At 41.5% G+C, this 57671-nt stretch carries 49 protein-coding genes and 1 pseudogene (1 of these 50 running past the window's edge); 20 read left to right on the top strand and 30 right to left on the bottom strand.

The genetic code is table 11. The annotated features are described in order from the left end of the window. The 6 genes from VK664_RS01700 to VK664_RS01675 all read right to left on the bottom strand — a co-directional run. Window positions 1-674: the 5' portion of a prephenate dehydrogenase gene (locus VK664_RS01700; RefSeq protein WP_461396864.1), read on the bottom strand. It extends 166 nt beyond the left edge of the window; only the first 674 of its 840 coding nucleotides appear in the window; it begins with the start codon at window positions 672-674; the stop codon falls past the left edge of the window. A 1-nt stretch (window position 675) separates the two neighbouring features. Next, complete coding sequence (locus VK664_RS01695) at window positions 676-1833, bottom strand: pyridoxal phosphate-dependent aminotransferase (RefSeq protein ID WP_461396863.1); 1158 nt, start codon at window positions 1831-1833, stop codon at window positions 676-678. A gap of 160 nt (window positions 1834-1993) precedes the next feature. After that, complete coding sequence (locus tag VK664_RS01690) at window positions 1994-2827, bottom strand: prephenate dehydratase (RefSeq protein ID WP_461396862.1); 834 nt, start codon at window positions 2825-2827, stop codon at window positions 1994-1996. Between the two features lie 254 nt (window positions 2828-3081). Beyond that, window positions 3082-3645, bottom strand: coding sequence for a hypothetical protein (locus VK664_RS01685; RefSeq protein ID WP_461396861.1), 564 nt, complete (start codon window positions 3643-3645; stop codon window positions 3082-3084). Window positions 3646-3711: 66 nt separating this feature from the next. Continuing rightward, window positions 3712-4533: an N-acetylmuramic acid 6-phosphate etherase gene (gene murQ, locus VK664_RS01680; protein WP_461396860.1), complete on the bottom strand. Its 822-nt coding sequence runs from the start codon at window positions 4531-4533 to the stop codon at window positions 3712-3714. Window positions 4534-4600: 67 nt separating this feature from the next. Continuing rightward, entirely contained in the window at window positions 4601-5443 is an 843-nt protein-coding gene (locus VK664_RS01675; RefSeq protein ID WP_461396859.1) for an N-acetylglucosamine kinase, read from the bottom strand. Window positions 5444-5551: 108 nt separating this feature from the next. Here VK664_RS01675 and VK664_RS01670 point away from each other — a divergent pair, with 108 nt between their 5' ends. Further along, the gene (locus VK664_RS01670) at window positions 5552-7147 is read left to right on the top strand and encodes a S41 family peptidase (protein WP_461396858.1); all 1596 of its coding nucleotides are present in this window, start codon (window positions 5552-5554) and stop codon (window positions 7145-7147) included. 92 nt (window positions 7148-7239) lie between these two features. Here VK664_RS01670 and VK664_RS01665 read toward each other — a convergent pair whose 3' ends face one another. From VK664_RS01665 to VK664_RS01655, 3 genes are all read right to left on the bottom strand, one after another. Then, window positions 7240-7842, bottom strand: a complete 603-nt coding sequence (locus tag VK664_RS01665) for a hypothetical protein (RefSeq protein ID WP_461396857.1) — start codon at window positions 7840-7842, stop codon at window positions 7240-7242. Between the two features lie 312 nt (window positions 7843-8154). Continuing rightward, a complete protein-coding gene (locus VK664_RS01660) occupies window positions 8155-8706 on the bottom strand; it encodes an acyl-CoA thioesterase (RefSeq protein WP_461396856.1) in 552 nt (183 codons plus the stop codon). Window positions 8707-8880: 174 nt separating this feature from the next. After that, entirely contained in the window at window positions 8881-9231 is a 351-nt protein-coding gene (locus VK664_RS01655; protein WP_461396855.1) for a DUF6249 domain-containing protein, read from the bottom strand. 363 nt (window positions 9232-9594) lie between these two features. Between VK664_RS01655 and VK664_RS01650 the strand changes: the two genes are divergently transcribed. Both VK664_RS01650 and VK664_RS01645 read left to right on the top strand, forming a co-directional pair. Then, the gene (locus VK664_RS01650; RefSeq protein ID WP_461396854.1) at window positions 9595-10179 is read left to right on the top strand and encodes an RNA polymerase sigma factor; all 585 of its coding nucleotides are present in this window, start codon (window positions 9595-9597) and stop codon (window positions 10177-10179) included. Between the two features lie 126 nt (window positions 10180-10305). Beyond that, complete coding sequence (locus VK664_RS01645; protein ID WP_461396853.1) at window positions 10306-10818, top strand: anti-sigma factor family protein; 513 nt, start codon at window positions 10306-10308, stop codon at window positions 10816-10818. Between the two features lie 84 nt (window positions 10819-10902). Here VK664_RS01645 and VK664_RS01640 read toward each other — a convergent pair. The 13 genes and pseudogenes from VK664_RS01640 to VK664_RS01580 all read right to left on the bottom strand — a co-directional run. After that, window positions 10903-11241: pseudogene (locus VK664_RS01640) on the bottom strand (SRPBCC family protein); the annotation flags it as partial. A 27-nt stretch (window positions 11242-11268) separates the two neighbouring features. Continuing rightward, a complete protein-coding gene (locus tag VK664_RS01635; RefSeq protein ID WP_461396852.1) occupies window positions 11269-11400 on the bottom strand; it encodes an SRPBCC family protein in 132 nt (43 codons plus the stop codon). A 1-nt stretch (window position 11401) separates the two neighbouring features. Beyond that, entirely contained in the window at window positions 11402-11716 is a 315-nt protein-coding gene (locus tag VK664_RS01630) for an ArsR/SmtB family transcription factor (protein WP_461396851.1), read from the bottom strand. 128 nt (window positions 11717-11844) lie between these two features. Next, window positions 11845-12306, bottom strand: coding sequence for a hypothetical protein (locus tag VK664_RS01625; RefSeq protein WP_461396850.1), 462 nt, complete (start codon window positions 12304-12306; stop codon window positions 11845-11847). Between the two features lie 44 nt (window positions 12307-12350). Then, window positions 12351-13163 (bottom strand): phytanoyl-CoA dioxygenase family protein, encoded by an 813-nt coding sequence (locus VK664_RS01620; protein ID WP_461396849.1) that lies wholly within the window; start codon window positions 13161-13163, stop codon window positions 12351-12353. Window positions 13164-13258: 95 nt separating this feature from the next. Next, window positions 13259-14296: a PAS domain-containing sensor histidine kinase gene (locus VK664_RS01615; RefSeq protein ID WP_461396848.1), complete on the bottom strand. Its 1038-nt coding sequence runs from the start codon at window positions 14294-14296 to the stop codon at window positions 13259-13261. Between the two features lie 219 nt (window positions 14297-14515). Next, window positions 14516-15583 (bottom strand): serine hydrolase, encoded by a 1068-nt coding sequence (locus tag VK664_RS01610; RefSeq protein WP_461396847.1) that lies wholly within the window; start codon window positions 15581-15583, stop codon window positions 14516-14518. A 205-nt stretch (window positions 15584-15788) separates the two neighbouring features. Further along, entirely contained in the window at window positions 15789-16244 is a 456-nt protein-coding gene (locus VK664_RS01605) for a DUF5990 family protein (protein ID WP_461396846.1), read from the bottom strand. Window positions 16245-16248: 4 nt separating this feature from the next. After that, window positions 16249-17376: a twin-arginine translocation signal domain-containing protein gene (locus tag VK664_RS01600; protein WP_461396845.1), complete on the bottom strand. Its 1128-nt coding sequence runs from the start codon at window positions 17374-17376 to the stop codon at window positions 16249-16251. A gap of 35 nt (window positions 17377-17411) precedes the next feature. Beyond that, a complete protein-coding gene (locus VK664_RS01595; RefSeq protein ID WP_461396844.1) occupies window positions 17412-19649 on the bottom strand; it encodes an outer membrane protein assembly factor BamB family protein in 2238 nt (745 codons plus the stop codon). Between the two features lie 105 nt (window positions 19650-19754). After that, window positions 19755-20555, bottom strand: a complete 801-nt coding sequence (locus tag VK664_RS01590) for an energy transducer TonB (RefSeq protein WP_461396843.1) — start codon at window positions 20553-20555, stop codon at window positions 19755-19757. A 134-nt stretch (window positions 20556-20689) separates the two neighbouring features. Next, window positions 20690-21310 carry an HD domain-containing protein gene (locus VK664_RS01585; RefSeq protein WP_461396842.1) on the bottom strand — a complete coding sequence of 207 codons (621 nt, stop codon included), beginning with the start codon at window positions 21308-21310 and terminating at the stop codon, window positions 20690-20692. A gap of 54 nt (window positions 21311-21364) precedes the next feature. Then, the gene (locus tag VK664_RS01580; RefSeq protein WP_461396841.1) at window positions 21365-22384 is read right to left on the bottom strand and encodes a helix-turn-helix domain-containing protein; all 1020 of its coding nucleotides are present in this window, start codon (window positions 22382-22384) and stop codon (window positions 21365-21367) included. Window positions 22385-22479: 95 nt separating this feature from the next. On the opposite strand from VK664_RS01580, the gene VK664_RS01575 reads away from it, so the two are divergent. The 7 genes from VK664_RS01575 to VK664_RS01545 all read left to right on the top strand — a co-directional run bounded on the left by VK664_RS01575 (window position 22480) and on the right by VK664_RS01545 (window position 27656). After that, entirely contained in the window at window positions 22480-23133 is a 654-nt protein-coding gene (locus VK664_RS01575) for a hypothetical protein (RefSeq protein ID WP_461396840.1), read from the top strand. A 182-nt stretch (window positions 23134-23315) separates the two neighbouring features. Beyond that, window positions 23316-23918 carry an RNA polymerase sigma factor gene (locus tag VK664_RS01570; protein WP_461396839.1) on the top strand — a complete coding sequence of 201 codons (603 nt, stop codon included), beginning with the start codon at window positions 23316-23318 and terminating at the stop codon, window positions 23916-23918. Continuing rightward, a complete protein-coding gene (locus tag VK664_RS01565; protein ID WP_461396838.1) occupies window positions 23915-24424 on the top strand; it encodes a hypothetical protein in 510 nt (169 codons plus the stop codon). Before VK664_RS01570 ends, VK664_RS01565 begins: the two co-directional genes overlap by 4 nt. Window positions 24425-24477: 53 nt before the next feature. Next, complete coding sequence (locus VK664_RS01560) at window positions 24478-24933, top strand: hypothetical protein (RefSeq protein WP_461396837.1); 456 nt, start codon at window positions 24478-24480, stop codon at window positions 24931-24933. Between the two features lie 66 nt (window positions 24934-24999). After that, window positions 25000-26382, top strand: coding sequence for a hypothetical protein (locus VK664_RS01555; protein ID WP_461396836.1), 1383 nt, complete (start codon window positions 25000-25002; stop codon window positions 26380-26382). A 45-nt stretch (window positions 26383-26427) separates the two neighbouring features. Next, on the top strand, window positions 26428-26868 hold the full coding sequence (locus VK664_RS01550) for a hypothetical protein (protein WP_461396835.1): 441 nt from the start codon (window positions 26428-26430) through the stop codon (window positions 26866-26868). Window positions 26869-26978: 110 nt separating this feature from the next. Beyond that, window positions 26979-27656: a TVP38/TMEM64 family protein gene (locus VK664_RS01545; RefSeq protein ID WP_461396834.1), complete on the top strand. Its 678-nt coding sequence runs from the start codon at window positions 26979-26981 to the stop codon at window positions 27654-27656. Here the strand turns inward: VK664_RS01545 and VK664_RS01540 are convergent, their stop codons facing one another. Next, the gene (locus tag VK664_RS01540; RefSeq protein WP_461396833.1) at window positions 27657-28094 is read right to left on the bottom strand and encodes a hypothetical protein; all 438 of its coding nucleotides are present in this window, start codon (window positions 28092-28094) and stop codon (window positions 27657-27659) included. It abuts the gene before it with no gap. Between the two features lie 767 nt (window positions 28095-28861). Between VK664_RS01540 and VK664_RS01535 the strand changes: the two genes are divergently transcribed. The 7 genes from VK664_RS01535 to VK664_RS01505 all read left to right on the top strand — a co-directional run bounded on the left by VK664_RS01535 (window position 28862) and on the right by VK664_RS01505 (window position 43192). Beyond that, window positions 28862-32116 (top strand): SusC/RagA family TonB-linked outer membrane protein, encoded by a 3255-nt coding sequence (locus VK664_RS01535; protein ID WP_461396832.1) that lies wholly within the window; start codon window positions 28862-28864, stop codon window positions 32114-32116. Window positions 32117-32150: 34 nt separating this feature from the next. Then, complete coding sequence (locus tag VK664_RS01530) at window positions 32151-33746, top strand: SusD/RagB family nutrient-binding outer membrane lipoprotein (protein ID WP_461396831.1); 1596 nt, start codon at window positions 32151-32153, stop codon at window positions 33744-33746. Between the two features lie 22 nt (window positions 33747-33768). Beyond that, window positions 33769-34389: a hypothetical protein gene (locus VK664_RS01525; protein ID WP_461396830.1), complete on the top strand. Its 621-nt coding sequence runs from the start codon at window positions 33769-33771 to the stop codon at window positions 34387-34389. Window positions 34390-34430: 41 nt separating this feature from the next. Then, window positions 34431-37664 (top strand): WD40/YVTN/BNR-like repeat-containing protein, encoded by a 3234-nt coding sequence (locus tag VK664_RS01520; protein WP_461396829.1) that lies wholly within the window; start codon window positions 34431-34433, stop codon window positions 37662-37664. Between the two features lie 58 nt (window positions 37665-37722). Continuing rightward, complete coding sequence (locus tag VK664_RS01515; protein ID WP_461396828.1) at window positions 37723-40500, top strand: M14 family metallopeptidase; 2778 nt, start codon at window positions 37723-37725, stop codon at window positions 40498-40500. Between the two features lie 97 nt (window positions 40501-40597). Beyond that, entirely contained in the window at window positions 40598-41923 is a 1326-nt protein-coding gene (locus VK664_RS01510; RefSeq protein ID WP_461396827.1) for a M20/M25/M40 family metallo-hydrolase, read from the top strand. 78 nt (window positions 41924-42001) lie between these two features. Then, on the top strand, window positions 42002-43192 hold the full coding sequence (locus VK664_RS01505) for a serine hydrolase domain-containing protein (protein ID WP_461396826.1): 1191 nt from the start codon (window positions 42002-42004) through the stop codon (window positions 43190-43192). Between the two features lie 46 nt (window positions 43193-43238). Here VK664_RS01505 and VK664_RS01500 read toward each other — a convergent pair whose 3' ends face one another. Beyond that, window positions 43239-45653 (bottom strand): ABC transporter permease, encoded by a 2415-nt coding sequence (locus VK664_RS01500; protein WP_461396825.1) that lies wholly within the window; start codon window positions 45651-45653, stop codon window positions 43239-43241. A 306-nt stretch (window positions 45654-45959) separates the two neighbouring features. Between VK664_RS01500 and VK664_RS01495 the strand changes: the two genes are divergently transcribed. Further along, complete coding sequence (locus tag VK664_RS01495) at window positions 45960-46415, top strand: YdeI/OmpD-associated family protein (protein ID WP_461396824.1); 456 nt, start codon at window positions 45960-45962, stop codon at window positions 46413-46415. 23 nt (window positions 46416-46438) lie between these two features. Here the strand turns inward: VK664_RS01495 and VK664_RS01490 are convergent, their stop codons facing one another. Continuing rightward, on the bottom strand, window positions 46439-48697 hold the full coding sequence (locus VK664_RS01490) for an acyl-CoA dehydrogenase family protein (protein WP_461396823.1): 2259 nt from the start codon (window positions 48695-48697) through the stop codon (window positions 46439-46441). A gap of 111 nt (window positions 48698-48808) precedes the next feature. Between VK664_RS01490 and VK664_RS01485 the strand changes: the two genes are divergently transcribed. Continuing rightward, window positions 48809-49414, top strand: a complete 606-nt coding sequence (locus VK664_RS01485) for a DUF1543 domain-containing protein (protein ID WP_461396822.1) — start codon at window positions 48809-48811, stop codon at window positions 49412-49414. On the opposite strand, the gene VK664_RS01480 is transcribed toward VK664_RS01485, so the two are convergent. The 3 genes from VK664_RS01480 to VK664_RS01470 form a co-directional block, all read right to left on the bottom strand. Beyond that, window positions 49336-51063 carry an FAD/NAD(P)-binding protein gene (locus VK664_RS01480; protein ID WP_461396821.1) on the bottom strand — a complete coding sequence of 576 codons (1728 nt, stop codon included), beginning with the start codon at window positions 51061-51063 and terminating at the stop codon, window positions 49336-49338. The two genes, VK664_RS01485 and VK664_RS01480, sit on opposite strands and share 79 nt — an antisense overlap. A gap of 232 nt (window positions 51064-51295) precedes the next feature. After that, window positions 51296-52423 (bottom strand): glycoside hydrolase family 26 protein, encoded by a 1128-nt coding sequence (locus VK664_RS01475; protein ID WP_461396820.1) that lies wholly within the window; start codon window positions 52421-52423, stop codon window positions 51296-51298. 25 nt (window positions 52424-52448) lie between these two features. Further along, entirely contained in the window at window positions 52449-53660 is a 1212-nt protein-coding gene (locus VK664_RS01470) for an AGE family epimerase/isomerase (protein WP_461396819.1), read from the bottom strand. A gap of 523 nt (window positions 53661-54183) precedes the next feature. Between VK664_RS01470 and VK664_RS01465 the strand changes: the two genes are divergently transcribed. Then, the gene (locus VK664_RS01465; RefSeq protein ID WP_461396818.1) at window positions 54184-54654 is read left to right on the top strand and encodes a helix-turn-helix transcriptional regulator; all 471 of its coding nucleotides are present in this window, start codon (window positions 54184-54186) and stop codon (window positions 54652-54654) included. A gap of 45 nt (window positions 54655-54699) precedes the next feature. Here VK664_RS01465 and VK664_RS01460 read toward each other — a convergent pair whose 3' ends face one another. Together VK664_RS01460 and VK664_RS01455 are read right to left on the bottom strand one after the other, a co-directional pair. After that, complete coding sequence (locus tag VK664_RS01460; protein WP_461396817.1) at window positions 54700-55281, bottom strand: outer membrane beta-barrel protein; 582 nt, start codon at window positions 55279-55281, stop codon at window positions 54700-54702. Between the two features lie 254 nt (window positions 55282-55535). After that, window positions 55536-57671: GAF domain-containing protein (locus VK664_RS01455; RefSeq protein ID WP_461396816.1), on the bottom strand; the 2136-nt coding region annotated here is incomplete at its 5' end.

Below are 57671 nucleotides of genomic sequence, written 5' to 3'. Positions count from 1 at the left end.
TCCGGGTTGGATTTTGCAAGTCGCACGGTGCTTTCAAAACCACCACTGGCAAGTTCAAAAATGGCGTCTTCCTCCCGCTCCTTTTCCAATACGGTATTTGCCAGGGCAAACGAAGTAATATGCGAAATATGACTCACGTATGCGGCATGCAGGTCATGGGCAGCGCCATCCATATAAAGTATGTGCATGCCGAGGGCACGATAAATATTTTCAACCAGCGCCAGGGCATCACGGTCACTTTCATCTTTGTTACAAATCACGGTCGCCTTATCCTGGAATGCGCCATGCATAGCTGCTTCAGGACCACTATACTCTGTACCCCACATCGGGTGAGTTGTTACTACCCGGTTCCGGTTTTTATGTCCCCTGACAATATTTATCAGGCTTTCTTTTGTAGAGCCGGTATCCATTACAACCTGCTTATCTACCAGGTCAAGCAAGCCATTGATCATCTTTTCCGCTGCGTTTACAGGTATGGAAATGATGATAAGGGAAGATTTTGCCACGGCAGATTTGAGATCAAGTATCTCATCAACCAGGCCAAGATCAAGTGCTTTCTGAGCATGAACGGGATTGTTATCAACACCAATCACATGAGTAGCGATAGACTTTTCCTTTAGTGCCATTGCGAGCGATCCGCCGATTAATCCAATGCCTATAATGGTGACCTGCATCTTACAGTGATTTTTTTATTCGTTCCATGGCTGTATCAATATTTTCTTCCTTACAACATAAACTTACTCTTACATATCCTTCGCCGGCACTTCCAAAAATTCCACCGGGGGTAATAAATACCTGCGCCTGGTAAAGAACTTTATCGCTCAGGGTATAACCTGATTCTTCAGCAGCCGGCACCTTAGCCCATACGAACATCCCTGCCTGGGCTTTGTCGTAATCACAACCAAGTAAAGCTAAAAGAGCGAATACTTTTTCCCTTCTTTGTTGGTAGATCTTATTTAAGCTTTCGTACCAGTCCTTGCCCAGCGATAGTGCTTTGGCTGCTGCAAGTTGTACAGGAAGAAACATTCCGCTGTCCATGTTGCTTTTAAACCGCATCACTTCATTTATCCTTTCTGCACTTCCTACAAGCATCCCTACCCGCCAGCCTGCCATGTTCTGCGATTTGCTGAGTGAATTCAGTTCAATCGCCGTTTGCATGGCCCCGGTTGTGTGCATGATGCTGGCCGGTTTATCATTCAGGATAAAACTATATGGGTTATCATGACAGATAAGAATGCTGTGTTTAATCCCGAAATCAACAATTTTTTGAAATAGTTCCCCTGAAGGAAGTTTACCGGTTGGCATTTGCGGATAATTGATCCACATAAGTTTCACCCTGGTAAGATCATTTTTTTCAATTGCATTAAAATCAGGTTCCCAGGAATTTGCTTCCGTCAGTTCATACGACACAGCCTTACCACCGGCAAGCGCAACAGCGCTTCTGTAAGTAGGATAACCCGGGTTGGGCACTAACACTTCATCACCTGCATCCAGGTAGGTCATACAGATATGCATAATGCCTTCTTTAGAGCCTATCAGGGGCAACACTTCCGACTCGGGATCAAGAGTTACACCATACCATATGTTGTACCAGTCACTGATAGCCTTCCTCAGTACCGGTGAACCCTTATATGATTGATAAGCGTGCACTGAAGGTTTGCTGCTTTCATCCTGTAAAACTTTTATAACATCAGGATGTGGTGGCAGATCGGGACTGCCAATGCCAAGACTAATAATATTTTTGCCGGCTTTATTAAGCTCATCTATTTCCCTCAATTTCTTTGAGAAATAGTATTCGCCAATTCCCTCAAGTCTACCTGATGTCTTTATCATTGTCATATTTACTAACGTTATTCTAAATTGCCACCAATACTATTAAATATTCATTGCACCTTCCATTCACCATCAACTAAATACCTCCACATTTCTTAACTCACTCATCACTCATAACTCATAACTAAACTCACAACTCACCACTCACAACTCACCACTTCTAACTAACTACATTTCCCTTTTTATAAACTCCATACACCTTCGTTTCTTCCGTCAACGGTTTTATCTTTTTAATCACTTCTTCAAACTGATCAATGTTTTCGAATTCCATGTCTGCATGAAATGAATATTTCCAGTCACTGCCGGGTATCGGGAAACTCTGCAATTTGCTGAGATTGATTCCACCATCTGCAATCGCCGTCAACACCCTGGCAAGGCTGCCGCGGGAGTGATCCGTATGAAAATTAACGGAAGCCTTGTTTGCATCTGTGACCGGGTTAACCTGCCCTTCACGTTGAATGATAAGGAACCTGGTATAGTTCGATTTCATTGTGTGAATATTTGGAGCGATCATATCGAGGCTAAATAATTCCGATGCAAGTTTTGATGCGATAGCCGCTATGTGTTTGCTCCTGTGCTGATGAACATGTTTTGCACTAAGAGCAGTGTCTTCGGTTTCAACCAGTTTCCAGTTAAATTTGTCGAGATAAACAAGACACTGCTGAATCGCCATCGGGTGTGAGTGAACCTCACGGATATCATCGATTGAAACACCGGGGTTCACAAGCAGGTGTTGCCTGATTTGCAAATAGATTTCGCCGGTAACCTTCAGGTTGCTTTTTTGAAGCAGGTTATAATTCGGCAATATGCTGCCGGCAATAGAATTTTCAATAGCCATCACACCACCTTCGCTTTCTTTTTTGTTGCCGGCTATCTTAACCACGTCCCGGAAATTGCCACAGGGTATCACTGTAACATCCTTACCAAAATATTGCCGGGCTGCTACCTGGTGAAAACTACCTTCATAACCCTGGATCGAAACGCGTGTTTGCATAATCTTATTTAATGAAAAATCCCGGCACTCAGGCCGGGATTCTTATGTTGATTGTCAGTTTATTTTTATGATTCAACAAAGCATTCCCGGCTCACTTCTAAAATAGAAGCTAAAATAAAAAAAGAAGAACCGGTATGCTTTCGCTTTTAACATGGCATCAAAAATAACAAGTAATCTCAAATAACAAAATTTATTTTGAAAGTGATTTACGGAACTCAAACCTGCCTGGGAAGGACAAAAGCTTTGCGGGTGGCCTAATCCAGCCGCTTCATGATCTCCTGGTCAATTTTTTTAAAAAGATGGAAAGGCCGGTAAATCCGCCAGTTATCGATTTCCATCAGCTCAATGAAACGGTTTATCTTGGCTCGTTTAAAATCGTGTTGGGTTGATTCGGGCATATTTAAACAAACGATCCAACCATTTTCATCGGTTACCTCTTCGAACCATTCGTCGTAATAGTCGCGGTCACCGCTGTGAAAATTCAATACGTTTTCTGCGACAAGTATAAACTTTGTGATGCCGAAACTAAAGAATGGATCAATCACCTCACGCTTCAATTCCATTATATCATTTTCTATAGCGTCGTTCCACTCCCCGATCAGTTCGATGATCATGTAGTGTTCCTCATAGTCGGCCATCAGAACTTTGCAGTAAAGCGTACGCGAGCCAAACTCATCCCATTGAGGATGGATATAGTAGTTATAGATAGTCTGACTGAAAACAAATTCAGAATACACCCTACCAAAAAAAGGCGATTTATCATCCTGCTCACTGGTGTAAATGTGTCGCCAATTATAAAATGGTTCCAGATCCTGCATGCTGGCAATTTACTTTTTTTGGAATAGGGTTTCCAAATTTTTTTTATTGTGCAGGACCACTATTAATCAGTTAAATTTTAACGAATCAACGGCCTTTTTTACACTGCCAAATCGTAGTAATAATTTCTTTGCTTCTTCATAATCGGTCATGCCTGTCTGATCCATCACCATACGCGTGCCACGGTCTACCAGTTTGCTGTTAGATAGCTGCATGTTCACCATCTTATTGTCTTCAACCCTTCCGATCTGTATCATGACGGTAGTCGAAATCATATTAAGCACCAGCTTTTGTGCTGTGCCACTTTTCATTCTTGTACTACCGGTAACAAATTCCGGACCTACCACTACTTCAATGGGGTAGTCTGCGGCTGCGGCAAGCGGGGAACCTTCATTACAGGCGATGGAACCAGTTGCAATTCCATTTTTGCGGCACTCATTCAGGGCACCAATCACATAAGGGGTGGTACCACTTGCGGCAATACCTATCACAACATCTTTTTCGTTTACATCATGTTCTTTCAGATCAAGCCAACCCTGTTCCCAGCTGTCTTCGGCCATTTCTACAGGGCGCTGTATGGCGCGCTCACCACCGGCTATCAATCCTATAACCAGGTCGAAAGGCATTCCGAAAGTTGGTGGAATTTCACTTGCATCAAGGATGCCCAACCGTCCGCTGGTTCCGGCACCGACATAGAACATACGACCACCGGCCAGCATTCTGTCTACCACAACGGCAACCAGCTTTTCAATCTGTGGCAATGACTTCTCCACAGCAGCTGGAACGGTTTTATCTTCATCATTGATAAGCTTCAATAACTGCGTTATGTCCATTTTATCAAGATGCCTGTAATTGCTTGACTGCTCCGTTACCTTATTAAAATCATCCATGAATAGCTATTGAAATAAAAATTGATTGTTGTGGGGGACGCAAAGGTAGTTCTCATATCAAAGATTATTAATTGTTATGATATTCGATTAATCCTTCCATCGGTGCCCGCAGGATTTTACCGAATTCAAATTCATAACCGCTGCAAAGGTCTCGAATTACATCTTTGAAACCATAAGCAACACTTCCAACAAAATACATAGGCAGCTTCCAGCTTTCACCATATTTACAAAGATGGGTAAAGAAAAAATCATTAAGACCGTCTTCAATGATATTTTCAATCATATAATGTCCGCGGTTTTCAACAAGAAAAAGCGTGAAACCAGCAAGATATTTATTGGGAAGTGGATGTTTATAGACCTGGTCCAGGATCGCGAGATCGTTTGTGTTGTATTTAAGGTCGAACTTGTAACGCAGTTCTTCGTCAAAAGTATTGTAGAGATAGTATTGTAAAACTTTTTTCCCCAGGTAGGCACCGCTGCCTTCATCACCAAGTACGTAGCCGAGCCCCGGGCTGTTCTTTTTTATTTTTTTACCATCAAAATAGCAACTATTGCTACCGGTGCCAAGAATGCTTACAATGCCTTTATCGTCCCCACATAATGCCCTGGCAGCTGCCATCAGGTCTGTAGCGACCTCTATTTTTGAAGTTTTAAATACCCTGGATATCGCTTTTTTGATACTCTTAACATTATCCGGATTTTTGCAGCCAGTGCCATAGTAAAATACCCGGTCAGGTACTGATTTTTTCAAACCAGGAACCAGCTCCAGCTTCAACAGGGTCTCAATTTCATCTGTATTAAGGAAATATGGGCTTATACCCTGGGTGGAAAACCGCTTTTTTCGTTTATTGTCATCTATATAACACCATTCACATTTCGTAGCACCACTGTCTGCGATTAAAATAGCCATATCAAACTTTATTTATTGTTTTGCCTGCCAGTCGACGAAGGTAAAGTTCGAAATTGAGAATTAATTATGAACTTAGCCGCAAATTTTACAAAAACTACCTTCGTCTAGATGAAAAAACTGCAGGTTTGGTTACCATTACTTTTTGCAATAGTAATGATTGTGGGCATGAGAATCGGATATAAATTGCGCGAAAACATCCCTTCAACCCAAGGCTTTTTTGCTTCCTCAAAACGTTCATCATTGCAGGAAGTGGTGGACCTTGTGAATAAAAGATATGTAGATCCTGTAGATACAGATTCTTTAACAGAAGATGCTGTCCAGGCCATGCTTACCCATCTCGATCCACATTCAATATTCATCCCTGCCGTTCATCTTGCTGAGGTAAATGAAGACCTGCAGGGCAATTTCGAAGGCATTGGGGTGGAATTTCTTATCATCAATGACACCGTAAATGTGACGAATGTTTCAACTGAAGGACCCAGTGAAAAAGCAGGTCTGAAGGTTGGCGATAAGTTTATTAAAGTGGGGGATTCTGTTGTAGCGGGGGTGAAAATAAGTTCTGATAAGATAAAAAAGCTATTGCGCGGCGAACGTGGATCGCCCGTTAATGTATTGATAGTTCGCGGTAACCAGCAGCTACCGGTCACGATCACGCGAGGCACCATTCCCTTATATTCGGTTGATGCGGCTTATCTTGTTGATAGTACAACAGGGCTGATACATGTCGGTCGTTTTTCAGGCACAACTTATCGTGAGTTCATGTATTCACTGGAAAAATTGCAGAAGTTGGGTATGAAAAACCTGGTTCTTGATCTCCGGGGTAATGGAGGAGGAATTTTGAATGAAGCTGTAAATATGGCTGATGAATTCCTTGACGGGGATAAACTGATTGTATATACGCAGGGCGATAAACAACCGCGGATTGATTTTAACAGCAAACGTCCGGGGCTTTTTGAGGCCGGGAAACTGGTGATACTGGTCGATGAGGGCTCAGCCTCGGCAAGCGAGGTTTTGGCTGGTGCCGTCCAGGATTGGGACCGCGGCACAATTATCGGCCGGCGTACATTCGGCAAGGGCCTGGTGCAGGAACAATATAACCTGAGCAATGGTGCGGCACTCCGGCTTACGGTTGCAAGGTACTATACGCCTGCCGGCCGCAGTATTCAAAAATCATATGCAGCAGGCAGGGCCGCTTACCAGGATGAGGTGACAACGCGTTTTCACAATGGCGAAGTGGTACATGCAGATACACTTAAGGAAGCATTTGGCAAGCCATTTAAAACAAAAGGAGGCCGTACGGTTTACGGTGGGGGTGGCATTACCCCAGACGTGTTTGTTCCTTTTGATACAACGGCATTTTCACCAGCCATGGGCCCATTGTTTTATGATGGAAAGTTTACACGTTTTATTTACCAGTATTATATCGACCGGAAGGATTATTTCAATAAGTTTAAAACTCCGGCGGAATTCGCTTCAGGATTCCGGGATTCAACTGATGCCTGGAACCATTTAGTGACATTTATGAAGAATGAAAATGTGAATCTCGAAAATCTTTCTGCAGCCGACAAGCGCGAGGTTCAGAAAAGAATTAAGACCTGGATGGCCAGGCAGCTCTGGAGAATGCAGGGTTATTATGAAGTTCATAACCAGTATGATCAGGCGGTGATTCGCGCTATAGCTGAAGTAAAGAAACAACCTGCCTGATAATAGACGGTAAGTCCTGGCTGGTTTTAGAAGCTAAGCCGTGATACAAGATGCTCAGCCAGATATTAGACGTGTAGCCCCTATATTTAACGTTAAATTTTTTGCAGCTTCCCTACCGGTATTGTTCCAAGGAAATACACAAAGCCCAGATAACAAAATGGAATAAACATCAGGGCATCGCAAACATGTGCTATCCATTCAATACGTGGAATACGGCTCAATGGAAACGCTAAACCTGAGATACTTATCAGGATGCCCGTCCATACAGGTGCCGACTTTGTCCTTACGAGTACGATACCCAACACAAACAAACTCAAAGGAAATATCGGACCTGACCAGAATAACAGGATCCCGGCAACCGCCGGAAACGCTGCAAGTTGTTCCAGGTAATGCGCATGCGAAATGCTAAAGATATCATTATATGCACCCGCAAATCCGAAGTTCGCCCCGGAAATACAGCCCGCGATTGCTATAAACAATCCCAGGGAAGCATAAACCGGCGTTTTTGATTTCAGCAGGTCAAACAAACCGATAAACGCTGCGATCCAGAATACAGTTGCCATCACAACGAATGTTCCCCCGTATGCACCGTATTGGCCATCCCGCCATAAAAAAGTTGAAATGCCAAATAATAGCGGGGCACAAATCATAGATATGCCCCAAACAATACGGTTGATCCTGGAAGTCTCCTGCATAAAATTGTTGTTAAGGTTTAAAATAGTGAGCCTGCAGTCGGTCGCGGCGGCAACCATAGTAAGACCCGGCCAGGACCCGTGAGGTTACACAACAATGCTTAATCTTTTTGATTTTTTTTTGCTTTATAAGATTTGACTCCTGGCTGGCAAGGCTAATCTTATTTGGACGAAAGGCAACTGTTATATGTTATGAGGATTGAGTACAAATAGTAAGCTGGGAGAATTCAGATTGATGAGGAAAATTCAGATTAATTTGGCAGAATTCAGATTAATTTGGCAGAATTCAGATTGAAGCCGGAGAATTTTTTCGGCTCAATCAAGTTCAATACGACAGCGCTCATTTTTGATAAGCTCCATGGATTTTTTTATCTCGAAAGAACTCTTAAGCCTTTTTGCTTCAGTTGCATAAAATTTATTCAGTTCCTTCCTATTGTGTGCCTGGTAAAAACGTCTTACCTGTTCCTGTGTTTTAAGAATTAACCCCGGAACCATGAAAGGTTGATTATGCTCGTCCATAGCAATCATTGTAAAATAGCTGGTATTTGTATGTTGCACAGTACCGGTTTTTACATTTTGAGAAGTGACCCTGATTCCCACAACCATCGAAGTTTTTCCGACATGATTAATAGAAGCGTGTAACGACACGAGCTCTCCCACTCCAACCGGCGCAAGAAAATTTATATCATCAACTGAAGCAGTTACACAATAGTTACCGGCATGTTTTGCAGCACACACATAAGCTACCTTATCCATCAGGCTCATAATAATGCCGCCATGGATCTTTCCACCAAAATTGGCATAAGACGGGATCATAAGTTCTGTCAGTGTTGTCTGTGATTCTTTAACGGTTTTAAATTCCTGCATAGTTTGAGAATTAAGCCGGGCGCAAATTAGTTAATCAGGCTTTGATGACATAACTATTTTGATGTAGTAATTCAGATATTTTAATGATGTAACTCAGAAAAAAACCCAGATCAGGCAGATGCCGATTTGGGTTTGAAATTTATATTGAAGGAAGGATGTTTTCCGGGATGATAATTAAGCCCTGATTTCCCTGTCAAGCAATTCTTTCTTTTCGATGCGGTAAGAAGCTATCAGGCCGAAACCACCAAAGATTGCAATCAAAGCAAAATAAATGGTTGGATTTTCTTCGCCATCGATTACTGCAACACTCAAATCAGCGATATAAGCAATCAGGAGACCGAGGCCAGATCCAATCAATAACAGACCCCATTTAAGGTTCAGATAGGGAACTGGTCTGTTGTTAAATTGTTTAGGGTTCATTCCTTTTTCAATCATAGCCAGGTTTTGACGGGTTCTGAGGTAAACGATTCCAAAAACCATTGCAAAAAAACCTGCGAACATTACTATTGGGATTAACTCGTGCATAAAACAAATTTTAAAAGTTAAGGGTAAGGGTTCAAAATATCTGACTACAGCATTGATCCCGGGGTTACAGCTTTTTTCAGATTTTTTTTTACCGTTCTGTTTTCTTCAGAACACAACTATGACTACATCTGAAAGTGGCAGGTTACAGTCAACTCAAAAAAATTCCGATTCGCTCCTGTTATACCGCGTTTACAGTGTAAAATCCGTCCAGTTGTCTTTATTTACCCGTTCTGGGAAAAGCTGTAATTTACGTTATGAAACAGCTCTTTTCCGGCTCAGGCTATGGCCTCAGCGGTAAATCGCTCTAAAAAACCTGCCTGTTTGATGTAACCTGGCTTCATCACAAAGCGTCTGACTACTATAATGACTTCGGGACCAACTGATACGGACATAATCGAAAGGACCCTCGCCGGAGATACCCGGAGCTTTTCTGAATTGGTGAAACGATACCAGAATTTCGTTTTTACCATCACGCTTAGATATACCCCTAACCGTGAGGACGCGGAAGAGATTGCACAGGATGCTTTTGTAAAAGCTTATAAATCATTGAGTAATTTCAGGGGCGAATCGAAATTCAGTACCTGGTTATTTACCATCACCACTACCTCTTGTCTTAGCTTCTTAAGAAAAAAGAAACTGGACATTCGATCCCTTGATAATGAGAAAGTAATGGCGGTTGTTGAGAACCAGGATTCAGGTTTCAATGCGAACCAGATGGAAACAAAATCCAGGCAATCAATGGTCAACGAAGCCATACAACTATTAAGCAGCGACGATGCAAATATCCTTACCTTATTTTATAAAGGTGAACAAAGCCTTGAAGAAATTAGTGTGGTAATGGGAATTGAAGCGAATGCTGTGAAGGTCCGGTTGCATCGGGCAAGGGCAAGACTGAAAGAAAAAATGCAGACCCATTTCAAACAGGAATTAAGAGATATGCTCAATTAAAACCAAAGCAGATTAACAACGCAGATCAACAACGTAGATTAACAACGCAGATTAACAACACAGATTAACTACGTAGATTAACAACACAGATTAACAACACAGATTAACATTATTAAAACTCATTTTATGAACACGGAGCAGCATATTGAGGCAAGGATCTGGGATTATATCGATGGAAACCTCTCCGTCGAGGAAAATTCCTTTGTGCAGAATCTTGTTCAAACCAACCAGGCCTGGCGGGAGAAATATGCAGAGCTTTTGCAGGTACACAGCCTGATGCAGGAAAACTTTGAGCTTGAAGTTCCGTCTATGAGTTTTACGCGCAATGTAATGGAAGAGATCGGCCGTCTCCAGATCACACCAGCTTCAAAAAAATACCTGAATCAAAAAATCATCTGGGGCATTGGTGGATTCTTTATTCTCACAATAGTCGGATTTTTTATTTATGCATTCAGCCAGGCTACCTGGACCAGCGATGCAAAATCGGTATTACCTTTTAACATCGAATCTGTGAATTATGATAAGCTGTTTAACAGTGCTTATACAAATGTGTTCCTGATGATCAATACAGTTTTAGGACTGATGTTACTTGATATGTACTTAGGAGCAAAGAAGAAAAAACATTTAAGAGAATTATGAGTTATGAGTGATGAGTGAGTTATGAATGTATTTCCACTCATAACTCAACTACTCGTCACTCTTTCATAACTCATAACTCATAATTCATAATTCTCTTAATGTTTCATCTAAATTATCAAGCGCTGAAGCGAAGCCTTGTTCAAAGCCCATATCCATCATCTGTTTGATATCGGCTTCTTTCTGGAAGGAAATTTCAACGGTCAGTTTTGTGCCTCCTTCTGTCAATTCAAAAGTATTTTTCCATGACATCTTTGGCATTTCAGGATTAGGTATGCCATTTTCATCACAAAATGTATCAATGCCTTCATAGCTTTTCTTTGGATTGATAGCAGAAAAGTCAATCCTTGCCCAATGCCTCGTATTATCTGGTCCAACCATGGCATAGAGCCAATAGCCACCTTCTTTAAAATCCATTTTTTTCGTTTCAGCTTTCCATGGTTTTGGCGCCCACTACTGATCTAACAATTCGCTTTCCGTCCAGGCTTTCCAGACTTCAGCGGGTGCCGCATCAAATATGCGTGTGATGGTGATTTTCTTGTTTGGTACATCTTTCACGATCTGCATTTGATTTTTTGTTTCCATGTTATTTGGTTTTAATTTTTTTCAAAACACTATCAAGATTCATGAACCGATCTTCCCACATTGACCGGAATTGCTCCAGCCAGTTATCGACTTCTTTCATTTTGTTGACATTGAAATGATAATAAATTTCACGCCCGCTTTTCGTTTCTTCTAACAACTCGCATTCCGACAGAATCTTTATATGTTTAGATACTGCCTGCCGGGTGCTGTCAAAATGTTCTGCAATAGCATTCGGCGTCATAGCCTCCAAGGCAATCAAACTTAAAATGGCGCGGCGGGTAGGGTCGGCAATTGCCTGGAACACATCTCTTCTCATAAACTGTGATCAGGTTATTTATTATCTCGCAACCGATCAGTTGCAAATATAAGAGCAACCGATTAGTTGCCCAAATTTATTTTTAAGTTGAACGATGATTAAAGGATCCGGACCTGGGAGATCAGGGTCTAAAATTTTTCAAGAGTAATGGTATACCGCATTGCTGTATTGATTTCGATTCGCTTTGGAGATTTCCAGGTAATAGTGGAAGGACGACAAGGATAATAGGATTGCAGCATACAGGATCCAAGCATGGTCATAAAGGCGCCACCCCATTGATCTTCTACTACCAGGGTAGAGCTATAGCTGCCAAAGGTTATCGAATCACGCTTATTTACTTTCAGGATTCCGTTACTTATTGTATTTTTCATCGTTTTACCGGTAAATGTGTCACCGGTAAATTCAAGATAAACCTTGCCGTCGAATCCCGGCGGAGGGGTAAGCATTGTGGAGGGGCTTTTATCCAACACGGCTGTCATCTTCCAGCGGCCATTCAATCCATCCTGGGAAGCAGCGCCAGTGTTACTTTCTTTTTTGCAGCTATAACTTGAAACAACAATGAAGAATAAAACAAACCGGATTTTGAGCATAAAGGTTTTTTGGCCTGACAACCAGGTTCAGGAAATCGTTGCAATCAAATCAACGGATTTAATTTTGAGGCAGCCGTTTCGCCGGGTTGCCCGCCAGAAAGCCAGCGCTGCCTGTCAGCTTCCTGATGTTCGTTAATGGGTTTGGTGATCTTTGCACCATCTGCATAATAAATAACGGTCATGACCTCCCTGGTGACCGGAGAGTTGTTTCCTGGTGCTGAATGTAAGGTCCATCCGTAGTGATAGCTTGCATCACCGGCTTTCATGGTTGAAGGCCGGCTGATCCTGTAACCTTTTTTGCTGATATGCTCATTCAATTCTTTTTCAGATTCATCTGAAATTGCAACGTTTTTTACGGCACCTTCTTTATGAGATCCTGATGCGAAGGTGAGCATTCCCATGTCAATGGTGATATCAACAAGCGGCATCCACATGGTTACGGTCGCTGAGGTGTCAAGCGGCCAGTAATACTGATCCTGGTGCCAGGGTGTGAATCCCCCACCCGATTCTTTATAGAGCGCCTGGTCATGATAAAGTCTTACCGAAGGCACACCCAGCAGTTGAGCCGCTACACTGGCGAAACGTTTGGCCAGTGTAAATGATTTGACTGCTTCATCCACCTCCCAGAGATTCATAATTTGTAAAAAAGCTTTGCCATAAGTATCCCGCTCTTCCATTTTACGTTTTTCAGTATTGTATTTATAGGCAGCATCGTTTATTGCAGACCGGTAGGCTCCGCATTCATCCCTGTCAAGCAATCCATTTATCAGGACGTGACCGTCATTTCTGAACTGTTGTTTAACAGTTTCCGCAACATAAATACTGTTATTTAATGAAGGCAGCGTAAGGTAATTCATATGGCAATTTTATGGTGAGCAATGGCCGATGGCAACTAATCTTTCAGATCAACGGAATCGATAAGGTACAAATATTTTCCAAATTCCGGTGCAGGTTAATGCAAAGGTGGATAAATCGAGACGGAGATTGTTGTTCCTTTGCCTGGCTCTGCTTCAATAGATAGTTGCCCGTCAATCGAAGCAACTCTTTCCTTGATTTCCTTAATCGCAGCTGTTTCTCCGCGATATTCCATTTGCAGACCCCTGCCGTTATCGTAGATTGATAAACAAACCAGGTCGTCCTGCTTTTCTATCATGATTTTAATGCTCGTCGCTTCCGCGTAATAGAGCACATTACTTAATGCTTCCTGGCAGATACGAAAAAGATCAAGCTTAATTTCATGTGGCAGGTGCTCTATGTTGATATTGCTTATATACTCACAGTATATACCGTGCAGAATATAAAATTCATCGCTTAACCATTGAAGTGTTTCATCAAGGCCAAGTTTTTCAAGCATATCAGGACTAAGCGAATATGACAGTTTCCGGATTGACCTGATGAGGTTATCAGAAACTGAAATAACATGCTCGAGCTTTGCTTTTGAAGCTACAGGTAATGAAGAAGTATTTTTATATATCCAGTTGAGATCGATACTGACAATTGAAGCCAGCTGCGCAAGTTCCTCATGTAATTCGCTGGCAAGATATTTCCGGTCTTTCTCCTGGCTGTACTTGAAATGGGTTGCAAGACTTTTAAATTTCTTAACATTTTCTTCAACCTGTTGTTCGGATTGTTTCCTGGCAGTCACATCTTTGGCAATCGCAAACACCAGGCCTTTTTCAGGGATATATATAGATGTCCAGTGTAGCCATACAATAGAACCATTTTTGGTGAGGTACCTGTTTTGGAAATTTGTCAATGGCTTCCCTCCCAACATATTGAATCGTGTTCTGCTGGTAGCTTCTTTATCGTCCGGATGAATAAAAGTAGAAATCGGTACAGCCAACAATTCTTCCAGGCTGTATCCCAGGCAATTGACAACGGCGTGATTTACATGACGAAAAAAACCATCTCTGCTGGCTATACAGACAAGATCCGGGGTAAGATCAAAAAAATGAAACAGGTCAAACGCTGAGTTCCTCAGATCAGTCATAAATTGGCGTTGGTTGCGTTGGCCGAATCTACTAAAACCTGTACATTCTTATATATATTGTTTTGAGTTATTTAAGATAAAAAGCAGCTTTTAGCCTTAAGAGAGATAATTCAAAGGTATTAGTTGCGATAAAAAATGATCTCATCACTTAATAACAGAAACACATGCATTTTGAGAAATAAACACTTAATATCTGATGGATGCTAAGTTGAGGCGTAATTACTCTGGCAATGCTTCAATAATCTGGGACAGCAAAATGTTTGGATCTAAAGGGTCGCCGCGTTCAAAACTCAATCTGACAACTACTAATTTTTTTGATGGGATCACCCAAACGAACTGCCCGTCATAACCCTGACATGAAAAACAATCAGATGGTACATTAATGTACTTTTTATTATTATTATTATTATCTGCTTCATTCGTCCACCATAAAGCACCATATTTCCCGCCTTTACTTGAATTCACCGCTTTCGAAGCTGTAGCTGTAAATTTATTATTAATTGCAAAATCGCTCATATTCCCTTCTTTAAACAACATATTTGTCAGATCGCTAGGTCCAGCTGGAAACCACCAGAATTGCAATCCACTGTCCATATGCATTAGATTAGCAATTGTAATTTTTTTCCTCTCGTCATTTTTCCATTCTTCAATAGGGGCGGGTGAATTTATATTTAGTTTTCCTTGCTGGACCAAAATGCCAATCATTGCATTTATAATCCCCTTGGTCATCGACCAGCCTAATTGTTTTGACTTGATTGAATAACCATCCGCATACCGTTCAGCGATTACTTTTCCCATGTACACAACTATCACAGCCCTTGTTTGTCGTTGGTTTTCATTGTGAGGCTCATGAAATGCATAATTAATTGCAGACTCTAATACAGCTGTGTCGACACCCTTAGGTTTTTTGTCATCGATAAGATCTCCTTGAGGAAAAGGGGTTGAATCCTGATAAGCGGACGTCCTGCTTATAATATTTAAGGATTGCCTTCTTAATTCATTTTCACTGATTCGACTAATTAATGTTGCTCCCAGACCATCCCTATAAATCGCCCTTCTTTTGGCAAACCCTAACACCGACACACTTACAGAACTATCTTCAATATTCACAGAATAGGAAGCCAAATTATAAGGGAAAATACTTGTTTCGTGTTTTGCTATATCTTCTGGAGTTCTACCTGAGACAAAAATATCCGAACACATTTCTTTTGCTACGCGTCCAGAGATTATGGGCAAAACTTCCATATATAAATTACAAAACATATTACTAATAAGAGCAAAAAACATTGGAGAGTTTTCTTGATAAATTTCATTGTATTTAAATGTACCAGGTTTTTCACGCCCTTTTTCTTTGACTCGAAAAGAACATCTTCAGGCAGATCCGTAAAAAGGTCAAAATAATAATCGGGTTGACCAATCAATCTTACCACGAAGCCCAGTTTAATACCGAGTTTTTTTGCGAGTGGAGTTCCCGAATAGCCTGGTGTTTTTATCATTTCGTGATTGGGTCATTGTTTATAAAATGCCAGCCTGCGAAAGGTTTTACAGTAGCACAGTTTGGACCACCGTCTTTACCGGTTCCCGGAACCTTTGTAACCATTATGACGGTTGAATTTCCTGATAATACATCAGGTGTTTCCATAGAGATGTTTTTTAGGGGAATTTTTAGCCGACGACTCCATGAAGTGCCAAACTGGCCCGCAGTTGTTCCTATATCAATATAAATAAAACGTTCACCGGCGGGACCCTGCACAAATGGACCCGAAAAGTCAGGGGAAGAGGGGTCGGTATTTTTTATCATAATAGAAAAATTGAATTGCAGATCGCGGCCATCAGACCTTTGCTTTTCAATTGTTTCATAATTGTTTCCACTGCCTTTTTGAATTCCGTAATCCACTCCCGCCGGGGGCGCTTCCAAAATTATCCGTATTGGTAACTGAAGTTTCATGGCATCAGGATACAAGTGTAAGCTTTACAGGGGGTGTCTGGTTGGCGTTCCACTGGCAGACATACAAATTTTTCTCATCATCTATACAAACATCATGACAATGAGCAAACACGGCTGATTCATCCTGCAATACGGGCTGAAGTAATCCTTGTTTATAATCCGGAGATTTGCCTCCAGGATTTGAAATTACCTGGTTCTTTTTGTCAAGGATAGTTACAAAGCCCGAACGGTCTTTTCGTTTCCCGTTCGCATCTTTGGACCAACAGGTACCTGCATAAAGATTTTCACCGTTTATTACCGCACGACAAACATACATACCAGGCATATCAATCTTATTCAAATATTTGCCATCCATTGAAAAAACTTTGAAACAATTTTCTTCCCTTGATGTACAGATCAAAACCGGTTTATCTTTTTGCCTGTTGTCAACAGTAACCCCATGTGCATTGCGAAGGTTATGATCCGGATTCGAATTGTTATGCCCTCCAAAATGCCTGATATATTGGCCTTTGCTGTTATAATGGATAATATAATCTGAACCATAACCATCAGCAACATAGATATCACCATTGGGTGCTACGGCAGTCTCGGTTGGCCTGAACGGCTCTTCATCTTTGTAAATACCGATTGTGCGCGGGTGTCCGATTGCAAACACAAGTCTTCCATCTGTGGTCATCTTTACAACTTGTCCTGCCTGGCTGTTACCACCACCTTTCGGGTTATTGAAATAACCACAGTCTGTGATCATCAGGTAATCCGTTCCTCCTTCGTTTGAGATTGACAATCCATGTCCACCTGGAAATCCATGTCCCCAGGTATCAATGAGCTTACCGCTTTTATCAAAAATCAGTACATTATTTTTTGGTTCATCACCAAGCATTATCAGGTTGCCTTTAGAGTCTTGCACCATCTCATGACAGTTGGCAAGCGGAGTTGTCCCGGCATTGATCTTTGCCCAGGCTTTATCAACCTTGTACCTGTAGCTGCCATGCCCGATGATAAGATCCTCTGTTTTCGCCTGGCCGCCTTGAATGTTATCGATGTCTGAAAATGCGCTTACCGGGTTTACCCAGGCAGCTGCACCAGTTAATGCTGCATTTTTTAAAAAGTTTCTCCTTGATGGGTGTTTCATAATGTTAATTTAAGAATATTAAATGTACTGGCCCATCAAGGCAAAGAAAATGCAAGAAACTGATCGCCGCTTTTAGTACCAATCTTACCACCACCGCAGGCAATCACTACATATTGTTTTCCATTAACTGCATAAACTGCCGGGGTTGCAAAACCGGCTGCCGGCAATGATGCTTCCCATAAAACCTTCCCTGTGGCTTTATCGAATGCCCTTATTTTAGCGTCTTTTGAAGCTGCAATAAATACCAGCCCACCTTTGGTCACGACAGGTCCGCCATAACCCTCCGTTCCGGTAACGGGTATTCCTTTTTTGGTAAGTTCGGCATACTCACCCAATGACACTTTCCAAAGTAATTTGCCACTGTTAAGATCAACGGCATTTAATGTTCCCCACGGTGGTTTAATACCCGGATAACCATTTTTATCATTGAACCTGTTATAACCTGTCATGGTGAATGGTATCTCATCCAGTATCGAGGTTGCTGCCACCGCAATGACATCATCTTTTCGTGCAGAACCTGATTTAACAATTTTTACTTCATCACCTGGCTCTTTGGATTCAACATTTAATAAATAAGTTATCAACGCTTTTTTATCATTGTCAGCAATTTGTTTGAAAGCTGGCATCATGTTTCTTCCGTTTGAAATGATCGCACTGAGCTTCTCCTCGTTATATTTTTTTTCAAGATTAAGCAATGATGGAAACGAACTGCCGTTGCCTTTAAGTCCGGTACCATGACAGCTCAGACAATATTTTCCATAAACATCACGACCGATTCCCCTGAGAGATCTATCTGATGTTTTTTTCGGCACATCGATCATTGTCAGCGCCCAGGGTAACTCTGAGCTGTTGATATATAAAATACCCGTTTCAGGATCAACAGCTGCCCCACCCCATTCTCCTCCTCCATCAAATCCAGGGAATATCCAGGAGCCATCTTTTCCTGGTGGTTCAAACATTCCTTTGCGTTTTACTTTGAGATATTTTTCCATCATATCCCGGTGGGTTTCCGGGTCAAGATCTGTTACATCAGATGAATCAAATGTTTGCCTCGCAAATGGTTCAGGCAAGGTTGGAATTGGTTGAGTAGGCCAGGTTTGTTCGCCTGGGAGATCAGATCCTGGAAACGGCTTCTCTTCAATCGGGAACACAGGCTCACCATTTTTCCGGTCAAATAAAAACACATAACCATGTTTGGTTATCTGTGCAATTGCATCAATATTTTTTCCATCTTTTTTTATTGTGATAAGATTTGGGTTGGTCGGCAGATCACGATCCCATAGATCATGATGAATAGTTTGATAATGCCAGATGTATTTGCCAGTGGAAGCTTCAAGAGCAATAAGGCTGTTCCCATATAAATTTTGTCCTTTGCGAACACCACCATAAAAGTCTCCACTCACCGAGCCGGTTGGAATATAGACCACCCCAGTCTCTTCATCCAGGGCCATCCCACCCCAGCTGTTAGCTCCGCCCAGTTTTTTCCAGGCATCTTTATCGGGCCAGGTTTCATAGCCTTTTTCACCAGGCTGCGGTATCGTGTTAAATGTCCAGGCAAGTTGACCAGTCCTGGCATCAAAAGCCCGGATAGAACCTGGTGCAGCATCAGCAGACTCACCCACACGCATACCCGAAATCAAAAGATTTTTATATACTACTCCGGGCGTAGTGACTACTATATAGGGATTGTATGTTCCCTGTTTCCTTCCGGCGTTATCCGCAAAATCGATATGCCCGTTTTTCCCAAAACTTCTTACGGGTTTGCCTTCCTTTAAATCAATTGCATAAATTTTGGAACCTGCACCATAAAAGATACGTTTGTTTTCACCAGCCTCATCTGCCCAATATATTACTCCGCGGCTCACCTGGAAAAAAGCATTTGGAATTTTTGCTGTAGCAGTATCTTCTTTTGCAGGATCAAAACGCCATTTTTGAATACCGCTTGCAGCATCCAGGGCAAATAATTTCAATTGAGGAGAAACACCGTAGAGAATACCTTCGATTACGATCGGATTGCATTGGATCTGTGAGCGGCTACCAGTGTCTTTATCTCCGGAGCTATAACTCCATGCTAATTTGAGAGTAGAAACATTTTTTTTATTAATCTCGTCATTAGATGAATATCGAATACCGTCCTTAGAGCCGGCATAAGCGGGCCAACCGCTGTAATCATGGGGAACATCCTTACGGTTCTTACAGGATAGCACGGCAATAATTGCCACAAGGCCAAAAAGATAGAATATATTTCTACCCTGGAAAGTTTTTTTACTCATGTTGCTTTTGTATAGGCAGGAAGATCTGCTTTGGGATCTCCTCAATTACCTTAACAAGTATACATGAATATAATGAGTTAGCAAACTGGAAAGAGAATGCAGGTTTTATGAAGCTGTTTTTCGAGATTGTTTTTCTTCTTTTGTTTCATCTTTTATAATAATTACAACAGGTTGTATAAACCAGGCTTCAACTGGTTTATTTAAATAAATTGCGGGTTTCCATTTTGGGGATTTCATAACTAAACGGCGGGCTTCCTCCTCCATACCATATCCAGGTGTGTTTATCGCTTCAACATTTACAGGCTTCCCATTTTTGTTTATCATAAACCTCACCCTTAATTCATAGCTACCCGGAGGTGCGCCTAGTTTTATTAAATTCCTTGTTTGAATATTATCATTGAGATAAGCTTTCCAATCTGCAGCACCCGTAGAAAAAGACGCTTCTTCAATAAAAACAAAGTCTTCAATCAGCCTGCCTTTAACATCAAAAGCTTCCGTTATTGACTTTTTTGATTTAGGATTGATGCGATGGTGAACATGTAATTTCCCGTCCGGATAATAATGATAAGTATCATTCAAAATACCATCTCCATTATAAATTGTTGAATCTTCTGTTTGCCCGGTTTCGTAGTACCTCAACAACAAGCCACTTGCTTTTGAGAAGATGGTATCATTATAAAAAGATTTACAATTCAGCTTTCCCGATCTCACCCAGTAGGAGACACAATTGTATCCTGCACTGACTTTCTCCATTTCTGTATAAAAGAATGCAGAACCTTTATTAGCGGGCGCCCATAACGAATCAAAATACCGGGTAAGCTTAGGTGTCTGAGCTTTTGCTCCGGTACTGATAAAAGAAAGAATGATGATGGTTAATGAAATTCGGAGTTTTGCCAGGTTTGTCATTTCTTCAGAATAAATGGGTAACAGGGTAGATTTAACTTTTAAACTACCAAAATAATAAACTTTTCACGCCGGTGCAAGTAATGAAAAACACCAATCTTAAAACAATGCGGACAGATAGCCAGTTTTGCCCGAATTCACTTTTTTCGAAGTATGTCAAGTTCCCGGGTGATATTTTCCCTTGCTTTTATTTCATACTGGCTATAAAAAAATTCAGTATGATATATACAGTTCTTCGCCAGGAAACTTTCCAGAACTTTTGAACGGCCGGGATTATAAACAAAATCAGGATATAATTTATATTCTTTTCTCACAGCAGATGCATAAGACAGGTACTCTTCAGAAGATTTACCTAAGATGGCTAAATCTGCATCGGCAAAAAACCTTATATCGCCTGTTGTACTATCACCATGTGTCTTTGTGTTTACTATGATCTCGTTGCATAACATAACCCGTTCCTGATCTATTGAAAGTTTTTTCAGTCTTTCGTTCGCCAGTTCCGCACTCCTTTCCTCATTATCCTGCCTCAATACATTGTATATGATATCATGGTAAGCGATTGCAAAAATGACGATCTCCCAGTCAGAAAATCTGGCTTTGAGAGGCTCCAGTTCAAAAAACAGATTATCGAGATGATTAATATTATGATAATGCCGGTTCGTTTTTGAATAATTGGCATGAACCTCTTCCCACATTTTCAGAGCTTGTTCTTCTTTGGAATATCTTGAAACTATAGAAATAAATTTGGCGTTGAACATGATTGCGATTGTTGGTACAGTATTATATTGGCCGGAAAATCCAGTTTAGTAAACTTAGATTTCCAAATTGTGCTTTTTCTTAAGCAACTTATTGGGAGAAAATCCAAACTTCTTCTTAAATGCATTACTGAAATGTTGCAGCGATGAATAACCAAAGCCGGATGCAATTTCTGTCGATGTTTTATCACCCCTTAGCAAATCATTTTTAGCCAGTTCTAACCTGGCATCTGACAAATAACCAAAAACAGTATTCCCGAAGACCTCTTTAAATCCTCTTTTCAATTTGTATTCATTGATGCCAACAATCTTTGCCAGTGCCGTGAGAGCTGGTGGCGACTCAATGTTATTCAAAATATATTCCCGGGCATATTTTAGACATTCTAAATCATGTTTGGTCTTTACATATTTATACGAAGGCAAAAAAGCAGCATTGCAGGCCTCGGCCTGCACTACTAAAAATTCAATGCTCTTTGATAAGAGGTACATTTGTTTCAATCCATCTTTATAACGGCAATTGATGATATCATTGATAATGTTGAGCATAGCAGCATCAACCGGAAGGTTATTATTTGACAGTGCACACCTTCTTCCATTCATTATGTTTTCACCAAAACGTTCCAGCGCCTCATTCCCTCCCTGGGTCAGCCGAAGAAATGTATCTTTTGTAAACTGGATGAAAAACATCGAACTGTGCAGATGGGCGGATCTGAGAAAACCTTCATTTATGTCGTCACCATTCGCATAATAAAGATTGTGCTGATAACTTCCGAAAGCTGCCTGCGGTCTGTTTGTTTGACTACCGATAAATACAGAGCCTTTTAGATTTGCCTGGAGCGTAACCAACTCAGCTTTGATTTGGTAATTCCATTTCAAATCAACCGGTTTTTTATAGTGCCAGTCCGAATAACCCAAACGTATACCGTCAAAATACCAATCCTGCATATTAACATCAACAAAAGGCAGACTAAGTTTTTCCGATTGTTCAACAAGATTCATATCTGCTGAACCATTCATGAAAAAATCATTCAGTAGTTGAAAGTTTTTTCCCGGTATGTTCCTGATTTCAAAAGCCATAATTGCTCCGCTATTTGTAAGATATACTCCTTTTAATATAAGCTCTGATCTATGGTTGGCAGGTACATTTACCTGCTAAATATAATATGTAAAAAATGAAAAAATCACCGCTTTATTCCTGGACCGGATTGACTGGCATCGCACTCTACCTCCTTGTCTTATTGGAAATCCCACTTTATTTTGTTTATACACCAACGGCCAGTGGTACACCACCAGTCAATATCATACTTGCACGCATCATCATCGATCTCTTTATTTGTCTTGGATTGATTGGATTCTTCAGCGGGTTTAAAACCATCATTTCAAATCATTATCCTTCACTCGAATGGGCCGCAACATTTATTTTTGCCTTGGGACTGGCCTTTGCAATTGTTGCATTTATTGCTGATTCTATACAGGCTGGGTCAGTATGGATCGCGAAATCAAACCCCGTGGATCCTACCTGGGTTGGCTATGGCGGGGAGGGAGCGCTCCTGATCTATGGGCCAATCAACCGCCTGTTAACCGCGACCATCCTGATTGCAAGCGGAGCAGTGATCCTTAAAAGCCGGATGATTCCGGTGTGGACAGGCTGGCTGGCATTTGTTATCAGTTTATATAATCTTGCTTTCATTCCCACGATTTTCTTCATGACTACACCCCTGGATTTTTACAGCGTCAATGGCTGGAACATCCCGATAGCTGCAGGATTGTTTTTCATGTGGGTGTTTATAATCAGCATTTTATTCCTGCGAAAAAAGATCTCTTAATGTTTGACTTTGGGCAAGATGTTTGACTTTGGGCAAGGTTTGTCCTGAATCAACCCTGTTAATTGGCAATTCGTCACTTAATTGCCAATTCTTTTATTGAAAACCCCGATTTGATCTTTGATGTTCCGGATATTTAAAAGTTTTTGCAACATTATCCGGCTTCATCAGTCAAATCCCAATAAGTGAACCATATTAGTGAAAATAATGAATCAGACCGGCGCCTGGTAAAATCCGTTTTGTCAGGAGATACCCAGGCGTTTGGAAAGATCATCAAAAACACGGAGGGACTTGTGGCTCAGATCGTATTTAAGCTGGTAGAAAACAGGGAAGACAGGCGGGACCTCGCCCAGGATGTGTATCTTAAAGTATTTGCAAACCTTTCCGGCTTCAAATTTCAGTCAAAATTGTCGACCTGGATAGCGCAGATTGCTTATAATACCTGTATCAGTCAGCTGCAAAAAAAGAAATTATCGCTTACAGATTTGTTCCAGGGTGAAAACGAAGGGATCGAATATTCAGATAACCACCACCCTGCCTCAGCAGATCCGGAAATTGAAACCATGGTTTTTCAAAAACAGCAAGCAGCGATATTGAAAATTGAAATCGAAAAGTTGCCGCCACTGTTTAAAACCCTGATAACGCTGTTTCATAATGAACAGCTGAGCTATGAGGAGATTGGCATCATCACCGGGCTGCCTACAGGAACTTTGAGGAGCTATCTTTTCAGGGCAAGAAAAATGTTGAAAACAAATTTGCTGTTGAGGTATAAAAAAGAAGAACTATGAAGAACGGGCACCTTACTGATGAAATGATCCAGGAGTTTATCTGGAGCTCAGAAAATCCTGACTTATCCGCAAGGGCTCATATGTTGACCTGCGAACATTGTAAAACCCGGGCAGAAAATTACCAGTTGCTTTTTACTGAAATTGAGCAACTGTCTAAACCTGCTTTTAATTTTGATCTTTCAAAACTAGTCCTTAACCAGGTTATGGAACAAAATCCTGTGGCAAGTCTCAACGCAGATCCGTTATTAGCTACAATACCAGCAATTGAGAAATTGAATGGTCCCAGGCGGAAAAATATATGGCCGGGAATCATCATTACATTGATGACAATCGGATTAATCGGAACACCTGTTTACCTGTTCCTGGACTCGATCCAGGATATCATTTCCGAGGTTTCTACTATGGTCACCTATCTCATCATAATGACCGTTGTGCTGATCGCTGCTTTTCTTGTCTTCGATGAGTACCGGAAATACAATCACCAAATAAACAGCCTCGATATTTAAATTACCTGCAACATTATCTTAAGGCTTCAGTCTAATTAGAAAATTAACAACAGATGAAAAAAATCACACTACTCACCGGCACTGTTTTGTTGTCACTGGCTTTGAACGCCCAGGAAAACATCAATTACGATCCTTTCCGGGACAGGGAATTTATTGAGAAGACTTTGCAGGCAACAGCCATCGTACTGGTAATTTATCTTATCTCAAATTTCTTCCTCTCCATCATCAGACTGTTCCTTGACTACAAGTTAAAAAATAAAATGATGGACAAAAATGCTTCAGAGAACATCATTCACCAGTTTTTACAGCCGCAGAAAAAAGATACCAGGATTACTGCAGTCAAATGGGCGATCATTGTCGGAGGTGTAGGACTTGGCTTTACACTGATGCTGCTGTTTCCCCCATTTGGGATTCACTCGGTAATGATCATGTCTTTCTGTATTTCGCTGAGTTTTCTATGCTATTATTATTTTATCAAAAAAACAGAAGCACAGCCGGCGCAGAATTAAAATTAACATGCCGATTAATTAATTACCACCTGACTTAACACCTACACTTTATCACAATTATACAATATGAAACCAGTTCTGATATTTCTGACGCTGCTTACTCTTTCCCTCAGCATATACTTCACTATTCAGCGCTTTGACAGGCATGGGGTGTCAACCATGCGGATATTCGACGGTACTAACGATCAGGAGTTGAGCACAAAAGGAAAGATCATTTTCAACGAAGCTGAAACGGCCGTGGAAAGTATATCACCTAACGGCTTCCTGAAATATAAAAACAATGATCTGAAGCTTAAGGTAGAATTAAAAGAAGGGCAAATCGTATACCAGCTGACTGAAGACGGAAAGAACCTGAATGTAAATGAAGCCAACGGCAAACGGGTACTTGCTGAAACCATCAAAGCAATACTTGAAACCGGGTTTGATGCAAGGGGAAGAGTAGAACGCCTTTATAAAAAAGGAGGAGTACCGGCAGTGATGGCAGCTGCAGGGACCATGCAGCAAGATTATACCAAAGCAATTTATTACGATTACCTGATCAATACAGATACACTTTCCAATGCAGATTTGCTGGAAGTCATCAAAAAAACTGCAACGATAGAAGCCGACTTTGAAAAAGCAAAATTACTTCGATCATTATCCGGTCAATTGAATGACTCTGTGCTTACCGTCGCTTACCTGGATGTTGTAGACGGAATGGATGCTGATTATGAAAAAGCCGGGGTGCTTAAACATCTTATTAAAAAATCACCTGACAGCCTCGCTTTCCAGGGCATCTTAAGAACAATTGCGGGAATGAATGCTGATCATGAAAAAACACAGGTACTAAACCTGATGATAAAGCAAACTCCACTCGATTCAGCCAGGGCAGTGGGTATTCTTGCGGTAGTTAAAGGCATGGGTGCTGACTTTGAAAAAAACAATCTTTTAAAACAATTCTCTGAACCATTAAAAGATTCGGCTACGGCCCAGGCTTATCTGCAAGTGGTTAATAGCATGGATGGAGATTTCGAAAAAGTACGCGCATTGGAGAATCTCCTGAATCAACCTATTAGTGCAGCGATATTTCACGAGATGGCGCTGATTGCCGGTGGCCTCAATGGTAACCATGAAAAATCAGAGCTGTTGAAAAAGATGCTTGATCGTAGCAGTGAAGAAAATCAGCGTATCAGCCGGGTGTTAATGGTTGTCCATGATATGGATGGTGAATTTGAGAAAGTAAACCTGATGAAAAAGATCGCTGATCGAAATTCGGTTACAGAAGATGATTGGGTGGCACTGATCTCAGAGGCAGGCCGGGTGAATAACGATTTTGAAAAATCAAATTTATTAACGCATATAGCGGGAAGAATGCCGCGAACTGAAAACATTCAGTCGGCATATACAAAAGCGGCCAAAACCATTAATTCCGAAATGGAATATGGCCGTGCATTGAAAGCAAGTGAATAATCATTGTATTATATTTTCGATTAGCAACGGATTAAAACATTACAAATGAAAAAAATAATCTTAAGCCTTTTTTTTCCGGGTGTCCTCGCATTCGGTACGAATGTTCTGCATGCCCAATGCAACATCACATCAGTTTTTACTTCATCAAAAACGCTCTACCTGGATTCAACCAATACCATAGTTCGGACGGAAGATGAAAACACTACCATAGAAATAAACAAAACAGAAATTATTATTTCACCTGGCAATGAATCTGGCAGGACAATGAAAGGTGTATTTATTTCAAATGCCTGTAATTGGAAGGTTCCTTTTAAAGAAGGTAAAACGGTGATTAAGACCGTTATTGCAGACCCCGGTGATGACCCTGGCGCTGTTACTATTACTATCGAAGGTAAAGCCGGCGTTGTATCGCTGATGGTTACTATAGATAAAGAACCAAACAAACGTATAAAAGTTATTGCGGATAAATTTGAAGAAAAAAAATAAATCGGCGGGATAATCCCAGGTGATTCAAAGACCTGGTAAATTTTAACCGGACTGCGAGCTATCACAAGGGCGAATCCTTTATTTTTATAGCTTATTTTATAAGCGAAGCTATGAAAAAGCGCCCTCTTATTATTTCAGTTTCCTTATTGGGAATTCTTATTGGCTGTTATTTTCTCATACCATCTTTCCAGGATTTCATTAAAGAAGGTTTCGATGTCTTAACAAGCGATGATCAGCAAAGAATCAGCAAGTGGGTGGGCGGATTGGGCTGGGCCGGACCCGTTTTACTGATTTTGATAATGGTTTTTCAGATGTTCCTTTTTGTTGTTCCAAATATCCTTCTGATGATTGTTGCAATCGTTAGTTATGGGCCGGTATGGGGTGGGCTAATCTCATTGCTGGGAGTTTTTGCATCTTCGTCATTGGGCTATCTGATCGGAAAACATCTTGGCCCGGTAACGGTGCAGAAATTCATGAGCGAGAAGGCACAAAAAAAGGCCAGTGAGTTTATTAAAGAGTACGGGGTGATAGCCATTGCCATTACCCGACTTTCATCTTTATCGAATGACTCATTAAGTATTGTCGCGGGCCTTTTAAAAATGAAGTACCATAAGTATATCCTGGCCACTCTTTGTGGAATAACCCCACTCATTGTGTTGCTGGCGATTTATGGAAATAACGGAAAGATCCTGACCGCCCTGATCTGGATTGCTGCGGTGTCCTTAGTATTGTTAATTATCTATATAATAATATCCAGGCGAAAGAAAAGGAAGTCAGGTCTTTCGTAATCAACGCTGGGTTACCTTAACAAAATTGCCGTCTTGTGCAACCGTAGCATCATGGCGATGTTTCGTTGTTTCCACTGAAAATTTATAGTGAGTTCCATCAACCCTGTTGATTTCAGTGATCGCAAAAGGCACAGCATTGTTGAATCTTTTCTTGATAGCCATCATCACCTTAATCGGCAAGTCGGCATAGAAAATATTGCGCATTGTACCCAGCAAGTCACCCTCAGGACTAAAGAACGCCTGGGCACCTCTTCCGTAAAGCACAAAAGATACTTTTCTGTAATCCCCTTCATTGGTCCATTTCACACATTCAGCTGCCGGAAAAGATTTCTGAAAAACCTGCTCTGCTTTATCGCCAAAATTAATTTTATCATTTGCACTAAGTGCAGAAATTGATATTACGAGGAGTAGACTGATTGAGAAGATAATCTGTTTCATAATTAAAGTTTTTGATGATGAATTGTCTATTGTTACATGCCAATCCATATACCATTTTCTCAGTAGGTTAATTATGAAACGCTTACATTCTATGCATTGTGGCGAGTGTTTGATAATGATACAATCAGTGTATCACTTTATATAGTATCCTTCTATTCATGATAGCATTGTTCTTTTCGTGAATGATCTTGATTTTAAAATTGAAGTGTTAATGAAATTATAACGAAAAGTTTAAAAGATAAGTTTAATACAAATCACTACGCCTGCTATCATATCCATCCATAGAGTAAGCGGCATAAACTTTCAAGGATAAATAACTTTGCAGATCGACAGCCTCTTATCGACATTTTCGCTTAACCATTAGTGATAGGATATAACATTAATTAACGCCTGTTTTATTTCATCTAAAGCATCAATTGATACTTATCAATTATTTTTTATGTTTTCATAGTATTTTTCTAACTAATCAAAAGTTTACACGATAAATTTCAGCACTTCGGTTATATTAATAATAAATTAATATTTTGAATCCTCGATTCATGTCCTTGGATTATGCTAATTTTATCAAATCACGCACACATATATATTTTATATATGTTATGATACGTCTTGTTTCAATCAACTGCTTGTCTTCCCAACGCTTGTATCAGCCACCCAGATAACGATTTACAGTTTGACTGCCCGGTTCTCGACAGAACAGGATAGAATTATCAATTCCAGCCATATATCTTTTTCAGGTAGAAATTTTTAAAAACCAAACAACTGATATGAAGCAAATTTTAATCTTCATTCTATGCTCCTTTTTTATTTTTTTAAAGGGAAATGCACAGGAGAAAACAATTACCGGTCAGATTACTTCCCAGGATGGCGCTATTTTACCAGGAGTGAGTGTAGTGGTAAAAGGAATGTCTAAGGGAACAGCAACCGATAAGGAAGGAAAATTTACGATTACTGTTCCGGTTAATGCCAGCTCGCTTGTATTTTCCAATGTAGGTTTCCAGGAGCAGGAAGTACCTGTTTCTGATAAACCATTTATCAATGTTAAGCTGGTAGAAAGCTCTGCCACCCTTGATAATGTTGTTGTAACAGCTGCAGGTATCAGAAGACAAAAAAACAAACTTGGCTATTCTGTAAGCACACTGAATGCGGATCAGCTGGCACAGAAATCGGAACCAGATCCACTTAGATCATTAACTGGCAAAGTTGCAGGTGTAGATATACAAAGTTCAGGAGGTGTAGCCGGTGGAGGAACTAATATTACTATACGCGGTAATTCTTCTCTTGGTAATAATAACCAGCCTCTATTTGTAGTGGATGGAGTACCGTTCGACAATTCCAGTTTTGCAAATGCGGGCTCTGCATCAGTGGGAGGAGCCGGTGTCACAAATCGTGCTTATGACATAGATCCCAACAATATCCAAAGCATGACCGTACTAAAAGGCGCAGCTGCCGCGGCACTATATGGCTCCCGGGCAGCCAATGGTGCTATAATCATTACCACTAAATCCGGTAAAAAGCAAAGCAGGAAAGGCACTGAGATTACTTACAATTCAGGTTATTCTATTGAAAAAGTTTCAGGTCTACCAGAATATCAGACCAGGTATGGACAAGGTACTAATAACGACTACCGGCATGGCGTTTATGCGTCTTGGGGACAACCTTTCCCTGGAGTAACAAGCATATTACCAACCCGTGAAACAATACCACACCAACTAACCAGGCAATTTGACGCAACCGTGTTTCCCCAGTTCTATGAGGCAGATGGTAAAACCCCCATACAGATTCCATATAAATCCTATGCAGAACAGAATACAAAAGACTTTTTCAGAACAGGTAGCGTGCTTGAAAATGCGCTTTCAATTTCTTCAGGGAGCGAAAAAGGAAACTTCACCGCTGGCATTTCAAGAACAAGTAACCGCGGTGTAGTTCCATCGAATGAAATAACCCGCACCTCCATAAATGTGGGCGGGAACATCAAACTGGATAATAAATTCTATGCAAGTGGCTCAATCAACTATGTTGTAACCCACCAGGAATCACCCCCTATCGGCGGGGCTACCGGCTCGATCATGAGTGCATTGATGTATGCCCCCACAAGTTATGACCTTTCAAATAACCCGTATGAAAATCCACTTGATGGCAGTAATGTGTATGATTACACCGGGCTCGACAATCCTTACTGGTCAGTATTACATAGTCCCACCACTAGTGATGTGGACAGGTATTATGGAAACTTTGTAGTGGGTTATGATCCACTACCCTGGTTAAACATCCAAAACACAGTAGGTTTTAATGCTTATACTGACAGGAGATTAAGTGTGAGAGGAAAAGGAAGCTCATCTTATCCCAATGGAAGCATTACCAGCGATGATATTTACCGGCAGGAGTTAGATAATACGTTATTGGCAACCGTCAGTACATCCATCAATAAAAACATTTCGTTCAAAGCCATCCTGGGAAATAATATCAACCAGCGCCTCACCAATCGTAAAGTATTTTATGGTGATAATATCATAGTTGCCGACCTCAATAGTATAAACAATACCAGTTCTATAACACCAGTACAGTTACAAAACAACCGGAATATGCTTAAACAAAGATTTTACGCATTTTTCACGGATCTGACCTTTGAATATAAAAACTTTCTCACATTGAATATCGTTGGCCGAAATGATATTTCTTCAACCTTACCGGCAGATAACCGGAGTTACCTATATGGTGGTGTAAATGGTTCCTTCATATTTACACAGGTATTGAATTTGCCGAGAAATATCATTTCATTCGGTAAGATAAGAGCCGGATATACGCAGGTTGGTAACGAGGCGACTCCTTATCAGACATTAAATGTGTATCCGATTAATACCTCATTGGGTACGTCTTCCGGGGTTGGCTCTGTAGGGGCGCCGTTTACGGCTCCCGGCGGCGCAGCAACGAATATAGTAACACAGGCCGACCTGCTGGCGAATGCAAATCTGAAACCGGAATTTATTACAGAATTGGAAATGGGCGCTGAACTGCAATTCCTTAACGGTAGAATCGGAATAGATTTTACTTACTACAACAAAAAAAGTACTTCACAAATATTCCAGGTAAGTGCAGCACCATCTACTGGCTATACAACCCAGATTCTTAACCTGGGTAAAGCAACCAACAGCGGCATTGAAATAGGTCTGACAGCTTCGCCTGTTAAAAGCAATGGCAAAGGTTTCAATTGGAACATAGCAGCCAACTTTACAAAAAATGAAAACATCATAAATGATCTCGGCGGTTACCAGAGTTTTAGTTATGGTGGTGCAAATGGTACCAGCAGCATTCATATTGTAGGGCAGCCCTATGGTTTGATTCTTGGAACAGCCTTCGCAAGAGATGAGGAACAAAACATCCTGATTGACCCAAATACAGGCAAACCACTGACATCAGGCACATTGCTTCCAATTGGAAATCCAAATCCTGATTTCCTGTTAGGTGTCACAAATTCATTCAGGTTCAGAAATTTTTCCATGAGCATTTTGTTTGACTGGAAACAAGGTGGGGATTTATTTTCAAGTACTGTAGGCAATATGATTTCACGCGGGGTAACCAGGGATACTGAAGAACGTGAATTTGTGATTGTGGCACCGGGTATACTTGGCGATATAAATACGTTGAAGCCACTGCTGGATTCAAGGGGAAACAAGATCCCGAACAATGTTGCAATGAGCTATGAAGATCATTTCTTTTCAGGTGGTATGGGTCCAGGTGGAGTAAGCGAAGGTTCAATACTTGATGCTACAGTTGTACGTCTCAGGGAAGTATCATTGGGATACGAATTACCAGCAAAGCTTTTGAAAAATAGTCCTTTTGGATCAGCATCAATTTCTGTAAGCGGACGTAACCTCTGGTACAATGCACCCAACTTTCCCAAATACACAAATTTTGACCCTGAAGTCAGTTCGTTGGGTGTAGGTAACTCAAGGGGTTATGATAACCTGGCTGTGCCTACCACGCGGAGATTTGGTGTTAACCTCCGTTTCAGTTTCTAATAAAAGGTCATTCATCATTTAAACAGCAGAGATCATGAAATCCACATACATAAAACTCACTTTTTTACTATCCGCAATTTTTCTACTTGGAAGTTCGTGTAAAAAGTTTGTAGACATCAATGATGATCCCAATAACATCACCACCGCCGAGCTTAGTTTATTATTGCCATCAACCCAGATATCAATGGCAGCTAATATGTATCAACTAAACAGTGGCGCAGCTACTATCGTTCAGCACACTATATTTTCTTCCGGTCTCAGCCGTTTTCAACAAACAGGCACCAGCTTCGATGATTCCTGGAATGGATTTTACAGCCAGACATTCATCGATATCGAAACATTAATCAAGGACGGCACAGAACAACAGCAGTGGGGATATGTCGCCATTGCAAAACTGGAAAAGGCTTACCTGTATAGTATGATGGTTGATATGTGGGGAGATATACCATATTCCGGTGCAAGTCTTGGCCAGGAAAACCGCAGCCCTGCCTTTGAAAACGGTGGTGAGATTTATGATAAAGTTTTTGCCCTGATTGCCGAAGCCATTGCCGATGCGAATAAAACAACATCAGCTACACTGACACCTGTCACTGCTGATATTATCTACCGCGGCAGTAAAGACTCTTGGATAAGAATGGCAAATTCACTGAAACTGAAATTATTTAACCAAATAAGATTAGCTGATGCTGCAAAGGCGGCTGCAGGCATTAAAACTTTGATTACTGCACCCCTGATAAACTCAGCCGCAACGGACTTCACCTTTAAGTTCGGACCTTCACAGAATCCAAATAACCGACATCCATGGCACAGGTCTGAATACCAGGGAACGAAAACGTTTTATATGAGCCAGTCATTAATGGATATGTTATTCACTAATGATGACCCAAGATTGCGTTATTTTATTTACCGTCAAAACGCAACAGCAGGTCTGAATAACGCCTCCAACAGCAATGGCTATTATGGACGTAACCCAGGAGATGGCACTTCAGTACCGGCCGATCAGACAAGAAGAGCAACATTTGGAATTTATCCTGCCGGCGGTTTGTACGATAATGCTCCCGTGAATAATATACCGGCTACCAATGTATTTCTGACCAATACGGGCACCAGCGGAACAAACAAAGTGGTTGCTGTTTCTGACGGAACCGGTGCTGGTCTTATGCCCCTCCTTACAAATGCCATGGTTTATTTTATGAGAGCCGAGGCAGCTTTAACACTGAACACAGGAGAAGATGCGAGCCAGCTTTTTAAAGATGGTATTACAGCAAACCTGAATAGCATAAGCGCTTTTGCCATTGCAAATGGGGGCATAGCTATACCGGCATCTACAATTACTGGTTTTGTGAATAGGTTAGCTCAGAATTATTCCTCTGCAGTTGATAATAACAAAAAACTTGAGCAAGTGATGACACAAAAGTACATTGCCTCTTTTGGTAACGGAATGGAAACCTATAATGATCACCGGCGAACAGGTTTGCCTGTTTTGCGCCCTTTGTTATCTCCATTGAATGTTTATCCTTTAAGACTTTATTATTCACAATCCGAGTTAACCACAAATACATCAGTAAGCGCAATAGCCGGTGAAATTCAAATAGCCCAACAAACTACACCGGTTTTCTGGGACAAATAACTCAGCATATAAAATTTACAATATGAAACATATATCAACAGCTGGATACTTATTGTTATTTATATCAAGTGCCTGTTCAACAAAAAAATATGAGTGGGAAGATTATAAGTATACGGCTGTACCAATAGTCACAGTCAATACATCAAAATCAGCCCTACCAACAGTTGACGCAGCGAAAACTTCCTTCTTTAATCTCAAAGACCCAAATGTTGCAACACAGCAATTCGAATTTATATTAGATTGGGAAGGGTTCGGGAAAGAGACGGTCAGCTCAATTGACGTGTATGTTAGTTACAATAAAAAAGAAGCAAGCGCCCCTGCTTATCCCATTGTAATCAGTAGTCCCGGTAATCAATACCCGAATATCTTCCAGTTTCCATTGCCAAGTATAGTCAGGACTACTGATAAATTTCTGGAGACAGCAACAACCTTTCCAAAAACCTATACATTTACAGCCGGCCAGCTGGCAACTATTGCAGGAGTGGATACAAAAAACATAGAGGTAAATGATTATTATTTATTCAAATTTATTTTAAATCTTGGCGATGGCCGAAAGATCGTGACCTTCTTTAATAATGTTTGTGACGAATCCCGTGGAGAACCAGGTGACTGCAGGGTTGGGGCCAGGTTTAAAAATCAATAATCAAAAACAAGCGACCCTTTCAAATAAATTAACATTCAGATATGAAAATGAAAAAAGCGATTAGCGGTATTGCTTTGGTAATTCTTGCTGCACTGGTAACGACCGATCAATTAACTGCTCAGGGCACCGCTATTAAGTCGGCCCTGGTTAATAAATCAAACCTGGATCCTCAGTCAAACGCTGACATTATGAAATCTATGCAGTGGCGATTAATAGGACCTTTTCGCGGCGGACGTTCAGTTTCTGTAACTGGCCATCCAACAGATAAAATGACTTTTTATATGGGTACTACGGGGGGGGGAGTATGGAAAACTACTGATGGCGGTGAAAGTTGGAAAAACATTTCTGACGGCTTCTTCAAAATGGGTTCTGTCGGGGCGATTGAAGTATCAAAATCAAATCCTGATATTGTTTATGTTGGCATGGGTGAACATACTTTACGAGGAAACACTTCTCATGGTGATGGTGTATATAAGTCAACGGATGGTGGCAAAACCTGGTCGTATATGGGCTTGAAAGATACCTATCACATCGGCAGACTGATAATTCATCCAACAAATCCGGATACTGTTTATGTAGCGGCTATTGGTCATGCATTTGGTCCAAATGAAGATCGTGGCGTATTCCGCACCAGTGATGGCGGTAAAACCTGGAAAAAAATCTTATATAAAAACCCCAACGCGGGCGCGATTGATTTAACCATGGATCCAACAAATCCCCGTATCATATATGCTTCTACTTTTGAATTTCGTCGCTTTGAATGGGGGGTAAGAAGTTCCGGGCCAGGAGCAGGAATACACAAAACCCTTGATGGTGGCGAAACCTGGACCGACATCACCTTGAATCCGGGATTGCCTACTGGTAAGAATCGTGGAAGAATAGGGCTTGCTTTATCACCTGCAAGGCCGGAACGAGTCTGGGCTATCATTGAAGCTGAGAACAACCAGACAGGTATTTATCGCACTGATGATGCAGGTGCTCATTGGCAATTGATGAGTCAAAATGCCGAGCTGCACCAGCGTCCCTGGTATTATCATCATCTCACCGCTGATCCAAAGGATAGTTCAAAACTTTGGGTGATGAATATTGGATTCTGGAAATCTGCTGACGGTGGTAAAAAATTCGCGGCTGTATCCACTCCCCATGGAGACAATCACCAGCTTTGGATCGACCCGAAAGATACAGACAGAATGATTGAAGCAAACGATGGCGGAGCAACAGTGACATTTGATGGAGGCAAGTCCTGGTCATCTATTTACAACCAGCCCACTGCCCAGATGTATCATGTAATTGCTGACAACAAATTTCCTTACCGTGTTTATGGTTCACAGCAGGATAATTCAACGATCTCGGTTCCGATGAGGTCTGACAATGGTGCCATTTATCCGGATGATCTATACTCAGTTGCCGGTGGTGAGTCTGGCTATATTGCTTTCGATAAAAATAATCCTAAACTTATTTTTGCGGCTAATCACCACTGGATCACAAAGCTGAACATGGAAACAAACCAGGTTTCAGATGCTTCGGTTGTTCCCGAAGATAATTATGGCTACGGTTCTGCAGACATCAAATATCGTTTTCAATGGACGTTTCCAATTGTAGTATCGCCACACAACAGTAATGTATTATATGCTACGTCGTCCTATGTTCACCGTTCTTTGGACCAGGGAAACAGCTGGCAGGTAATCAGTCCAAACTTAACCCGCTCCGATTCAGCAACCCTTGAAAAGACCCCAACCAGGGATAAACCTGAAATTGGAAAAGACTGGGGACCGGTAGTACGCGATAATACAGGCGTGGAATGGTATGGAACAATATTCGCTTTTGCGGAATCACCAATAAAAGCAGGCCTGCTTTGGACGGGCTCCGATGACGGATATATTAACCTTTCAACCGACAATGGAAAAACATGGAAAAATGTTTCTCCAAAAGGTATCCCCGAATTCTCACGAATCAGCATTATTGATGCTTCAGCCCATGATCCTGCAACTGTATATATTGCAGCAATAAGATATAAGCAGGATGATTTTCATCCCTATATGTATAAGACCAGCGACTATGGCAAAACCTGGAAGAAAATTACCAACGGGATTCCCGAAGATGAATTTACAAGGGTAATCAGGGAAGATCCCAAACGCAAGGGCTTATTGTATGCTGGTACAGAAAAAGGAATATATATATCTTTCAATGATGGTGAAAACTGGCAACCACTGCAGTTGAACCTACCGGTTGTACCAATACATGATCTGGCCATCCAGGATAACAGCCTTGTTGCAGCTACTCATGGCCGGTCTTTTTGGGTATTGGATAATCTGTCAACACTTCAGCAGATCAGTGCCGAAGTTCATAGTTCTGTTGTTTACCTGTTTAAACCCGCTGCCACTGTAAGATACCGGGGTGGTGGCAAACGTTCGGTTATTGGTTTTGAAGGTGCAGGACCACAAAACGTTGGTCAGAACCCAGCTTCAGGAGTAACGGTGCAGTATTATCTTAAAGAAAAACCGAAGGGGACAATATCCGTTGAGTTTATTGATGCTTCCGGTAAAGTGATTAAATCATATAAAAGCAGGATAGATACAGCAACAGCTTTGAATAATTCAGACTCAGCTGCTAAAGCCGCTGAAACTGAAATGCGCGCACCCCCACGAAGAGGTGCCAGGCGGGAACCGGTTTTAACTGCCGCATCAGGCGGAAATAAATTTATTTGGGATGATATGCGCTATCCGGATCCTGCACCATTGGAAGGTATAGTAACTCATGGAACCGCAAGAGGGCCATTAATTATGCCTGGCAAATACAAAGTGCGGCTAACTGTAGATACGACGGTGATGACACAGGAGTTTGAGGTTGTAAAAGATCCACGGATACCAATTACCGCAGCTGAATACAAAGAACAGTATGATTTGCTTATAAAAATAGGCGAACAGACAACAGCGTTACGCAATGCTGTAAAAGAGATTAGAAAAATCAGGCAACAACTGGACAGCTCTAAATTAAACAACAAATCTATAGAAGCTTTACGTGAGAAAATGCTTCGGATTGAAGATGAACTGGTACAGGTTAAAGCAAAAGCAAACCAGGACCTGACTAATTATCCTGTAAAACTTGATACCAAATTAATTTCTCTGGCTAATTTTGTTGAATCCGGTGATGTAAAACCCCCGATGCAACATAAAGAAAAGTTTGTCGAATTATCTGCAAAGCTTGCCATTCAGCTTAAAAGTTTTGAGGAGGTTAAAAAAGAAGTTGCAGCAAAATCAAAACGGAGTTTTTAAAAGCGATAACTTGGATATCTTTCATTCCTAATTTAATGTCATTTAATAATTTTTTTTAATGATCCGTATTTTTTGTCTTTCGGTTTTATTTAACATCTATGCCTACGCGATGTTATCTGCACAAACAGTTCCGTCACCCAAAGAACATTTTGGATTTAATATCGGTGATGATTATAAACTTTCTACTTATACCCAGGCTGAGGCGTATTTTAAAAAGCTGGCTGCATCTGATCGCACTAAGTTGGTAGATATCGGGCTAACCGAAGAAGGTCGCCACCAGTATATGATGATTGTTTCCAGCCCGGCGAATATTAAGAAGCTTGATCACTACAAGGAGATTTCACAGAAGCTTGCCCATGCCGAGGACCTCAATGATGATCAGGCAAAGGCACTGGCTGCAGAAGGCAAAGCTGTTGTCTGGATCGATGGGGGCCTCCACGCTACCGAAGTGGTCGGGGCGCACCAGCTAATCGAAACCATGTACCAGTTCGTGACCAAAAACGATCCGGAAACCATGGAGATACTGGATAATGCCATTATCCTTTTTACACATGCAAATCCGGATGGACAGGAATTGGTTTCTGATTGGTATATGAGGAGTTCAGATCCTAAAAAACGTTCGTATTCACAACTTCCCCGGCTCTATCAAAAATATATCGGGCATGATAACAACAGGGATTTCTATATGATGAACATGAAAGAAACCCAGAACATTAGCCGGCAACAGTACGTTGAGTGGATGCCACAAATCATCTATAACCATCATCAGACGGGCCCTCCGGGTTCTGTTCTCGCAGGCCCACCTTACCGCGATCCTTTTAACTATGTTTATGACCCATTAATGGTTACCAGTTTAGACGGGGTTGGAGCAGCTATGAACAACCGACTCAGTAGAGAAGGCAAACCCGGTTACACACAACGTTCCGGTTCAAATTATTCAACCTGGTGGAACGGAGGTTTGCGAACAACTTCCTACTTCCATAATATGATCGGGATACTTACTGAAATCATTGGGAGTCCTACCCCATCAACCGTGCCCCTTGTACCTGCGCGTCTCATTCCCAATATGGCTACACCATATCCGGTTACACCACAGGAATGGCATTTCCGGCAGTCCATTGATTACTCAGTATCGCTTAATTATGCCGTTCTTAACTATGCAGTAAGTAATCGTAAGGATCTGTTATATGGTATTTACCATATGGGCAAAAATTCCATTGATAACGGCAGTCGCGACTATTGGGGTCTTTCTCCAAGACATATAGACTCGATCAACAATGCTTTTAAAAAGGATCAAAGGAATACAAGAGCCGCCGAATCCGGCAATAATTCCGGGGGTATAAGGCCTGGATCCTTTGATACAATTCCTGTTAAATACTACAATATTGTTTTAAAAGATTCCACCCTTCGTGATCCGCGAGGGTATATTGTCTCTGCTGACCAACCTGATTTTCCAACGGCTGTTAAGTTTATAAATGCACTCATAAGGTCAGGTATATCGGTAAATAAGTCAACAGCTGAATTTGCTGTACAAGGAAAAAAATATCCTGCAGGTTCCTTTATTGTTAAAACCGCCCAGGCATTTCGTCCGCATGTGCTGGATATGTTTGAGCCCCAGGATCATCCCAATGATTTCTCATATCCCGGTGGACCTCCTATTCGCCCTTATGATGCAGCAGGCTGGACACCTGCCTATACAATGGGTGTTCAGTTTGACCGTATCCTGAACGACTTTGATGGTCCGTTTCAAAAACTGGCTTATGGAGATTTACAGGCACCTAAAGTTCAAAGCAATGTCGCTTCTTCTGCTGGTTACCTGTTAGATGCCCGCTCCAACAATAGCTTTATCGCTGTAAATGATCTGCTGAAAGCAGGTATTAAAGTATATCGTCTTCCAAAAGGAATTGCCGGCAATGCGAATGCAGGCCCCGGAACATTCTTTGTCCCTTCATCCGGAAAGACCATACTCCAAAAAGCGTCCGCTGACCTTGGGATAAAAATTACAGGTGTTGCCAAACAACCTGCAGATGCGGTAAAGGTCTCCCAGATGCGTATAGGCTTATGGGATACTTATGGTGGTTCTATGCCTTCCGGCTGGGTCCGATGGCTGATGGAGCAACATCATTTCCCTATCAATCTTATTTATGCCAATGAAATTGATAAAGGCAATCTTCGGGATAAATATGATGTCATAGTATTTGTTACAGGTGCCATCCCTGCCCCGGGAAGAGGTGGCAATGCATCCGGTGGATTTGGCGGCGGCAGGCAGCCAAACCGGGCGGAGATTCCAGCGGAGTATCAAAATACTTTAGGCAGGATAACGGCAGATACCAGTATTCCCCAGATCAAACGTTTCCTGGAGGCCGGTGGTTCTGTTGTTACCATTGGTAGCAGTACTAACCTTGCATATCATTTGGGAGTTCCTGTTCGCAATGCTTTGACGGAGATGAATGCCGGACAGGAAAGACCTTTACCAGGAGAAAAGTTTTATATCCCGGGAAGTGTCTTAAGGGTCAGTATCGATTCTACTCAATCTGCAGCCTGGGGTATGTCGGTTGAAGCTGATGTTTATTTTGATGCAAGTCCTGTATTTAAGCTTGCACCGGAAGCGGTCGTGAAGGGACAGGTAAAACCAATAGCGTGGTTTTCCTCAAACAAACCGCTGCGTAGCGGTTGGGCATGGGGACAAGCTTATCTCGAAGATGGAGTAGCTGCATTTGTGGCCTCCATAGGTAAAGGTAAATTGTATGCTTTCGGTCCGGAGATAACATTCCGTGGGCAGACCCAGGGAACTTTTAAATTTCTTTTTAATGAGTTGTACCAGGCAGGTGAGTAAAGCAGGTTGATTTAATAGCCGCTTTCACAGCCGTTAAATATACTGCCAGGTAAGTTTAGTCATTTAATCTAAATATCATCACATTAAATATCATCACATGAGATCATTCCTGAAAGGGATATCATTCGCTTCGTTAATTATATTCAGTATCTCCGGTGTAGAGGCCCAGGATGGTAGCGCTGAAGCGCAGGAACCCGCAAAGGTTGCAGTAGATAAACGCTATCAGACTGAAATGAAGAGTTTATCAGAGAAGGCGGTTATCAAATCAGCTTTTAAAATAATCATGGACCTGGAACCGGAAACGCATAGAAATCTGATAACGCTTAATGAAATACCAGCTCCGCCTTTTAAAGAAGAGAAAAGGGCAGAGAAATTCAGGGAGATGATGAAAGCGATAGGTGCTGATTCAATCTGGATAGATAAAGCCGGGAATGTACTTGCCTTAATAAAAGGCAAGTCAGGGAAAAAAACAGTTATACTCGAAGCTCACCTGGATACAGTATTTCCTGAAGGAACCGATGTAACCGTAAAGCAAAAGGGAGATACATTAAAAGCTCCCGGCATCGGGGATGATACCCGCGGTCTGGCCGTGGTACTCGCTGTCATGAAATCCATGAAGCAGGCAAAAGTAAAAACGGATGCTGATATCTTATTCGCAGGAGTAGTAGGTGAAGAAGGCCTCGGGGATCTTAGAGGCGTGAAACAATTATTCATGGATAATAAGCCAAAGATTGATTCATATATAGCCATTGATGGTGGTGGCATCGGCGGTATTACTTCAGGTGGTACAGGTTCGCATCGCTATCGTATAACTTTCAAAGGTCCTGGTGGACATTCTTATGGCGCATTTGGCCTGGTTAATCCACATAATGCATCAGCCAGGGCTATTCATTATTTTATACTGGAGGCAAACACATATACACGCAGTGGCGCGAAAACTACTTACAATGTCGGAGTAATGGGTGGTGGTACTTCTGTGAATGCCATTCCATTTGAATCATGGATGGAAGTTGATATGCGCTCTGAATCACCTGACAGGCTTTCTGGTATTGATAGCTTATTACAGGGCGCTATAAAAAAAGCACTGGCTGAAGAAAATCAAATGAAAAGAAGAGGCAGTGATCTTACTGTGGATGTGGCATTGGTGGGTGACCGTCCTTCCGGTGTGCAAAGCAATACGCTCCCGCTGGTACAAAGGAGTATGGCATCAGCCATGTTGTTGGGAGCTACACCGAGATTGGGTATCAGTTCAACTGATTCGAATATTCCTATCTCCAAAGGGGTGCCTGCAGTTACGATCGGAAGAGGTGGTGTCGGCGGCGGCGCACATGCATTGGATGAATGGTGGATAAATGATAAAGGTCATCTGGCAATACAGAATGCTTTATTAATACTGGTTTCTGAAGCGGGGCTGGTAGATTAGGCTGTTTTTTTTATTTATATAATTTTATCGTCCCACTTCCAGGTGGGACGTTTTTTTTACACGACTTTAATTATGAGTATGATGAAAAACAAAACCTTATTTATTGCAGATATGTTTCGCACCCTGTCTATTTTTTTACTCGTCATTTTCATCACTCTAAGAAGTTCCGCGCAACCCGAAAAAGCAGAAGCTGAAAAAGCAGAAGCTGAAATTCAAACCATCATGCAAAAACTGGAAGTCGTTGGACTTTCAGTAGCAGTTGTCAAAAACAATAAGCTGTTTTACACAAAAGCTTTTGGCTATAAAGATATCGAAACGAAAACACCGCTTGCCAGCAATCATCTTTTCCGGATCGCATCAATATCAAAATCGTTTTCTGCCACCGCTGTTATGAAACTTGTTGAACAGGGCAGGCTATCGCTCGATGCCGATTTCGGAAAACTGATCGGCTTCCCCATTAGAAATCCAAAACATCCTGACCGGATTATAACCTTGAAAATGGTACTCTCCCATACCTCTGGCATCAATGACAGCCAGGGATATTTTAACCTGGATGTAATTAATCCTGCAAAAAATAACAATTGGGCCAGGTGCTACAACGACTACGCTCCCGGTGAAGGCTACCAGTATTGTAACCTCAATTTTAATATGCTTGGTGCTGTGCTGGAAAAAGCAACAAGCATTCGCTTCGACAATTTTATCAGGCAACAGATTATCACACCGCTGGGTTTGAATGCGGGCTATTGTGTTGATTCGCTTAATAATGAGTTATTTGCCACACTATATGAATTGGACTCTGCGACTAAAATGTTTAAAGCAGCAACTTCGGCGTATGCACCACGCCGTGAGGAAATAGTTAATTATGTAATGGGTTACAGCACTCCGATATTTTCGCCAACAGGTGGAATGAAAATATCCGCCGTGGACCTTGCGAAATATATGATGATGCACATGAATTTTGGCAAAAACAAAACCGGGAAAGGTCGCCGGATCATTTCAAAAAAAAGTGCCAGGCTCATGCAATCCGTAGTCGCCGTCAAAGAAGGCTATGGTCTTGCACTCTGGAATACTGACAAGCTGATAAAAGGAAAAACATTGATTGGCCATACAGGTTCAGCTTATGGTCTATACAGTGCAATGTTTTTTGATCCCAAAAAGAAATTTGGCTTTGTAGTGATAACCAATGGTTGTAATCCTGTTTATACGGAGGGAACCAATGAAGTTTTGAGAAGCACCATCAATACTTTGTATGAAACTTTAATAAAATAAATTTTCCCTATCCTGCTTGCCACTATCCCAACCCAGCGAATTTATCTCAACCATCTGTCCTTAAACTCTTAACGGGGTTTGTAATAGCAGCCCTGGCCGCCTGGAAACTACTCGTAAATATTGCTATAAATATTGCAAGACCTCCTGCCATCGTCAGCATCCACCAACTGATATTTACCCGGTATGCAAAATCATCCAGCCATTTACTCATAGCCCAGATAGAAATGGGAAATGCAATAACAATAGAAATTAAAACCAGTCGCAGAAAATCTTTAGAGAACATTACCAATATACCCGGAACACTTGCGCCGAGTACACGCCGTATTCCAATTTCCTTTATCCGTTGCTCCGCTGCATAGGTAGCCAAACCGAATAATCCAAGACAAGCAATCAAAATTGTAAGCCCTGCAACAATCATAAAAACAGTTTCCCTGATACGGTCCTGCTGGTAAAACAAGGCCCATTGTTTGTCCAGGAAATGATACTCAAACAGGTGTTGCTGATCAATTCCCTGAACCACTGCTTCCATTTGCTTTAGGGTTTCCGGAATATTCTGCGCATTCACCTTTGCGGTGAAATAATCTATCATCTGCACAGGATTTTTTTCATAAGCCATTATCAGTGGCGCCACCGGCTGCCTCAGAGATTGATAATTAAAATCGGCAACAATGCCAACAGCCCTTGCCTTGAATGCCTCATCTCCTACCGAAATGGAGATTAACTGATCAGCAGCTTTTGAAATACCAAATTCCTTTGCAGCTACCTGGTTGATAATTATCCCGGCTGAATCAGCATTCGTGTTATAAAAATTTCTTCCTTCCAATAGTTTGATGGAATAAGTTTGCAGGAACTTATCATCTATCCCGAGAAAATACATATCAGCACCTTCGATTGATTTTATTTTTTCACCCAGCGCTTTTATGGTCACAAGATTTTTCCATTCCCCCGGCACTCTTGATGAAACAGAAACATCCTTAACCTGTGGTATTTTACCGAGTTCAGTTTTAATAGTTTCCGCCTGGCGACGGACCTTCCCGCTATTAATATCAATCACAACCAACTGATCTTTGCTGAACCCCATATCTTTTGAGTTTACATATTTCAGCTGGGTATAAACAACAATCGTGGCCACGATCATAACAATCGCAATAGCAAATTGAAAAACCACCAATGCACTTCGCAGTGATATATTGCCACGGCCGATATTAATCTTTCTTTTGAATAATTGAATTGGCTTTAACCTTGATTGAAAAAATGCGGGGTATAGTCCTGAAAATAAACCAACGAACAAAGCGATGATCACAATACCAAACCAGATGCGATAATCAGTCTGGAACCCCAACACAAGTTTTTTACCTGTGAAATCATTGAACTGTGGTAACAACAACTTTACAAGCGCGAGTGCAAGTAATATTGAAATCAAAGTAACAACAAATGCTTCCGATGTAAACTGGGTTATCAGGTTGTTCCTTGATGCACCCGCTACTTTCCTAACAGCAACTTCTTTTGCCCGGTTAACAAAACGGGCAGTTGTAAGATTCATATAATTGATAGAAGCAATTAGCAAAACAAAAAAGCCGAGTACCGCAAATACATAGATATAAGTGATATTGCCATTTTCAGTCATTCCTCCTTCTATATCGCCGGAGTAAAAATGAATATCTTTTAATGGTTGCAACAAAAACCGGCGTTTGTCTTTATTTGCGCTTTTGTTATTTGCCGAAACCAGCTCACCAACCTGCGCTTCAATACGGGTCGGATCAACATCAGCATCAAGAAGTAGATATGATGCGAAAGTGCCCGAACTCCAATCATTGATCAGGTAATTCCGGAATCCTGTAACTCCCATAGCGTCTTCCGAAAAACAGAAATTAAAACTTATATGAGAGTTAACGGGAAAGTCTTTCAGAACAGCCGTGATTTTGCAGGGAACGCTGTCGCGGTCCACATTCAATTGTTTGCCTATTACATCTGTAGTCCCGAACATTTTTTTTGCCGAAGATTCGGTGAGAATTACTGTATGCGGACCATTGAGCGCAGTTTTACGATCACCCTGTAGTAATGGAAAATCAAATGTTGTCAGGAAGCCTGGATTAGCGATGAAGAAATCTTCATAGAAAACATTTGTATTTCCTACAGATGAAATATTAGCTCTCCCCAATGGTGCGATACTGGCAACATCTGCAACACCTGGCAGATCTGTCCTCGCGCGTTGACCAACCTGGTAAGCACTACCGGCTCTTTTTATTTGCTTCCCATCAATAGAAGCCAGCTCTGTAATAACCCTATAGATGCGATCACCATTTTTATGAGAAGCATCATAGGTCAGCTCATCAAAGATGTATAATGCTATCAGGAGAAAAGCGGTTAGACCAACCGTTAGACCGAAAATATTTATGAAAGAAAATGTTTTTCCTTTTATAAGGCTCCGGATCGCTGTTTTGATATAATTCCTGAACATCTGGGGAGTTTTGGCTTTTTTGAAATAGGCTTAACCCAAAATCACCGAAATAACTAAGCCAGATTTTAGTTATTTGATATGTAAGTCATTGCAAATCGGAGCACCAACACAAATGCCCGTTATCGGACATAGGGTGTACGGCGTGATTCAAAACCAAAAGGAGAACCGGGATAACCTGGTTGTAGTTGCCCCCTCAATATGTCGCAATCGCCCATAAGGCGGATCATGTTTTATTGATATTTTTAATTAAACAAATCAGTTCTTTACAAACAAATAAGGTCATTACAAGCAAATCAAATTATTATTATGGCAACAAAAGTAAAGTTCAACACAATTATCTTACAGGAAGGGAATAACACAGGTATCGAAGTTCCCGGGGCAGTAGTGGAAAAACTCGGGGCAGGAAAACGTCCCGCAGTAAACGTTTCATTAAACGGATTTAACTATCGATCTACCATTGCGGTTATGGGCGGTAAATTCCTGATCCCTTTGAGTGCGGAACGCCGTAACCTTGCGAATGTAAAGGGCGGCGATAAAATGGACATAAGCCTGGAACTTGACACCGAGCCAAGAGAAGTAGATCTCCCGGAAGATTTTACAAAAGCGCTCAACAAGGATAAGAAAGCGTTGAAATTTTTTGAAGGATTGTCGTACAGTGCTAAACAACGTTATGTGCTTCCCATAGGGCAAGCCAAAACGGAAGAAACAAGACAGCGCAGAATCGAAAAAGCATTGTCTGATCTGAACGCCGGTAAGAAATAGCAGCAGGGTAAAAATGTTTACATCTAGAAAGCTATAGGTGCTGCAAGGCATGAATCGGGAATATCAAATGCCTGAACCAGCGGCACAGCATCTTTCCTGATATCCCAGCAAAGCTGGTTTACCATCTTGCGGATGGCCTTGGTTTTTACAGCCTCCATATAACCATCTTCCAGGTACCAACCTTTGTTTTGTTCAATGACTGATAGAGCAAATAATTGTTGTAAACGGATGAGTGCGGCCCTTACTTTTTCCTCTTCCACTTTTACCACAGCAAGTTGAAACTGCTCAAAAATAATCCGGTCAAGCCAGGCCCGGGCTAAATCAACCATCTGGTGTTGTGTAACATTAAATGCGTCATATGAATCAAGACCGCTGTCTATCAGTTTTTTTATCCTTCTTGCAGCTGATGCCAGCGTTGTCTTCTCACGATGCTCCAATGCTTGCAGGTGGAACTGATCATCCAGCAAATGCGCCTCATCTGTTTTGCGCGTAACAATTGGATTTTTTTCTGAGAGAGCCGTTTTTGCATTCTCATATACATAGTAGATCATGCCCACCGCGTTCATTTGACCAAATGCTTTCCTGAATTCTGCCAGCCGGTTCTTCGCAACCAGTTGCATCAGCACAGTATTATCACCCTCAAAAGTGGTATAGATCTCTGTGTCATTTTTTAATGCATTAAGACGGTTCTCCGACAGGTATCCTTTGCCACCACAAGCCTCGCGGCATTCCTGTAAAATATCGGTGGTACTCCAGGTTGAATAAGATTTCATCCCCGCAGCCAGTGCTTCTATCTCCTGCATCTCTGATTCGCTTTTACCAAGATAGCGACGGGTGAGATATTGCAGGCCGAAATGAATAGCATAACTCCGCGCCAGTAGCGGCATCAGCCGTCTTTGGTGCATGCGGTAATTAAGAATCGGAACCTCTAAACCTCCTTCCGGGCCAAACTGCCTTCTGCGATCACTGTACCTGATAGCTATAGCAAGTCCTGATTTGGCTGCAGACAACGCTGACCTGGGGATTCCTATCCTTCCACCTACCAGGGTGCCCAACATCGTAAAGAAACGCCTGTTATCGCTTGGGATCGGGCTCTCAAATTCACCTGCTTCATTCACAGAAGCGAACCGATCAAGCATATTCTCTTTTGGAATGATCACCTGGTTAAAAATGATTGTTCCATTATCAACACCATTCAAGCCCATTTTATGACCGCAATCGCCAATCACAATTCCCGGTTGCACCTCCCCGTTAGTATCACGAAGGGATACTATAAAGGCATTTACGCCATAGTCTTTTCCCTTGATAATAAGTTTGGCAAATACAGTCGCCATTTGTCCGTGTACCGCAGCATTGCCAATATATTCCTTCCTGGCTTCGGGATGGGGAGTATGGATCACAAATGTTTTATTATTTTGATCATAGGTTGCCGTGGTTTCAATACCTTTTACGTTTGAACCATGGTTTGTTTCTGTCATTGCAAAACAACCGGGTATTTTGAGCGAGCCGATATCAGCAAGATATTTCCGATGATGTTTTTCAGTACCCAGCGACTGAACACTCATTCCCCATAATCCGAACTGTACACCAAATTTTATTACAAGACTGAGATCATGATAGCTGAGCGTTTCCATGATAGCAAAATATTCCGCCATGTTTTCCCCACCACCATACTGATGTGGATATCCCATATTGCCAAGATTTTCCCTTGCCAGGGTCTTGCACCATTCATAAACTTTTTCCCGGTATACGTTAATATCCGTGGATGTTTCATATGCAAACTCAGGCCGGCTCAGCAACAGTTTCACTTTGCGGATGATGAGTGCCTGGGGACCATCAAGTATAGCCGTCAGTTTTTGTATGTCGAAACTACTTATGGTTTGATAACCCGAGGTGAGCGTTTTTGTATGGCTGCTGAAATTTGTAACGATCTCATCCCCCAAAATTCCAAGATCATTTTCAAGTTTCGAGAATTTCGGTTTTAACCGGATAATCGACTCATCATCATTAGAAAGCCACACAGAAAGATCAAAAATTCCGGTTGCTTCGGGATTTGCCTGCAAACTTTTTTGTATCTCCTGTTTCCATTTTGCAAGTTGCTGACGTGAAGGCGGCGATGATATATCAACGTTAGAAAGCAGTATCTCCTGTTCATGGTCACTGAGCCAGTCCTGCGATCTGATAAATTCGCTTAAGGTGCCCAGTTCTTTCTGAGTTAAAAGATCGTCTGACCATACTAGGTAAAAAACGGGTAGAAATGCTTTTAATTTTGGACTTTCCATATTGTTCCTGCTATAGGGCAAAGTGAAATTAATTGAAATTTGACTAACCTGTACTGTTCTATCCAGGAAGCCTATTTTTGCAATCTGCCTGTATCACAAAAATTGCTCAAAATGCCGAAACTTTTTATGTTACTGATTGGTTGTATGCCACCGGGAAGGCATGTTGAACAACATGATGTGTTTTTTGCCATTGGCGATTCCCTTCGGGAGTTGATTCCCCAGGTGCAGGCTTTCTGGCCGGAAGCAAAAAACAGTTTGCATTTTGATGCATGGCGTGAAGTAAAAAAGGTGGAAGGCTTTTCAATAAAGGTGATTGAATCAGCCGGCATTTCCAGTGACACACAATTGTTTTTCATAAACCTCGGCGGTTATAAGCCAGGTGAATTTGAAGAGTTCCACTACAAGATGATTATCGTAGCTGCCGACAAAGGTGAGGCTGTGGCTAAAGCCAAACAGGTTGCTTTTTTCCGTCATACGGGTTTCAAAGGCGCAAGAGCGCATATTGATGACCGCTATGGCGTAGATGTTGATGATTTTTTTGCAATTCCGGACATCCTTCCTGCTGTCACCAAAAAACAATATAGCCTCGAAATAGTTCCGGCCAGTGAAGACCAGCCGGAAGATGAAATTCATCTTGGTTATTTCAAACTTGACAGCGTCGATAAATGGGATACAACTTTTTCTGATGCCGCTTCGCAAAAATCCAGTCCGGAATAATCAGGATTAAAACCGCCGATATGCGGGACGGCCATTACGTAGATTCTTTCGCTATAAACACCGTTTTTGTCTAATACCTGGAAATGATCGTTAATTTTGATACCGGGTACGCGCAAAAAATAATCCCCGTTAGTATCTTTTTCCACCTGGTCGTTTTCGGCCATTGTTTTCGCACCAACTTCGTTTGACCTGAATTTTATCGAAGCAGGACTTAACGAACCTGATTGAAGAAGGGATTTAAAAGGAAATTCTTCATACATAAAATGTGGCTGACCGGTGCAATCTACAAACATGTTATAACTGGTTGCCTGCTGCCCGCCATCTGGTTGAGTATATTTATATAAAACTCCTCCCTCCTCCCGGGGAATAACCTTGCTGTCTTTATCAACAGATACAAGACTGAGCACACCTGCTTCATATAAAGCCAGTAGTTCAAGGCAGGAACTCTGGGGCACAAAAGCAATGACGATCGAAATCAAGGGCATCAAAGTTTTTTTGAGCCGCATCATATCTTCAGCAGATAAATATTTTGCAGGATAGTTCAATGTAAAACTTAATTCTGCCAGTGCTTCTTTCCAATAAATCGATTCTCTTTTCCTGATTGATTTTTCCGCTTCCACAAATTCTGCCCTGAACAATAGGAATGGGTCCACACGTTCCCTGAGACTCATCATCTTTTCAACGAAATCTTCGATTGCCAGGTCTTTAATCATTTCATAAAATTCCGGGTCCTGTTCCCGAATCGCATCTTTGAAATTTCGTTCAAACAAAAAATCAAGTGGCACGAATCCATCATTTGCCTCCATGCTGGCTTTAATTTCCTCTTCGTCCAGCACTGATTTTGATATCAGATGTGTGTCTTCCAGGTGAAAACGAATGGCAGGAAGCATTCCATCAATTGAATGCATCACAAGCCTGAATTCAGAACTGTCTTCATTGAGCCGGTAACTAACCTGGCCGCCGTCCTCTTTTGTAAAAGTACCATTCTGTCTTGCCAGCGTACGAATCGCATCTATGGCTGTCAGCGAAGCGCCCTTGATGGCAACCGGAAAGTTAACATCCAGTTTTAACTTGGCAGGGGGATATGGCGAATCAAAGTAGTTTGGAACCAGGCCCTCGTCGTTTGTCGGCCAGTAGTGCCCTGTTGTCATCACAACATGGTCAAAACTGTAATCGTCCTGTTCGGTAATAACCCTGACTTCATTAAGCCCGCGTTCGTCTGCAAGGTCTGTAACGACTGAATTAAGATACAAATGGGTTACAATCCCCTGCTCTTTTGCCTGTTTTAATAAGAGCTTAAACTGGTCCTCGAGGTATTCACCGAATAACAGCCTGGGAACCACCTTGTAGTCGTTGAATTTCTCCGCCGCCATATCAAATGGTTTTAGAACCTCAGCCGGCGCAGTCCGGATCCATTCCTTCATTGAACTGACAATTTCCGGAATTTCATGCCCCGAAACATTGGTTATATGTTCCTGATTCGCACCTTCATAACTATAGGGCATACCCGAACCGAGTTGATCCTTCTTTTCAAACAGGCTAATCTCAAGATTCTGGTGTCCACTTTCCACAAGGCGTTTAAATACAAACAGACCTGAAGGGCCGCCGCCAAGGATACCAATCCTGATCCGTCTTTTAGCTGATTCCATTTCTATATTTGATTTCCCGGGGGTTATCCGATATTTTCGAAATAACAGTGAAATTTAAAAAGAGTTAAGCCTACCCGAAGATTTATTTTGGAAGAAAATAAATTTGAGGACATGCAATTGTAAAAAAAGCTCCTTTGTGAAAGAGCCTTTTTCCTGATATTTTGACCAATCATGATACTATTATTGCATAAAAGTTTGCAGAAGCGTGTCAACTCTGATTATTATTCATTAATCAACGATAGATGCCCTTCAGATCTTTTTCGAAAAGGGTAAAATTGTCATTGTAGAACTTCATAAAATCCGGGACACTTGAATGGCCGGGAAATGGCGCATAAAAATGCGTCTGGCTCCTGGTATCGTTCCGCCACACAAGTACATAGCTCAAACGTAGCTTTGAATTTTTTAGAGATTTTAATAAAGTTTCGGTCCACCAGGAATTGTTAGGTATCGATTCAAGGCCAGTCTCCGTAAAGGCCGCAAGTTTGCCTGCTTTTTCGGCATAGGCAGAAACGATCTGCAGTTTTTTTATCCCGTTCACTACATCATATTTCCCATCCCTCCCCCAGTCACCATAGTTATCCATACCGACCATATCAACATAAGCATCGCCGGGATAACGTTCGAGAAATTCCTGTTCGCTGTTGAATTTATTATCTGGTGAAAATGCATAAATAAAATTGTGTACACCTAAACTGTCTCTTAAATAATTCACAGTAAACTTCCACAATGTTTTGAATTCATCAGGAGTGCAATGCGCCTTGCCCCACCAGAACCAATCACCATCAAATTCATGATAAGGTCTGAAGATCATTGGAACAAGATTTCCGTCTTTGCCTTTTACTGAGTTCGCAAGCTCTCCAATCGTACCAAGTATTTTTTTGTATTGATCATGATGAGATCCACCAGGAATGATAAGCTTTACTGCCGGAACGGAAACACTGTCGCGCCAGTAAAATCCACCACCCGAAGCGGGGTTTGAGAAATGCCAGGCTACAGTCGTAATTCCACCGCGGTTATAGGTATCCGTTATATTTTTTTTAAGTGCTGTTAAGGTTTTGCGGATATCAGAATCTGGTCGGCCAGACAAGCCACTAAAATCAACTCCAATAACTGCCGGATGCGACCCGGTCACCGATTTCACATCAGAACGATCCGCATCACCACTCCAGCCGTGTCCATATTCAGTCGCATGCTGGTGGCCGAATAAAATATGACTGGCTGATAACCGTTGAAGATTAACGGCCAAAGCTTTTGTTTCTTTACTGGCTTTCTCATCTATCAGCCGGATGAGCTTTGTTTGGGCATTCGAGGTCAGCAACAAAATCAATATTAACGGACCTAAAAAAATCACCTTTTTCATATTCCAGATTTATTTATAATCGAAACTAATCTGTTGATAATCCCATTGTCGTGATCCTGTTCAAAATTTCCATACATGCCCTGCCATTGCGATAAGGGCATTTCCAAATTCCGGCTTTATCCTGGCCAATCATCGGTTGATTTTGTTCATCTACTCCCCAATGCCATTCGCCTGCGTGGGAATCGAGTAAATTGGTTTTGACAAAACGCCAGCTGCCGAGACTTCTTTCAAAAAATGAATCATCATTTGTTATTTGCCAGGTGTTGAAAAACCCGACCATAGCCTCCGCCTGCGGCCACCAGTGTTTTTCGCGAACCAGGTGGTCCCCGTCTTTTTCATACCAGAGTCCTCCATCGTCATCAAGGCCCCTCGCAGCGGCAGTTGCCAGGCTAATTGAAACCTGTTGAAACTTTTCTACCAGATCTTCTTCACCAGTAAAATGCGCCGCTTCCTGTAATAACCAGGCAGCTTCAACATCATGGCCAAAAGACACGACAGAAGACTTCAGGTTCCATTCCTCATCAAAGAACAAATTCAAATGACCGGTTTCCTTATTGATAATATGATCAGCAAAATTATTCATCAATTGAACAAGACAAATCCTCAACTTTTCATCCGGCCATACCATCAATAGATTGGCATATGCTTCCACCAGGTGAAGATGCGTATTCATCGACTTTTTTTTATTCGGATCTTTATCACCCAGGCTTAGTTCGTTAACCTGGTTCCAGTCCCGCCCAAAGTCTTCGATATAGCCGCCATGCTCTTTGTCGAAACTATGGTTTTCTATAAGTTGAAATATATTGATAGCAGCCGAAAGTATCTCTGGTAAAGGGTCGCACTTGTAGTATTCAGACAGGCCATAGATGGCAAAAGCCTGTGCATAAATTTGCTTTTTTGAATCGGCAGGAGAACCGTTTTGGTCCAAAGTCCAATACACTCCGCCATAAACCTGGTCAATAAAATGTTCAACAAAATACCGGTAGGCACGATCGGCATATTCGAGATATTGGCCCTCACCCGTATGATTATACGCGGCTGAGAAAGTCCATAGGATCCGGCTGTTTAGCACTGAGCCTTTTTCTGATTTGATATCACGGCTATTATCGTCTTTGATACGTCCTATATACCCACCGTATTGTTCATCTGGCATATTTTTCATCCAGTATCCGAGTATGGAGTCAAGTTCTGTTTTTACTTCAAGAGCATAAGTATCTAAAATTGCTGAGTCCGGCATCTTATTATGGATATTAATTCAGACTGCATTATCACCATTTTTCGACAAATTTCGATACTGAACTTTCATGATAATTGTTTAAGCGGAATCAAATGAGATTTCTATCACCCTGATATTGCGTCCAAAAACGAATTTATCTACCTGCCTGTTAGCTGGTATTAATTTACATGTTCTTATATTATTTTGGCTATAAAGCTGAAGGATGATCTCTAATTGTTTGATAAGAAGGAAATTATATCCGCAATGCCAAAGGCGCCAAAAGAATAATTGGCGATCATATTGAGGAGATTAACAACCTTGAGTTGGTACTGGTTGGGCCAAATCTGCAGCATGCCTGGTTAACGCATAAATGCCAGTGCAAAGAAATTTTTGAAGTTACTATTCAGTTTCATCGTGATCTTTTTGATGAAAAGTTGTTAAAGCGGAACCAGCTCTGTTATATCCGGACCATGTTTGAAAAATCAAACCGCGGCATTTCATTTTCGAGAGATACTATTGAAAAGTAGCTCCGAGACTGATCGCTTTGAGTCATAACCATGGATTTGATTCCGTGCTGGAACTGTTGTCTATCCTGCATGATCTTTCTGCTACGCGGGATATCAAGATTCTGTCTGATGCTTCTTTTAATAATATTGATAACCCGACTTATAATAGCCGTCGCATTGAAAAAACGATGGAACATATGAAGCTGAATTTTGACAAGCAGATCACGTTGACAGAAGTTGCAAAACTGGCCAACATGACTGAAGCTGCTTTCAGCCGGTTTTTCAAGAGCCGGACGGGCATGACTTTTATCGATAGCCTTAATGAGATCAGGCTCGGACATGCTTCACGCCTGCTGATTGATACCACCCGGTCAATTGCGGAGATTGCTTATCATTCCGGGTTCAACAACATTTCAAACTTTAACCGCATCTTTAAAAAGAAAAAGAGTAGCACGCCCAAAGAGTTCCGTGATAGTTATCAGAACTTTGGAACGAGGATATTTGTTTAAGATGATTTATTGAAACTGCTGGCTGGCCAACCTACCCAAATCGGCCTACAACCTCAGGCGAACACCGGCATTAATAAAAAGAGTGCGGGATTTTCCAACATCAATCATATTAATATCCTCATCCTGCACGTTTGTCAATGACCACTGATACTGCAGTTCCACAAACACAAAAGAGATATCAAGTCCGGCGCCGAGAAATGCGCCGAAACAGGCACTCTTGAAATCATCTTTATCCAGATCTTTCACATGTGTGAGAATAAAGGCAGAAGCACCTCCAAACGCGCGTAGTCCAAACTCAGAATTTTCATCGCCCAATAGCTTATATCCAACGGCTATGGGAATGCGGAGACCACTGATATCATAATCGACGTCTGCCTGGTTCGAATTTGCAGATGTATATTCTGTACTTTGTTTGAGGTAGAATATACCAGGTTCAAAATATAATTTTTTACCAAATGCAAAGCTGCCACCAATCTGGTAACCAAGTTTGGCTTTACTATCTCCGCCCTGGGGATCTTTTGAAAAATCTGTAAAATTGATTCCTATCGCAGGTTTAATTTCCACTTGTGCATTTAAGATCGTAGAGCTGATAATGCAAAGGCAAAGGACAATCAAGGCTTGTTTCATAAAACGAGGTTTTAGTACATGATAAAAAAAGTATTTAAATGAAAATATGCTGCTAATCTCATGCCGCGGGCAACAGGAATATAATGCCCCCAGAATTTAGACATATCCAACTAAACCAGGTCGGATTATAGGCATTATCACTGGAGATACGCTCACGATATTGGGCCGGGATTAAATACAAAGGATGTACAGTTTGCAACAGCCAAACTTGTGTACCAATTGGCCAAATAGGTAAAATATGCCGACTAAGATTTTCAGCCAAAAGACATTTGTAAGGTCTTGCTTTGTTGGATTCCTTCAAAATGCGGGTTATAGACCAGCTCCGCGCGCAGCGCTTTCAGGCCTGTGATGCCTTGCAAATCTTTTAGTTCAAGACGCTCTATATCGGAACTGATATATTCAATTGACTGCAGGTATTTTAGATAGTTAAAATACTCCTGCGCTTCCTTATCCTGCGAATAAACAATTGCCAGCTTACCGGGTTGAGTAAGCCTTTCATTGCTGCCTTTCACATAAGCCTTATCTATCCGCTTCTTCAATATCTCATACCTGATATTATAAGCTCCGTCCACGTCGAACTTTTTCTCATCCATCCTGAAACGAATATTAACAGGATTAGCATGCACAAGTATGAGTGAACATATGCGCAGTCCGTTTCTTTCTTCGCCAGGGATATTGTTTACTTCATTTTCAATCTCGCAACAAACCAACAGTTGCCAGAGGCGAAGGTTCTGAAGATATAGCGGATGAAAATCGCGGGTTTCAACCATCGATTGTCCTATATATAAATTATGCTCAACACCATCTGTTTTATATTTCTCCAGGTAATGGGGAAACATTTCCTGGGCAGCAAGCTGCGCCTTGTCGAGATAATTGCCAATAGTATCATTAACGCGCTTTACGCAGTGTTCATATTCTTTTCGTTTGTCATAAACCACACCCATGTCCGGGTCAAGCCTGTTTTCGTAAGCAACGAGTGCATTGTGCATTACACCACCCATCGTATGAAAATAACTGAAAACAGGTCCAAGTTGTTCACGGAAAAACTCCTGTATTTTATTTTCATCACCGGCCGACAGCTGCTGCTGCAATTGGTGCATATAGGTTTCTGTTCTGAACTGCAGATCTTTATAGACAGGCAATGAAAACTTTGATGCTGCGAGGTCGAGAATATCTTTTGCAAGAGATAGTTGTTCAATCATATCTGCCTGGATAGCGCCATTTCGGGCTAAAGATGAATCCTGAATATCGGCCTGGCCATACAATGGATAGACCTCGTCGAATACAATATCTTCCATGGAGGCAGCAGAACTATTTATCCCGGCCTTGGCTGATTCCAGTATTTTTTCTGCAGCTTCAGTAAATCGCCAGGCTACCGTGGGATGAATCGCGGTACATTTCTGTCGGATAATGGCTTCAACCTCATTTTGTTGTTCGTTCTGAAGCCTGTTCATTGCCGTGGACAGAAGCAAAATTATCTCCTCCATAGTGAACACTGTCATTGCATTCAACATATTCGGCTGATCAGCCCCAAGCTCTAGTATTCCAATAAGCTCTTCGTTATAAAACAAAGGCAACGCGACATAACTCCGGATATCCTTTTCAAGCAGCAGATCAATAAAAAAATCCTTACCCTTGCCATCAATGGCAACAACTGATTTTATATACGGCTTCCTGTTTTCGAAAATGGATTGAATTGCCGGCTTATTAAATACGGCTGCAGGTTTTTGTTTTGCCTTTCCGGTCATAGCGATATTACCTGAAACCTTTGACCCTATTGGCCTCAACAAATTCCGGCTTTTATTATACAACATAAAGCCTGCATAGAGTTTCGGAATATTCAGCAGTGCGGAAAGATTGTATTCAATGCGGCTTACAATTACCGGATCAACAAAAGCATCTTTATTAAGAAGGTCGTATTTAAATGCTGACTTGGACTCGGCGTGAGTAACGTCAAAAAGAGAAACGATTGTAAAACCTTCAAACCTGAAACTTCCCGGCGGGATCTTTTTTTTCCAGTACTCAACATCTTCAAAATGATCAAGCAGGTCATTAATATCTTCTTTCGTAAGATGCTTTGTATTTTCATTCGGTAAGATCTCAACAAATTCGGCATTAATCTTTGAAAGGAACCTACGGGGAACGCCGGTCTTTTTATCATGAAAGTCAAAATGGAGATCATGCAAAAAACTAATACCTGCGCGATAATATCCATTAAGCACCACCATGCAGGCGAATACATACATCATGTTCTTATCTTTCATGGGTATGCTTACATCGCCCTCTGCCGCGTCTATTAGATTTGCAAATCTTTTAGTCGGATTAAAAAACATTGTTTTGAAGGGAATGCCGGCGGCCTTAAAATCAAAATTGGTAGAAATAGGAGGAAA

This window comes from Flavitalea sp. (assembly GCF_035489435.1).
GTDB lineage: Bacteria > Bacteroidota > Bacteroidia > Chitinophagales > Chitinophagaceae > DATHKG01.
The sequence above is the reverse complement of the archived record's forward strand: the minus strand, read 5'-3'. Positions and strand labels throughout refer to the sequence as shown.

Coding starts and splice junctions, on each gene's coding strand:
- VK664_RS01695 (WP_461396863.1), bottom strand. CDS start 1,833: ATGATAAAGACATCAGGTAGACTTGAGGGAATTGGCGAATACTATTTC.
- VK664_RS01690 (WP_461396862.1), bottom strand. CDS start 2,827: ATGCAAACACGCGTTTCGATCCAGGGTTATGAAGGTAGTTTTCACCAG.
- VK664_RS01685 (WP_461396861.1), bottom strand. CDS start 3,645: ATGCAGGATCTGGAACCATTTTATAATTGGCGACACATTTACACCAGT.
- murQ (WP_461396860.1), bottom strand. CDS start 4,533: ATGGATGATTTTAATAAGGTAACGGAGCAGTCAAGCAATTACAGGCAT.
- VK664_RS01675 (WP_461396859.1), bottom strand. CDS start 5,443: ATGGCTATTTTAATCGCAGACAGTGGTGCTACGAAATGTGAATGGTGT.
- VK664_RS01670 (WP_461396858.1), top strand. CDS start 5,552: ATGAAAAAACTGCAGGTTTGGTTACCATTACTTTTTGCAATAGTAATG.
- VK664_RS01665 (WP_461396857.1), bottom strand. CDS start 7,842: ATGCAGGAGACTTCCAGGATCAACCGTATTGTTTGGGGCATATCTATG.
- VK664_RS01660 (WP_461396856.1), bottom strand. CDS start 8,706: ATGCAGGAATTTAAAACCGTTAAAGAATCACAGACAACACTGACAGAA.
- VK664_RS01655 (WP_461396855.1), bottom strand. CDS start 9,231: ATGCACGAGTTAATCCCAATAGTAATGTTCGCAGGTTTTTTTGCAATG.
- VK664_RS01650 (WP_461396854.1), top strand. CDS start 9,595: ATGACTTCGGGACCAACTGATACGGACATAATCGAAAGGACCCTCGCC.
- VK664_RS01645 (WP_461396853.1), top strand. CDS start 10,306: ATGAACACGGAGCAGCATATTGAGGCAAGGATCTGGGATTATATCGAT.
- VK664_RS01635 (WP_461396852.1), bottom strand. CDS start 11,400: ATGGAAACAAAAAATCAAATGCAGATCGTGAAAGATGTACCAAACAAG.
- VK664_RS01630 (WP_461396851.1), bottom strand. CDS start 11,716: ATGAGAAGAGATGTGTTCCAGGCAATTGCCGACCCTACCCGCCGCGCC.
- VK664_RS01625 (WP_461396850.1), bottom strand. CDS start 12,306: ATGCTCAAAATCCGGTTTGTTTTATTCTTCATTGTTGTTTCAAGTTAT.
- VK664_RS01620 (WP_461396849.1), bottom strand. CDS start 13,163: ATGAATTACCTTACGCTGCCTTCATTAAATAACAGTATTTATGTTGCG.
- VK664_RS01615 (WP_461396848.1), bottom strand. CDS start 14,296: ATGACTGATCTGAGGAACTCAGCGTTTGACCTGTTTCATTTTTTTGAT.
- VK664_RS01610 (WP_461396847.1), bottom strand. CDS start 15,583: ATGTTTTTTGCTCTTATTAGTAATATGTTTTGTAATTTATATATGGAA.
- VK664_RS01605 (WP_461396846.1), bottom strand. CDS start 16,244: ATGAAACTTCAGTTACCAATACGGATAATTTTGGAAGCGCCCCCGGCG.
- VK664_RS01600 (WP_461396845.1), bottom strand. CDS start 17,376: ATGAAACACCCATCAAGGAGAAACTTTTTAAAAAATGCAGCATTAACT.
- VK664_RS01595 (WP_461396844.1), bottom strand. CDS start 19,649: ATGAGTAAAAAAACTTTCCAGGGTAGAAATATATTCTATCTTTTTGGC.
- VK664_RS01590 (WP_461396843.1), bottom strand. CDS start 20,555: ATGACAAACCTGGCAAAACTCCGAATTTCATTAACCATCATCATTCTT.
- VK664_RS01585 (WP_461396842.1), bottom strand. CDS start 21,310: ATGTTCAACGCCAAATTTATTTCTATAGTTTCAAGATATTCCAAAGAA.
- VK664_RS01580 (WP_461396841.1), bottom strand. CDS start 22,384: ATGGCTTTTGAAATCAGGAACATACCGGGAAAAAACTTTCAACTACTG.
- VK664_RS01575 (WP_461396840.1), top strand. CDS start 22,480: ATGAAAAAATCACCGCTTTATTCCTGGACCGGATTGACTGGCATCGCA.
- VK664_RS01565 (WP_461396838.1), top strand. CDS start 23,915: ATGAAGAACGGGCACCTTACTGATGAAATGATCCAGGAGTTTATCTGG.
- VK664_RS01560 (WP_461396837.1), top strand. CDS start 24,478: ATGAAAAAAATCACACTACTCACCGGCACTGTTTTGTTGTCACTGGCT.
- VK664_RS01555 (WP_461396836.1), top strand. CDS start 25,000: ATGAAACCAGTTCTGATATTTCTGACGCTGCTTACTCTTTCCCTCAGC.
- VK664_RS01550 (WP_461396835.1), top strand. CDS start 26,428: ATGAAAAAAATAATCTTAAGCCTTTTTTTTCCGGGTGTCCTCGCATTC.
- VK664_RS01545 (WP_461396834.1), top strand. CDS start 26,979: ATGAAAAAGCGCCCTCTTATTATTTCAGTTTCCTTATTGGGAATTCTT.
- VK664_RS01540 (WP_461396833.1), bottom strand. CDS start 28,094: ATGAAACAGATTATCTTCTCAATCAGTCTACTCCTCGTAATATCAATT.
- VK664_RS01535 (WP_461396832.1), top strand. CDS start 28,862: ATGAAGCAAATTTTAATCTTCATTCTATGCTCCTTTTTTATTTTTTTA.
- VK664_RS01530 (WP_461396831.1), top strand. CDS start 32,151: ATGAAATCCACATACATAAAACTCACTTTTTTACTATCCGCAATTTTT.
- VK664_RS01525 (WP_461396830.1), top strand. CDS start 33,769: ATGAAACATATATCAACAGCTGGATACTTATTGTTATTTATATCAAGT.
- VK664_RS01520 (WP_461396829.1), top strand. CDS start 34,431: ATGAAAATGAAAAAAGCGATTAGCGGTATTGCTTTGGTAATTCTTGCT.
- VK664_RS01515 (WP_461396828.1), top strand. CDS start 37,723: ATGATCCGTATTTTTTGTCTTTCGGTTTTATTTAACATCTATGCCTAC.
- VK664_RS01510 (WP_461396827.1), top strand. CDS start 40,598: ATGAGATCATTCCTGAAAGGGATATCATTCGCTTCGTTAATTATATTC.
- VK664_RS01505 (WP_461396826.1), top strand. CDS start 42,002: ATGATGAAAAACAAAACCTTATTTATTGCAGATATGTTTCGCACCCTG.
- VK664_RS01500 (WP_461396825.1), bottom strand. CDS start 45,653: ATGTTCAGGAATTATATCAAAACAGCGATCCGGAGCCTTATAAAAGGA.
- VK664_RS01495 (WP_461396824.1), top strand. CDS start 45,960: ATGGCAACAAAAGTAAAGTTCAACACAATTATCTTACAGGAAGGGAAT.
- VK664_RS01490 (WP_461396823.1), bottom strand. CDS start 48,697: ATGGAAAGTCCAAAATTAAAAGCATTTCTACCCGTTTTTTACCTAGTA.
- VK664_RS01485 (WP_461396822.1), top strand. CDS start 48,809: ATGCCGAAACTTTTTATGTTACTGATTGGTTGTATGCCACCGGGAAGG.
- VK664_RS01480 (WP_461396821.1), bottom strand. CDS start 51,063: ATGGAATCAGCTAAAAGACGGATCAGGATTGGTATCCTTGGCGGCGGC.
- VK664_RS01475 (WP_461396820.1), bottom strand. CDS start 52,423: ATGAAAAAGGTGATTTTTTTAGGTCCGTTAATATTGATTTTGTTGCTG.
- VK664_RS01470 (WP_461396819.1), bottom strand. CDS start 53,660: ATGCCGGACTCAGCAATTTTAGATACTTATGCTCTTGAAGTAAAAACA.
- VK664_RS01460 (WP_461396817.1), bottom strand. CDS start 55,281: ATGAAACAAGCCTTGATTGTCCTTTGCCTTTGCATTATCAGCTCTACG.